This is a genomic window from Senimuribacter intestinalis (assembly GCF_943192965.1).
Classification (GTDB): Bacteria; Bacillota; Clostridia; order Peptostreptococcales; family Anaerovoracaceae; genus Senimuribacter; species Senimuribacter intestinalis.
This window is the reverse complement of record NZ_CALPCF010000013.1, coordinates 1-57,671: the sequence shown is the minus strand read 5'-3', so window position 1 is coordinate 57,671 and position 57,671 is coordinate 1. Positions and strand designations below refer to the sequence as shown.

The window sequence follows — 57,671 nt, the reverse complement described above, 5'->3', positions numbered from 1 at the left end:
TTCTGATGGTTTGAAAGAGAATATCTCCGAGTATGCGCAGCAGGTAATGCATGAAACTTCAGAATTTCATTATAAGAACCGAAAAGGTACGAAACATACAATGGGCGACTTCTTCCAGTGGACGAATACGACTCCAAGAGACGCCTTTATGCTGATGGGTAAAACAATGGAAACACTGCATCAGAATATGCGTAATGGACTTGACCGCCACATCAATAATACAACGGTGGCAATGGATTTCGTGGAGAAGCTCAGGAAGCAATACCATATAAAAGACTGGATTGATGACAATGCAAGAACGCAGAAGTTTGAGGTCGGAGGTAGAACTATTGAATTAGTTCCATCTCAGGTGATGTCGCTGTATTGTCTGATGAAGCGTGAACAGGCGGTGAGCCATATTGTTGCTGGTTCCGGTATGACATCTGCACCGATTCCGGTTATTGATAAGAAATATCAGAAAATCACGAAGGCTTGGTCCCAGCGGGTTCTTGATTCTTCTCATGTAATGCCTTCTGTGGAAGAGGTGGAACATATTATCGGTACGCTGACGAAAGAGCAGAGGGAAGTTGCAGACGCGTTGCAGCAATTCATGAATGAAACCTGTGCGGATTGGGGTAACGAAACTTCTATGAAGTTGTATGGTTACAAAAAGTTTAGGGAGAAAAATTATTTTCCAATCAAGTCTTCGGACGCATTCTTAAATGAGTCCTTTGATAACAAGTCGAATCCTGCAAAGATAAAGAATGTGGGCTTCACGAAGAATACGGTTGTCAATGCAGGCAATCCAATTGTCCTTGATGATATCTTCAACGTGTTTACGCAGCATGTGAATACGATGAGTATGTACAATGCGCTGGTTCCTGCGATTACAGACTTTGAACGAGTATATAACTATAGGGCAAATGTCGACGGTAAACAGGTTGGGTCTGTGCATCAGAGTTTGGAACGAGCTTTCGGAAGAAGTGCGATTGATTATATTTCGCAGTTCATGAAAGATGTCAATCAGAATCATGTGAAAAACCGCGACCATGAAATGGCTAATAAGCTGGTGGCTAACTACAAGAAAGCGAAAATTGGCGCCAATCTGCGAGTGCTGGTACAACAGCCGACGGCTTTTTTCAGAGCAAATGCGGTGATGGATACGCGGTATCTTTTGGCAGCATTGCCAAGTGGAAAGTCGCTTCCGGTGCTGAATAAAGAGGCGAAACAGGAGATGCAGGAACATTGCCCGATTGCACGCTGGAAGTCGTGGGGGTTTTATAACACAGACGTTGCTAGAGATATGCGGGATATCTTTTTGGACAAGAAGAATATCGCAGATAAATTGTTCATGGATATGTATGGTAATGCTGATGATTTGACCTGGTCGATTATCTGGCGTGCCGTGAAGAAAGAGGTTGAAGCAACAAAACCAGATCTTAAGGAAGGTAGTGAGGCTTACTGGAATGCGGTTAGTGAAAGATTTTCTTATGTAGTGGACAGAACGCAGGTTGTTGACTCGGTATTTCACCGTTCGCAAATTATGAGAAAGACCGATTTGTTCAGCAAGACGGCAACCTCTTTCATGGCTGAGCCGACAAAGACCTGGAATATGTTGAGAACTGAATATGTTTTGGCAAGAAGAGATTGGGATGCAGGAAATAAGAAGGCGGCAGTGAAGCGCGGCTCCAGAGTTCTGACAACGCATCTTGTTACCGCAGCGATGACTGGTGCAGCGGCTGCACTGATTGATGCACTTCGCGGCGGCGGTGAAGATGATGACGATAAGGAATTCTTTGAAAAATGGCTATCTTATGCCGGACAGGGTTTTCTTGATAATGCAAATCCTGCGGGGTTACTTCCGGGCGTGAGAGACGTTCTATCTTTAGCACAAGGGTATGACGTATCTCGAATGGATATGGCTGGTTTTGCAGACTTAGTAAACTCTTTACAGTATTGGAAATCGGATACGGCAACAACATATTTTGCTTTAAAGAAAACAGTAGGCGGAATTGCCAGCTTGACGGGTCTTCCTGTGGGGAGCTTATGGCGTGATGTTGAGTCTATTGCGAGGGAAACTGCAAAGCTGTTTGTTCCTGAGGAGAAAGTAGAATTTGTTATGAAGCAGCTCCGGTATAATATGAAAGATAGCCGGAACCGGTCTAAGTTTGCAAAAGTTTATGCGAAAGCAGATGAAAATGGCAACTCGGAAACTGCCAAGGAAATCAGACAGGCTATGCTTGGTTCCGGTGCGGATTCTAAAAAGTGGGATTCATCGGTGAAGACGCAGCGGCAGAATGTGATTGCTGGACAGGCTGCAAGCCTTTTGAATAAGGGGGATGAAGTAGAAGCGAAGAAACTGATAGGAAGCTACTGTATGAAATATGATTGGAAGTTTGAAAAGGTCTGGGCAAAGGTGCTTGAAGAATCTGCTAAGCGAAAATCGACATTTCAAAAGGCATATGACGATACAATCGGGAAACTGATTCGAGGCGAAGCGTAAAGGTCGGGAGGCGAAATAGCCTCCTCTTTGCGTTATAGTAGAGAAAAAGAAAAACGAAGGGAGATTCCGATATGGTGAATATACATTTTCAGGTAAATGGACAACACCTCCGGTGCTTGGAGAAGAAGATTATCGCCTCAGGCAGTAAGAACTATTTGAATGCGGTGTTTTCATTTTCTCCTGATTGGGAGGGTTTGTGCAAGACTGCTGTGTTTACTCGAAATGGGGTGAAGAAACAAAAAATCCTTGTGGAGGACCAGTGCGTGATTCCGTGGGAGGTACTGCAGCAGGGCGGATTTGTGCTGTCGCTTGTGGGTATGCGAGATGAGGGCGTGGTAACGACTGATGAGATGCGCTTTGATTTGCGTACTGTGGATATTCCAGTGCTTGTAAGCAATGGATATGTGGCGGGCAAGACTGTAGAATCGCCGACACAGGATGTTTACGAACAGGTAATAGATATGCTGATTAATGCAGCAGATCGTGCAGATAAGGCGCTTGCTGAATCTATAGAGACGGTGCGGCGAGATGATGGCGACCATTTGATTGTTATTACGAAGTCAGGAAAACAATTTGACTTTGGAAACATCAAGGGCGATAAGGGTGAACCGTTTGTCTATGAGGACTTCACTGCAGAGCAGCTCGAACTTTTGCGAGGACCAAAGGGTGAAACTGGTGAGGTCGGACCGCAAGGCGAGCGTGGCGAAAAGGGTGAACGAGGGGAGCAAGGTCTTCAGGGTATCCAAGGTGTTCGTGGAGAAACTGGTCCTCGTGGACTGCAGGGTGAGCGCGGTCCTAAAGGTGACACTGGAGAAACTGGCGCACAAGGCCCCATTGGTCTTACTGGGCCCAAAGGTGACAAAGGAGATAAAGGGGATCAGGGCGAAATCGGACCGCAGGGTATCCAGGGTGAACAGGGAATTCAAGGTGAAGTCGGACCAGTAGGACCGCAAGGCGAGCAAGGTCTTCAAGGCATTCAGGGACCCAAAGGAGATAAGGGCGACAGGGGCTTGCAGGGAATCCAGGGTGAAACTGGACCGCAGGGTCCGAAGGGGGATACTGGTCTGGGATTCAAGGTAAGTGGGTATTTTTCGACTGTGGCAGAGCTTGAAGCGCAGATAACACCTTTTGAAGGCGCTGCATATGGCGTGGGTGCTGCGGAACCGTATGATATTTATATTTATGATGCGGTTGGGCAGGTTTGGGTGAATAATGGACCTTTGCAGGGTGCGAAAGGCGATAAGGGTGACAAAGGAGATCCGTTCACCTATACTGATTTTACGTCGGTGCAATTAGAGTCACTTCGGGGTCCACAAGGCGATAAAGGTGAGCCTGGTGATAAGGGTGAACCGGGTGTTGCCGGTGCTAAGGGCGACAAAGGCGACCCGTTCACTTATGGAGATTTCACTGCTGAGCAACTTGCAGGTTTGAAAGGTCCAAAGGGTGACAAAGGCGATAAAGGCGATGCCGGTATGACAACGACTGAGTTCGAGGCGGAGCTTTCCGGCAAGGTGGATAAAGTAACAGGAAAAGGATTATCTACCAATGACTACACTGACGCAGATAAAGCAAAGGTGCAGAGTGCGTTGCAGTCCGTTCCAAATGCAACGACAACGACGTATGGGCTTGTGAAAATGTCTGATGGTGGCGATAATTCAGAGACAAACGATGCAGTATCCCTTGGTTTTTTTGGTGAAATGTTTGATGCAATGCTGGAAATGGTAGGTAACAAAGTTGACGCAGAAGCCGGAAAAGGATTATCCACGAATGACTATACGACTGCTGAGAAAAATAAGGTGGCAAATCTTCCTGCAAACACGAATGCTGTGCTTACGGGCAAAGCAAATACGGCAGATATCCCAACAAAGGTTTCTCAGCTTAACAATGATGCAAATTACACGAATAAGCAGTATGTGGATGAAAAATTTGCAGCTGTACCGGCACCTGACATCAGTGGTCTTGTTCAGAAATCCGGTGATACTATGACTGGAATACTGGAATTCCAAACAGACAATGCCAAGATTAGTTTTGGAGAAGAACCTACAGGCGATGGTTCAAAAACTAATATATATTCGGGTAAGTACGATTTTAAAATCGAAACAAATTCCCTGAATGGTGGTATTAACTCTGGAGGTTCATTGTCATTAGGTTTAAATGGTGCTGAATTGTATGACCACACAATGGGGAGTGCGGTAGCAGCAAGACAGTTTAATGCTTTAATGGGAAGTTACACGCAAAACATGTATATTCTTCTTGATTACATGATGAGCACAATTAAAATAAATGGAAGTACTATAAAGCTTGGTAGTAATGAATCTGTTGCTTATTCTAATAGCGTTATGAAAAATCTACAATCGACTCAGAATAATGGGGCTTGTTTTAGAAATATTCAAATCAGCACAGCTGAACCTACAGTATCAGATGGACAGGACGGAGATATCTGGATTCAATATGAATAAGGAGGATGATAGGCATGAATGGAAAAATTAAAGTCGATGGTTCATGGCGAAATATCAGTTCTGCATTTGTAAAAATAGATGGCGTCTGGAAAAAAGCAAAAGACATATATACCAAGACAAACAACGAATGGAAACTCTCTAAAGAACCTGCTCCAAATGGGAGAAAGTGGACTAAAAGTAATATAGATAAAAGCAGTTTTTCATATAAAATTGTATACGGAAATGGCATGTATGTTGTTCCAAAATCTAGTGGCGGCGGATTCCTCATTTCTAGTGATGGAAAAACATGGAGCGAGAATAATGTTACCGGGAACTTTTCTGGTTTATGCTATGGGAATGGCGTATGGGTTGCCACTAGACCAAGTTATGGATTGTATTATTCCACGGATGGAGTATCATGGGTTCAAAGTAATATAACTTCTAAAAGTTATTCTGGTGTATATTATGCAAATAATTTATGGATAATGGGTGGTAACTATAATAATAAAACTGGAATCTATTATTCGACAGATGGAAAAACTTGGACAAGAAGCAATATAACCAATGATGGAATTGGATGTGTTTATTGTAAACGTAATACAAGTAAATGGATTCTTGGCGGTTGGAGTACTGGAATTTACTATTCAAATGATGGAAAAAGTTGGAGTAAAAGTAATATAACAGAAGGTTGCTATGTTACCGCTACGAAGGGTAGTAATCATTATATAATAGCCAGTAATACTGGTAATGATACGAGCACTAAAGGAATTCTATATTCTTATGATGGAAGTTCGTGGAATCAAACCAATATAAAAGAAGCAAAAGCCCGTTTTTCAAACGCTAATTATGATGGAGGAATACTTTTAATTGGTCAAGATACAGGCTCAAACCCAGGTGGTACCAGTATGTATAAATCAATCACAGGATCATACTGGAACCCGTGTGATGGTATAGCTAATACTAAAATTTATTCTTTAAATTGTAATAATGGTATTTTTATAGCAGGAACAGGAAAAGGAGTTTATTATTCAGAGAACGGAGAAACATGGACGTTAAGTGATTTATCTAAAGGTAGTAAGGTAAGTTATGGAGATAAAATCTGGGTAGCCAATTGCAGTGATGGAATATATTATTCAGAAGGATAATACACAAAGTGAAGAAGTGGCGATTACCGCAGAAATCAAATAGTAGCCAGCAGGCTAAATAGCTATAAACAAGGAGGTACATATGACAGAAATTATGACAGCAGCAATTACCGCAGCAGGATTGATTGTTGTCCAGCTGATAGTGTCCAGTAAACAGCAAAGAGCGCAGGACATTAAGGTTGATGCGGCGCTAGCTGAAGTCAGAAAAGATATCCAGCGTCTTGAGGAAAAGCAGGACAAGCATAACAATCTTATCGAGCGCACCGCAGTGCTGGAGCGAGATGTGAAAACAGTATTTAAGCGCGTAGACGAAAACAAAGCGGAAATAGCATATTTGGAACATAAAGGAAAGTAGGAGGTATGAAAATGAGTAAGACATGGCTTAAAGCAGCAGGAATCAGAGCAATTAAGACAATGGCACAGGCAGCTATTGCTATGATTGGGACAAGCGTGGTACTGTCTGATGTTAGCTGGCAGGTAGTATGCAGCGCATCGGTGTTGGCGGGTGTATTATCTATGCTGACCAGCGTGGCAGGCTTGCCGGAAGTGAAGGAGGAATAAAGATGGCAAAGAAACCAATTTTGTTTTACTTATCTGCAGGGCACGGCGGCGCAGATCCCGGCGCGGTCAGCGGTAAATTTGTAGAAGCTGACATGGCGAGAACTGTGATGGAAGCTTGCCGAAAGGAGCTGCTGGCGCATAAGGGACGCACATACAAGGTGGCATATCCTGAAAAGGACGGCAGCGGCATGTCACTTGCGGCGCACGTTGCAGACATGGCGAGGTACAAAGCGAAAGGCTACAGAGTAGTGTCCGTTGACGGACATTTTAATGCCGGTGGCGGCGATGGTGACGAAGTCTGGGTTTGGAAAGGCAGCGTAACAAAGAGCCGCCTCGGAAAGGTGCTGGCTGACCTGATTATCGCGGAACTGAAAAAGGAAGGGCAGAACACCAGAGGCGTTAAGTACACCAAAGACCTGTACTTCCTCAAAGGTGTAGGCGTGCCGGTGCTGGTGGAATACGGCTTCGTGGATAACAAGACCGACCGGAAAGGTTTTGACACGAAGAAAGAGCTAGAGGCTTACGGAAAGGCAACCGCAAGAGCGCTGATTAAGTATTGGGAGAAGTATAAATAGAAATAAATTGTCATATTTATACTTTTTGAGATATGGAATTTATGCAAGAATCTAACCGCGAAAAACAGGGCTATGACCTATCGGACCTTCACATCGACCGTGCACCCATGTTGCACCCAAGCTATATAAACGTTGAAATTTAGACAAACAGCTTGACACTCCGAATGTGAAGGCCGCAGGTTCGATTCCTGTCTGGCGCACCAAAATGGACAGCGAAAGCTGTCTGTTTTTTTTATCTGTACAGTACTTGCAGGTATTGCAAAAATTCGTGATGAATTTTCGTTACCACCGCTAACAAGCTTCACTTATCAGCTATATAAAGCTTATGGCTGGCAGGTGACTTCTGGAACAGAAGAAGAAAAGGCGCAGGCAAGATTTGTGACAGTGTTCCTTGATATTTACGAGAATAGTTTTAATTGACAGATATCACTACCCTTGGTATAATCATAATCCTACGTTTTTGTATTGAAGCAGGAAGGAGTGTGCGATGATTACTATGGAACATGTGAGCAAGACCTATCGGATTGCCCGAAGAAACGCAGGTTTGAAGGAAGCCTGCAAGGCGCTTTTTCGCAGAGAATATGAAACAGTGCATGCCCTGGATGATGTCAATTTTACTATAGCAGATGGGGAGATGGTCGGCTATATCGGCCCAAATGGAGCAGGAAAAAGTTCTACCATTAAGATTCTCAGTGGTATTTTGACGCCGGACAGTGGAAAGGTTTTGGTTGACGGTAGAGTACCGTATCGGAATCGGATTGATCATGTGCGCGAAATTGGCGTTGTTTTTGGACAGCGTTCACAGCTCTGGTGGGACGTGCCGGTTATCGATTCTTTTTCTCTGCTGAAAGATATTTATGACATTCCTGCCGCAACATACAAACAGAGTCTTGAAGAACTGACGGAACTTTTAGATCTGTCGCAGCTTTTGCGATCTCCGGTAAGGCAGCTTTCTTTGGGGCAGCGGATGCGCTGTGAGATTGCAGCCTCCCTTCTGCACAGACCTCGTATATTGTTTCTGGATGAACCGACTATCGGACTTGACGCTGTGTCAAAACTGGCGGTCAGAGATTTTATAAAACGGCAGAATAAAGAACATGGAACCACGGTGATTTTAACGACCCACGATATGCAGGACATCGAGGCCTTAGCAGGAAGGATTATTCTCATCGGCAAGGGGAAAATCCTAATGGATGGAATCCTAGCAGATATCCAAAAAGGGAATGCTAACATTGACGAAATCATTGCACAGCTGTATCACACCTATGATATTTAAGGCGGTGATAAGATGAAAAAGTATTTATCTTTTTTCAGACTGCGCTTTGTCATGGGTATGCAGTACCGTGCAGCGGCCCTGGCAGGCGTCTGTACCCAGTTCTTTTGGGGACTCATGGAAGTTATGATTTTCAGCGCTTTTTACGAGGCAGACGCTGCAGCTTTTCCCATGTCACTCTCTGCGACGATTTCCTATGTGTGGCTGCAGCAGGCGTTTCTCGCTTTTTTTGCGGTCTGGATGTTAGAAGGGGAAATCTTTGAGGCAATCAGAAAGGGAAATCTTGCCTATGAATTGGCAAGACCTGTTGACATCTATAATATGTGGTTTGCAAGAAGCGTTGCAAATCGGCTGTCGCGGGCAGTTTTGCGGTGTTTTCCTATTTTGCTGATTGCGGTATTTGTGCCTGCGCCTTACGGGCTGCGCATGCCAGCCAGTTTGCCGTATTTTATGTTGTTTCTGGCAGCGATGGTATTAGGACTTGCAGTGACCGTATCGGTATGTATGCTGATTTATGTTCTTGCTTTTTTTACCATATCGCCTCGAGGTGTTCGCATGGTTTTTACTTCTGCCATAGATTTTCTTGCCGGTGCAATTATTCCCATTCCGTTTTTTCCAGAGAAGTTGGCGAAGGTGCTGGAGATGCTACCTTTTGCAGCTATGCAAAACGTTCCTCTGAGGATTTACAGCGGAAGCCTTAATGGCACTGAACTGGTACAGGCTATCAGTCTTCAGATCTTTTGGCTGGTTGTAATTACCTTGATGGGAAAGATTTTGTGCAGAAAGGCAGAAAAAAGTGCCGTGGTGCAGGGAGGGTGATAACGATGAAGAAAATAAAAAAAGCAGTCAGGCTTTACGGGCATTATGTGTCCATCAGCGTGCGCTCAGCCATGCAGTACAAGGCATCATTTCTCCTTACAGCTGTGGGGCAGTTCTTGGTATCTTTTAACGTTTTTTTGGGAATCCTTTTTATGTTTAAAAGATTTTCAGCGGTGGAAGGCTTTACATACAGTCAGGTGCTTTTGTGCTTTTCTATTTTGCTGCTTGAGTTTTCTTTGGCAGAAATGGTCGCCAGAGGCTTTGATATGTTTCCAGATATGGTACGAACGGGGGAGTTTGATCGTGTTCTGGTTAGACCGCAAAGTGAAGTCTTGCAGGTGCTTGGAAGTGAATTTGAACTGACGCGTATGGGAAGGATGCTGCAGGCAGTAGTGATGTTCGTATATGGGATTTCAGCTGGTGGCGTTTCGTGGGATATTACAAAGGTTCTTACCATTATCAATATGCTTGTAGGTGGTATTGTGGTATTTTCAGCCATGTTTCTGATCTATGCGGCATTCAGCTTTTTTAGCTTGGAAGGACTGGAGTTTATGAATATTTTTATTGACGGTGCCAGAGAATACGGGAAATATCCCATGGGTGTTTACGGAAAAAAGATATTGCAGATTACGACTTTTGTGATTCCCTATGCGCTGGTGCAGTATTATCCGTTTCTCTATTTGATTGGACAGGAAACCTCGAGATTCTTTGTATTTGTGCCGCTTCTGGCATGCTGGTTTATGGCGCCGGCGTGGCTTTTATGGCGGTTTGGTGTGCGAAGCTATCAGTCCAGTGGATCGTGATATGTGGTTTGAACACAGGGTAAAGCAGCAAGAAAAAAGTTGTGCATTGAAGCGGAAAACGCCTCCTGCACAACTTTTTTTATTAAAGTCCCAGACCGAAGTTGTCTTTGACTCTCTGCATTACAGGATTTGCAATTGCCTTAGCTCTTTCTGCGCCATCTTTTAGGATTTCAATCAGTTCCTCTGAATAACGGATTTCTTCGTATCTGGCTTTAATCGGTGCTAAAGCATCGACCACGATTTCCACCAGGTCTTTCTTGAAATCACCGTAACCTTTGCCTTCGTAGGTCTTTTCGATTTCGTCTAAAGCTTTGCCGGACAGTACAGAATAGATGTTCATCAGATTGCTGATGCCAGGCTTTGTTTCTGGATCAAAGCGCACTACGCCTTCTGAGTCAGTGGTCGCTTTCATGATGGATTTCTTGATTTTAGCAGGATCATCCAGCAGGGAAATTCTGCTGTGAACATTTTCTGCGGATTTGCTCATCTTCTGGGTCGGATCGTCCAGTGCCATGATGCGGGCGCCTTCTTTCATGTAGCGACCTTCCGGTACGACGAAGGTTTTTTTCTTGGTATTGTTGATTCTGATGGCGATATCGCGAGTTAGTTCAATGTGCTGCTTCTGGTCATTGCCTACAGGCACGACGTCAACATCGTAGAGCAGGATATCGGCAGCCATCAGGAGCGGGTAGGTGAAAAGCCCTGCCGGTGCGGATTCCTTGTTCTTGCTTTTTGCCTTAAACTGTGTCATGCGGGAAAGTTCGCCGGTATAGGAATTGCAGGTCAGAACCCATGATAACTCCGCATGTCCAGAAACATCGGACTGCACGAAAATGATGGATTTTTTTGGATCGATGCCGACTGCGATATAAAGCGCGGCAACGTCCAGGATATGTTCTTTCAGTTCCTTTGGATCCTGCGGAACGGTAATTGCGTGCATGTCCACGATGCAGTAAATACATTCATGATCGTCCTGCAATTCAACAAATTGACGCAGAGCGCCCAGATAGTTGCCAAGGTGAATGTTGCCGGTCGGCTGTACGCCGGAAAATACTCGTTTCATGTTATAAACCTCCGTTTTATTCATGTGTATGGAATATTAGTTATTTCTGTAGTCAAAAATTCTCTTCGTCTTTTTTTCGCTGCGCGGCAGGCTGCCTACAGCAACGGCCTTTAGCTCGATCGCCAGTCCGACCTTTGTCTTAAAGGCAGAACCAATGGAGCTTTCAGCGGCGGCAGTATCAATTCCTTCTTCTGTTTCAACAGAGAGGGTGAGGACATCTTTGCCGTTTATGTGGTCGATGGAAATCTGGTATTCGCTGCTGACGCCATGGATGTCCCGCAGGATATCTTCTACCTGACCGGGATAAATATTGACGCCCTTGACTTTTACCATATCATCACTTCTTCCTATTATACGGTCAATTCTCGGAAATTTCAAGCCGCAGCTGCAGCTTTCCGGTACAATTCTTGAAAGATCGTGGGTTCTGTAGCGAATCAGCGGTGCGCCTTCTTTGCGAAGAGTAGTGATGACGATTTCACCGGTTTCGCCGTCAGGTACGTTCTTGCCAGTCTGTGGATCAATGATTTCGATGTAGAGATAATCGTCCCAGTAGTGCATAGGGGTTTCTCTGCTGCAGTTGATGCCGATTCCCGGACCGTAAATTTCGGTCAGTCCATAAATGTCATAATGTCAATGTCGATGTCCTTATATTTTTTCTGATAGAGATTGCCGGAAAAAGTGGTTACGCAGCGGAGCTGCTGTTTCATCAAATTAAACTGTGTGTCATTCATTTTCATGTTTTGTACCTCATCTTTCTTCGTGTTTTGGAAGGGGAGAAAGACTTTTGACAAACAAAAAAGCTTTCGCCCCGATAGGGACAAAAGCTGCAGCTTCTGCGATACCACCCTAATTCGCTTATCCTCACGGATAGGCGCACTCTGAACATACTACCATATGTCCTTCGATATAACGGTCGAACCCGTCTTCCATACTACGCCTAAGTGATAAAGGCGATTCAGGTTGCCCTCCCAAGTCCATTCACACGACATGCATATCACTGCAATCTCACCACCTGCAGTTCTCTGTAGACAGCTTCTGCCTGCTACTACTCTCGGTCAACGGTTTATTTTTTATAAAATTTGTTATAGAAAATACTAACACAAAGATGAAGTCTCGTCAAGGGAATTTCTCCTTTTTTCTCGGCAGCCGTATTCAGCAGCATCGTGCCATAAAAAATTACATAAATATAGCGTACCATAGCTATGGTGCTGGATCGCTACGCTTATTTGATATGTGTTCTTTGGCAGGAAGGCGGTACGATAAGGAAGACAGGGGAGGGGAATTGTGGTATAATGAACGCAAACAATGAAACCGGCGTTGCCGCAAGGAAGCGTTCATTGAATCATGACTTCCAATTCTACTTTCAAAGGAAACGTCATGGTATAATGAACGCAAAGAATGAAACCGGCGTTGCCGCAAGGAAGCGTTCATTGGATCATGACTTCCGATTCTATTTTCAGCGGAATCATCGTGGTATAATGAACGCAAAGGAGTTTACCAATGACACAGAAAAAATCATCAAATATCTATTTGCTTCAGCTGCCCAGTGCTGACAGCGATCTCTATTCTTGCGCATGGAGGTGCAGGCAGGAGGAGCAGGACATAGAGCAGGTTCGGTTCAGTGGCGAGCATATTGAAGAAGAGGATTTTAGCGGACTGAATTTCGATACCGTAATTTTTGAAAATTGTACGCTGATTCGATGTCGCTTTAAGGGGGCAGACTTTAAAACTGCTCTGTTCAAAAATTGCCAGCTGCCGGGATGCAGCTTTACGGGAAGCTGGTTTAACAGCACTGAGTTTGATAATTGCCAGCTTGTGGGCACGGACTTCAGTCAGTGCAGCATCAGCAACACCTTTTTTACAGACTGTGCTATGGCGATGGCGAATTTTACAGAGACAAAGCTGGAGCAGTGCACCATTGCTACATGTGATTTGACCGATGCATTTTTTGCAAACTGTAAATTAAAAAAACTACAGATGGATAAGAATCAATGCATTGGAACGGAGTTTTTTAAAACGAAACTAAAGGATGTTGATTTTACTACATGTATTTTGGAGGGAATCAGGGTATCTAGTGAAAATGGTGAGCTGAAAGGCGCAAAGGTGAATTTTTTTCAGGCTGCGGAACTGGCGAAGATGCTGGGAATTGTCATAAAAGAGTAGCGCGAAGCGTTTGACACCGTCTCTGGAACGTGCTATTCTATTATATAGAAGAACTTGCTATTATACAGAAGGAAAAAATATGAAAGATTATAAACTAGAAAAGAAATTTCATGAGTTTCGCGATCTGCGCGATTTGCTTAGAACATCTGCAGAAAAGTATGCGGATAAAGTGGCGTTTGTGACGAAAATCAAGAACAAAGAAACTAAAGAAGTCAACTATATCAACACCACCTATGCAAAGCTCTTTGAGACCATGGGACATCTGGGCACAGCACTGATTGAATGTGGCTATAAAGATAAGCGCATTGCAGTTATCGGTGAGAACAGCTACAGTTGGTGCCTTGCATACTTTGCAGTGAGCTGCGGCGTGGGTATTACAGTGCCCCTTGATAAAGCCCTACAAAAAGAAGAAATCGTAAGCTGCCTCAATCGAAGTAAGGCGGAAGCGATTTTTTATGATAAGAAAAGTGCGAAGATGATTGAGGAAATCTTTGCGGAGAAATCTACAGGTCTTTCCATGATCGTAGCCATGGATTTTCAGTCAGAGACAGGTGTGCTGCTGATGGATCTTCTGGACAAAGGTCGTGCGCTGGTAGAAGGCGGCGACTTTAGATATCTGGAAGCCGAAATTGATCCGGATGCAATGAATTATCTGCTTTTTACATCGGGGACGACGGAGCAGTCCAAAGCGGTAATGCTTTCTCATCGAAATTTCATGAGCTGTAACTATGGTATGAACTGCGAAGAACTGTTTTTCCCTGACGATGTGAATATGATGATTCTGCCTTTGCATCACTGTTACGGTATGAGTGGGCTTTTGACTTTCCTGTCCCAAGGCATGAAGAACTGTTTCTGCGAAGGACTGAAATATGTAAGCGCAAACATGAAGGAATACGGCGTATCTGTTATTATGAGTGTGCCGCTGCTTCTTGAAAATATGTACAAGAAGATTATGAAGGGCATAGAGAAACAGGGCAAGAGCGGCAAGGTGCAGGCGGCACTGAAGATTTGTGATTTGACTGAAAAAGTAGGAATCAATGTGCGACGGAAGCTGTTTAAAGATATCATCGATCAGATGGGCGGAAGAATGCGCTTTATTATCAATGGCGCAGCGGCTTTGGATCCGGTAGTTGCTAAGGGACTTAATGACTTCGGCATTCTTACAGTACAGGGCTATGGGTTGACGGAGACATCGCCGACCATTTCCAGTGAGACTTATCGCTATCTGAAACCGGGTTCCTGCGGTAAACTGATGCCTAACGTAGAAGGAAAGATTATCGATGTCAACGAAGAGGGCATTGGAGAACTCGTCGTTCGCGGCGACAATGTTATGCTGGGCTATTACGATAATCAGGAAGCTACTGATGAGATGATTGTAGATGGCTGGCTCCACACTGGTGACCTTGCATATTTTGACGAGGAGGGATACCTGTTCATCTGCGGACGCAAGAAGAATGTTATCGTCATGAAAAATGGCAAGAATGTCTATCCGGAGGAGATTGAGAATCTGATCAATGTACTGCCTTATGTGGAAGAAAGCATGGTCTTTACCAGAAACAAGGCAAGCGATGTGGTGCTCTGGGCAAAAGTCGTTTACGATAAATCCTATCTTGATGAAAAGGGCATGAGTCTGGATGACTTGCAGGCGCAGCTTGATCTGGATATGGCTGAAATCAATGCCACTATGCCAGCGTACAAGATGGTGAAGAAGTACTTCCTATCCGACAAACCAACCGTCAAGACCACAACACAGAAAACCAAGAGAAACGAAGAACTCAAACACATTGAAGAAGAAATAAAAGAACTTGGATTATAAAAGCTAAATAAAAAGGATGTCTGCAATTTGCAGGACATCCTTTTTTCGTAAGACAGTATGACTTTATCTCTGATAGATTACTTTTCCATTTAATATGGTCATTTCTACTTTTGCGTCCTTGATTGCTTCAGGTGCAATGTCATAGAGGTTCTGATCCAGAACGACCAAATCTGCGTATTTTCCGACTTCAATGGTGCCGTTTACTTCCTCAGAGTAGGAAGAGTAGGCGGCATCTTTTGTGAAGAGTCGAATTGCTTCGCTAACACTCATGGTTTCTGACGGAAGCCAGCCATCTTTGGGCTGTCCGTGAATGTTTTTTCTTGTGACAGCAAAGTAGATGTTTTCCAGTACATCAAAGCTTACAACCGGTGCATCGGAGCCGCCGGACACGGGAATGCCCATGTCCAGCATGGATTTCCAGGCGTAGACCTTATCCATACGCTGGCTGCCGATGCGGGACTCCACGATATCCATGTCCAGATCGAGAAATACCGGCTGAATGTATGCAATGATATGATTTTCCTTCATATCGTCCAGCACCTTTTGACTGGTAATCTGCGCATGGACAATGCCGTGCCTGTCTTTCGGATTATCCTTTCTGTAAGGGGAGGCTTCGATGGCTTTGATTACCATATCCATAGCCCTGTCTCCGATGCAGTGTACAGCAATCTGCATGTGATATTTGTCGCAGCAGGCGACGATTTCGTTGAGTTCCTCCTGCTCATAGATAATCAGACCTGTATTGGAAGAATCTCCCTCATAAGGCTGCGACAGAGCAGCGGTTCTTGCGCCCAGGGAACCGTCCTGCAGTAGCTTGACCGGACCGATTGTGAAGAAGTCGCCTTGCTGACCAGTTCGATAGCCTTCCTTTAGAAAATCCTTTAAATCCACAAATCTCTCAAAGAGGCATTGTTCATAGATACGAAGATTCATTTCCTTGCGATTGTCCAGGGCTTTGAAAGCAGACATAATTCTGCGCCAGTTTTTACCCGGAAGGGAAGCAAGGTCATCAGACTGAATAGCGGTGACACCTGCCTCGTTTAGTTTGCTGATACCGAATTTGATGTAATCTTCGATCTCTTCCTGACTGGGAGCATCCAATACAGAATAGAAGAACTGAACAGCATTTTCCTTCAGAATGCCGTGAACTTCATCTACGTCACGGCAGATTTCCGGGTATTCTTTGATCTCCTTCAGCCTTTCCAGCCCGCAGGAGTTGCATACTGCGGTGTGTCCGCAGACGCGAACCATGATAATAGGAATGTCATCTGCCAGTGCGTCCAGGTCCTTTTTGTCTGGATACTTGGGCACGTCGAAAAGTTCCTCGTTCCAGCCGCGGCCAAAGAGCCATGACAGCGGTTTTTCCTTTCTGATTTCAAGTCTTTTAGCTGCAGCGTCCAAAACGTCCTGCACACTGCGGCAGTCGAAGAGTTTGACGGAGTTTTCCACAAAAGCGTAGTGGAGCATGTGCAGGTGGCTGTCAACAAAGCCGGGCAGCATCATTTTTCCTTTCAAATCGATGCGTTCTTTACAGGAAAGCAAAGCAGCTTCCTCGTCAGAACCGACAAAGGTGATTCGTCCGTCGGTAATTCCAACGGCATTTGCTATGGTATCCTGCCCATCCAATGTGCTTACAATTCCGTTGTAAAATAATGTATCCATGTTTTATGCGTCCTTTTTCTGTGCTTTTTCTTTATCCTCAAAGAACAGGTGCATATCCGGGTCGATTTTGCCTTCACCCAGGTAACGTGCACGGTAGTCCTTTAACAGCTTGATGAAAGTGCCGCTGAGCAGGAACAGGGTTGCAACGTTAAAGAAGGTTGGGAATACAGTAGTAAAGTCTGCAATGACCCAAAGCTGTGCAGGGGTGCCGTTTCCGTATACAGTCAGTACAGTTACGATAAGACCCCACAGCGGTGTTCCGATGAGGAATACTTTGGAAGCAATTTTCTTCACTTTATCTTTTCCTTTCAGAGCATGGTCTAAAATAACCTGATAGTAGGTGAACCAGCCCGTGGAAGTGGTCATGCCGAACAGGAAGATACTGATAGCGATCATAATTCTTGCGAAGGAGCCGATGACGGATTCGAAAGCTGTCAGTGTCAGGGTCGCTCCCTGCAGACCGCTGTCCCAGTAACCAGTTACAATAATAACAAGTCCTGTCAGGGAACATACGACGATGGTGTCCATGAATACTTCAAAGGCGCCCATCAGTCCCTGTTTTACAGGGTGATCTGTGTTTGCAGTAGCGTGTACCATTGGCGAAGTACCCCAACCGGCTTCGTTGCTGTATACGCTGCGAGCAAAGCCAAGTCGCATAGCGTAAGCCACTGTTGCGCCAAGGAAAGCGCCGGAAGCAGCCTGTGTGGAGAATGCACCTTTAAAGATCATAGCGAAGGTGTGAGGCAACTGGTTAGCGTTGATAATCAGGATAGCGATAGCTGCGATGATGTAAAAAGTGCACATAATCGGTGTCAGATAGGAGGCAACAACGCCGACCTTTTTGATACCACCGATGATGACGATGTAAATTCCGATTACGTAAAGAATCGCAGGTACGATGAGAGGCAGTCCAAAGGTGTTGCCGACAGCTTCAGATACGGTGTAGTTCTGTAATGTGATGAACCATATCATAAAGATACAGCCGCCGAAAATAACAGCAAAGACTTTCCAGAATTTATATCCTTTTTCCTGACCCAGACCTTTCTGCATGTAATAAGTAGGACCGCCGCGGAATTCGCCGCCGGGAGTGGATTCTCTGTAATAAACAGCCAGTGTAACTTCTGCCATTTTGATAATCATGCCTAAAAGAGCGGCAACCCATAGCCAGAAGAGGGCGCCTGGACCTCCTGTTGCAATGGCAGTAGCGACACCGCTCATATTGCTGACGCCGACTGTACCGCCGATAGCGATGGAAATGGCCTGGAAAGGAGTTAGTTTTTTCTTATCATCGGCTCCGCCGCTGCGGCGCTCTTTGTTGAAGAGACTGCCTATAATATGTCCGAAGTGACGGAGCTGAAAAAATCCGGTGCGAAGGGTTAAGTAAATGCCGGTGACCAGTATTACGATCAGAAGCGGCAGTCCGTAGAGGAAATTTGTAAACTGTTCAAAGAGTGCAAACATAGTTTCTACCTTTCTTTCTTGTTTTTTAGATTTGTAAAATTTTAGTTGCGCGCGATTAATTATATAGCAAAAAGCGTGCCAGTACAGAAAAAAGAGAAATTAAGTAAAAGTCAGGAAAGAAATAGGAAATTTTATTGCAAAAATGGGATTATTATCTTATAATTATCCGATAAAGGAAAATGAGCAAGGAAAGGGGAAGATTGATGAAGAACATATGTTTGGTATTTAATAACAGAGAAAATTTTGCAGTATGTGATTTGCTTTTACGGAATTTAAAGTACGTGCTGGGAGAATATGTTGAGGGCAGAATTTGTTTTCTCGAAGAACTGAACCATGAGGCGCTGATAGATGCAGATTTGTTTGTTGTTTTATATGAAGACCGAGTTTACGCAATGAAGGATTATACTTCTTTGCTGGACAAGGTCATTGTTATGGGAAGAACCATTCAGCGGCAGTTTTTGCCTGAGGTTTTCAGTATTCCGGAAGGAACCAATGTGCTTGTGGTCAACGATTCGAGAGAAAGCACGCTGCAGGTTACCAATAACCTGTATGAGATGGGACTCAATCATTTACATCTGATTCCCTATTTAGAAGGGGAAAATGAGGCGCAGTATCGTGAAATCACCATTGCCATTACACCGGATGAAAAAGTGCCATCGTTTATTAAAAAAGTGATTAACATCCAGAACAGATATATCGATGTGAACACTTTTATTACGATTATCAATAAGCTGGGACTGCATAACGAAAGTGTGACGAGAAATCTTTTGAAGTACACCCAGCTGGTAGCTGAAAACAACAAGGGCATCAATGAGCGCTATGTAACGGAGTATCTCAAGACAGAAATGCTTAAGCGAACGATTAGGGATGCGCAAAATGCTGTTTTGATTTTGGATAAGGAGCTTCGCACTGTATATGTCAATGATAAAGCACAGACGCTGCTTGGTATTGACGATAGAGAGGGCGTCAGTGTTTCCTCCTTTTTTGATGATGATATGGTGGAGATGATACGTCATGAAGAATTTGACAATCGATTGGTAAAATTTTACGGAGGCAATTATATTGTCACCAAGATTGATGTAAAAATTGTGGATCAGGTGATTGGATATTCGCTGCTGTTTAATGATGTCAAGAACATTAAGAACATTAAGAACATGGAAAACGCACTGAATAAGCAGCTTGTAAAGAGCGGATTGGTAGCGAAATACACCTTTGACGATATATGCTGTGAAAGTTCTGCCATGCGTAAATCCATCGAGCTTGCAAAGAAAGCTGCGCTTTCGGATTATACAGTTTTAATCAGCGGAGAAAGCGGCACCGGAAAGGAAATGATTGCACAGTCTATTCATAATTACTCCTGGAGAAACAGTCAGCCGTTTGTGGCGATTAACTGTGCGGCGCTGCCGGAGTCACTTCTGGAAAGTGAACTGTTCGGCTACGAAAAGGGCGCTTTTACCGGTGCGTCAGTCAACGGAAAGACCGGTCTCTTTGAGCAGGCCAGCAAGGGTACTATTTTCCTGGACGAAATCGGAGATATGTCTTTAAATCTGCAGGCAAGACTTCTGCGTGTGCTGCAGGAAAAGCAGATTATGCGTCTTGGCAGTGATAAGGTCATCGATGTAGATATTCGGATTTTGGCTGCCACCAACAAGGATCTGCGGGAAGCCATTGCTCAAAAAGAGTTTCGAGAGGATTTATATTATAGGCTCAGCAATATTCCTGTTGAACTGCCGCCTCTTCGCCAACGGTCGGAAGAAATTCCAAAGCTGATGGAGACTTTTCTCGGCGAATCTTACGAGAGGCTGACTGCCGAGGAGAAGACTGCACTTGCGCAGTACTCATGGCCGGGTAATGTGCGTGAGTTAAAAAATGCAGCAGACTACTATCTGCTTCTTGGAGAGTTGCCGAAGGGAATCGGCGCTACCGTGTTACCGCAGCGGGAAGTAATTGGTACTGAGCCAAAGCCGACAGATATTAGGGAGCTAGTGCTGGATATTATAAGCAGACATACGGACGCTGATTCCGGCATTGGGCGCACTGCGATTTTGTGGGAGCTATCAAAGAGGGGAATCAGACTTAGCGATGATAAGGCGCGAAAATTGCTTCATACATTGGAATCGGAGGGCCTGATTGAAATCGGAAAGGGAAGAAGAGGATGCAGGGTGATTTGAAGAACAACCCAAGGGGCTTGCTTTGCCGGCAGGTTCCTTGGGCTGAAAAATTCATTTTATAGTTTTTAGTTCTTCGAAAGATATGCTGGTCAGTACTTTTCGCTTATACAATTTTAATATGTTGCTTTTTGGGAACGCGAATTATTTCTCAATCTCCCCAATCAGATTCACCATCTCGATTGCGCCAACTGCACAGTCATAGCCTTTGTTTCCAGCTTTTGTGCCGGCTCTTTCGATGGCCTGCTCGATGTTGTCTGTAGTCAGAATACCGAACATCACAGGAATATCCGCAGCTAAAGAGACGGAAGCAACGCCTTTGGAAACTTCTGCGCAGACGTAATCATAGTGGGAGGTAGTGCCGCGGATTACTGCGCCAAGACAGATGACCGCGTCGTATTTTCCGGACTTTGCCATTTTCTGTGCAATGAGAGGAATTTCAAAAGCGCCTGGACACCATGCAATTTCAATGTTTTCTTCTTTAACGTCGTGACGTTTTAGACCGTCCAGGGCGCCGCCAAGCAGCTTTGATACGATAAATTCGTTAAATCTGGCGCATACGATGCCAACTTTGATTTCTTTTGATACTAATTTTCCTTCATAAATTTTCATGTTTTATTTCTCCTATCTTAAGATTAGATTTTTGTCAATATCATTTCCGGAGCGTTATACAGTAAGAGCAGTGCAGCTCTCCGGGAAAGATTTGACGTATGGTTTATTTATAATCCAGAATGTGTCCCATTCTTTCCTGTTTGGTTTTCAGATAGAACAGGTCGTGGGCGGTGGCAGGCATCTGAATCGGCACGCGCTCTGTGATGTCCATGCCGAACTCGGACAGTTCGTAAACCTTCTGTGGGTTGTTGGTTAAAAGCCGCAGGGTTTTCGCGCCCAGATCTTTTAGAATCTGCGCGCCGATATAGTATTCGCGAAGATCGCCCGCAAAACCCAGGGCAAGGTTGGCTTCCAGGGTATCCATACCCTGATCCTGTAGTTCATAAGCTTTCAGTTTATTGATTAAGCCGATGCCTCTGCCTTCCTGCCGCATGTAGAGGAGAATGCCTCTGCCTTCTGCCTCAATCTGGGTCAGGGCAGCGGCAAGCTGCTCGCCGCAGTCGCACTTAGCCGAACCGAAGGCGTCGCCGGTCAGACATTCAGAGTGTACACGGCACAAAAGATTTTCTCCGTCTCCGATATCTCCTTTGACCAATGCGATATGATGCTCGCCGTTGAGTTTATTGATATAGCCGTGTGCCATAAAGTTGCCGTATTTGGTTGGCAGTTTGGTAACAGCGACGCATTCTACCAGGTTTTCGTGTTTTTTTCTGTATTCCTGGATAGCTTTGATGCTGATGAATTTTAAGTCATATTTGGCAGCAAGTTCTTTCAACTGCGGGGTGCGCATCATAGTGCCGTCTTCCCGCATGATTTCGCAGCACAGACCGCATTCGGAAAGCCCAGCAAGGCGCATCAGGTCTACGGTTGCTTCTGTATGGCCGTTCCGCTCCAAAACGCCCTGCGGCTTTGCAAGCAGCGGAAACATGTGACCGGGACGACGGAAATCCTCTGGTTTTGCGTCACCTGAGACGCATTTTCTGGCGGTCAGTCCACGTTCCTCAGCGGAAATGCCGGTCGTGGTGTCTACATGATCGATGGAAACGGTAAAGGCGGTGCAGTGGTTGTCAGTGTTGTTGTCAACCATCTGGGGAAGCTGGAGTTTCCTGCAGATTTCTTCGCTCATCGGCATGCAGATAAGACCTTTGCCATGAACCGCCATAAAGTTGACGTTTTCAGTCGTGGCAAACTCTGCGGCGCAGATGAAATCGCCTTCGTTTTCTCTGTCCGGATCATCGGTGCAGAGAATGATTTTACCCTGGCGCAAATCTTCCAAGGCTTCTTCTACTGTACTGAACTCAAATTCTTTCATGGTGATTTTCCTTTCTTTTTTGTTTCTAATAATTGAATCCGTGTTCTGCAAGAAACGCGGCGGTGATGTTACTTTCTTTTTTCGCAGGAGCAGCGTTGGGATCTTCAAGGGAGAGCAGCCGCTCCACGTATTTTCCGATACAGTCGTTTTCCAGATTGACGATATCCCCCGACTTTTTATCTGCCAGTATGGTTTCAGATAAGGTGTGGGGAATGATGGAGACAGAAAAGCTTCGGTGCTCAAGCCGCGCTACTGTCAGGCTGATTCCGTCGATGGCGATGGAGCCTTTTTCTATGATATATTTTAGCAGTTGATCACCGCAGTTGATGGTGTACCAGACTGCATTGTCGTCCTTTTGAATCTGGGTAATCGTGCCCGTGCCGTCGATATGTCCGCTGACGATATGTCCGCCGAATCTGCCGCCCGCTGCCATAGCACGCTCCAGATTGACCCGGCTACCTGCGGATAAAGCCCCTAGAGAGGATCGGTTCAGCGTTTCGTGCATGACATCAGCGGAAAAGCTGCTTCCGTTAAAGCTTGTGACAGTTAGGCAGACGCCGTTTACTGCAATGCTGTCACCCAGATGAATGTCAGACAGGATTTTTTTGCAGCCGATGTGTAAAACCGCCGAAGCGGCATTTTTCTGAACAGCTGTCACGGTGCCGCACTCTTCTACAATTCCTGTAAACATGGCAAAACCTCGCTTTCTATGAGTAAATCTTCGCCGATGGCGGTAATCTTCGAATTAGTCAGTTTAACAGCTTCCGAAGGAAATTCGACGCCGTCTCCGGCAACAGGGGAGAGGGCATTTTTTCCTCCGAAAATCTTCGGGGCGATATATGCCTGCAGTCTGTTGACAATGCCGGCATGCAGCGCCGACCAGTTCAGAGCAGCGCCTCCTTCCAAAAGAATGCTATCTATTTTCATGGTGCCCAGAAGCACCATCAAGATTTTCAGGTCGATAGAGCCGGAAGCATCCTTTGGAACCACTAGAATTTTACAACCTTTTTCCAGATAAGGTGCGTGGTACGTAGGATCATTTTCTGCCGTAGCAATCATTGTTTCCACTTCGGAAGCAGTAGTTACAATTTTTGACGTAAGAGGTGTGCGAAGATTGCTGTCACAGATAATGCGAATCGGATTTTTTCCGCTGCCATCAGCCAGTCTGCTGGTCAAGAGTGGATCGTCAGCAAGAACTGTACCAATACCGACCATAATCGCTGTGTACAGATGTCTGCCCTGATGAACCTTTGCACGGGCAGTCTCGCCTGTAATCCACTGGGAATGACCGGCGAAGGTAGCAATTTTCCCGTCCATAGTCATGGCATATTTCAGCGTCACATAAGGAGTGTGACAGGTGATATAGTGGAAAAAGATTGGATTCAGCTGGTCGCATTCTTCGCGAAGGAAATCGGTTGTGACTTTGATTCCGGCAGCTTTCAGGAGCTCGATACTTTTGTCTAAAACCTGCGGATTGGGATCGCGGGAACCGATGATGACATGGGAAATACCGCTTTCAATGATCGCCTCCGTGCAAGGCGGCGTTTTGCCGTAGTGACAGCAGGGCGTCAGGGTCACGTAGATAGACGCACCTTTTGGGTCATTTCCACGACTTCTGCAGTCTGCAAGAGCGTTGCGCTCAGCATGAAGCTGTCCGTACTTTTCGTGAAAACCCTGTCCGATAATCTTGTCATTCTTTACGATAACTGCGCCGACCAGCGGGTTAGGGGCGGTATAACCGGCGCCCTTTTTCGCAAGATTGATGGCAAGCCTCATATATTTTTTGTCCATAGGAGGTATTCCTTTCCACAAAGCAAATGCATGAAAGAGCATGGAGACTAGCTGTTAGTACTTATTTCGGTTTTTTTCAAAAAAGGTACTAAAACTTTTAATCTGTGCAGCCTATTATATGGAAATTAAAGAATAAAATCTCATATAATGGAAAATTTGTGCGCAAATAAAGGCGTGATGAACCAAAACTGATGTAAAATTTTGATTGACAGCCGTGAAAGCCTCTGGGTTAGCATCGAATAACTGTTGATTTTTAGTACCTTTTCGTAAAAAATCGTCGAAAAGTACGAAAACAAAGTTTCATGCGGTTGCTATGTTTCTTTCTAAATAAAAAGTCCTGAATCGACATGGATTCAGGACTTTAGTTTGCAAAATATGCTTCGCCTATAAAAAACTCTGGAACTAAAAATTCCAGAGCATCATAAAACGAAACAAGAAATATCTTCTTCCATCCAGACTGTACTGTCGGTTCCGGAATCACACCGGATCAGCGCGGGAAGCGCTCGCGGACTATACCGCCGGTCGGGAATTACACCCTGCCCTGAAGATTCAATATGAACTTTTCAATATGGTCATTTTATACCTGTCAGATAGTTTTGTCAAGAACTATAGGAAATTTTGCTGTAGAAGTTACTATAGTGTGAGAAACTTAACCTAAACTGCGATTTTTAAAAAAAGATGTATAAAGTTTATAGTTAGCGATTTCATACTTCTTGTATTTCTTGCAAGATGATGGATAAATCTTAAAGAAAATTTGCATATAATGCAAGTTTTTTCTTCAAGAAATAATTATAAGTTCGCATCGTGATGAACATTAAGAATATTTTCCAAGATTTTTATACATTTTTTATATGTTTTCTGATTCTCGGTTAAGATTCAAAAATTTTTTTATACACTTTTTTCAAGAATGAATCGTTTTAAGTTAAAGCATTCTCTGTTTGGTGTATACCAATTTTTTCGCCATACTTGACCCGAGTTTCAAATCCTGCTGATGTATTGGCTAAAATATCCGGGTCGATGATGGCGCTTCCTGCTGGAAGGCAAAGGATAATAGTAGAACCGCCGAATTCAAAGCGTCCTTTTTCCGTGCCGCGCACGACTGTACAGTTTTCTTCGTAGTTGCAGATTTTTCCAACCATCAAAGCGCCGACCTCCATCATCAGCATGGTGCCAAAGACCGCACTTTCCAGATAGCAGTAGGAGCGTGTGTTTTCTTTGTAAATGGGAAAATAATCGTTTGCGATGGGGTTGACTGTGTGAAAGACACCGGGAATTTTATGGATTTTGCTCAGAATTCCGCTGTCTGGGTAGCAGTACCGGTGATAATCTTTAACCGTAAGGCGAAAAAGCAGCAGTTGACCTCCTTCATATGTTTTGGCAGCATCTTCATCGCGGAGCAGACTTTTCATCGTATATTCTGTATTCTTAATTGTAAACCGGCTGTCTGATGTGATGGGATAAACGGTAAGTCTGCTGTCACAAGGTGCGATAAGATGCGTTTCCGTTAGGTCAATAGGACGGCATTCTGGTTTAATTTTTCTGGTGAAAAAATCGTTATAGGAACAAAATTTACGAGATTCGTACTGAGTCATGTCGATTTGATTTTTACGAATAAATGGCTCGATTGCAATACGAGAGATTTTGCGGGACAGGAAAAAACCTCCAAATTTTGAAATTTGGGGGGGTATCAAAAAACGCAAAAGGAAGCGCCCGCAGGCGCTACTGTAAAGTTTTTCTAGAAGTTTGTCCTGACCATCGTCGGTGTAGATGATATTTCCTTTTCTGTCTTTGCAGTCCATAATTTCTACCTCGTTACACCAGCGCCGCAGGCAGCAGGTGTTTTGAATAAGCAAAGGTTACAGCGATGGCAGCTGCCACAATGAGAACCAGCAGAGCGAGAACCTTATTGCTAGGCTTTTTCATTTTAAAGTCAGCGATGAACAGAGTACCTGTGCCAAAGAGCATGACGATGAGAATCAAGACAAAAGCTCGGGTGGTTACCACAAAGCGAAGCAGAAAAATTAGCGGCAGAATCACTGCAATAGAAGTAATCGGAAGTCCATGATAAACCTTTTCGTGTTCTTCTTCTGAAAAGAAATTGTTGGTTTCGATTACGTTGAAAAATGCCAGCCTGATGACGCCGCAGATACAGTAAAAGCCGATTGCAAGCATGCCCAGACTGCCGCGAACCCCCAGACAATAGCACAGAAGTCCCGGCAGGGCGCCAAAGGCAACGACATCACAAAGGGAATCCAGCTGAATGCCGAAGAGTTTTTCGTCATCGGTTCTGTCCAATTTGCGTCTGGCAACCTTTCCGTCAAACATATCGAAAAAGCCAGAAAGGGCGAGGCAAAAGACTGCCATTTTGAAGTGCCCTGTGGTGGCAAAAGTCATGCCGATCATAGCTGATAAAAGACTCATATAAGTAAGTATTACTGTGTAGTTATAAAATCCGATCATTTTTTTTCTCTTTTCCCTCTCTAAATACAACAAAATATGCAATAACAGTAAAGACCGCACTGATGAAAAGCTGTGTGTAAAAGCTGATTCCGCGGCTGACAATCATGACAGGAATGGTCAGCACACTGCCGCAAATCGGCAAGAACACCGCCTGAAACAAGTGCTCGCTGATTCCCATACCACCAGGCAGCGGAAGCATGTCGACTGCAACGGAAATCATCGCCTGCAGGGTAACGGCCTCAAGGGCATTAATCCCTGTGATATCAAAGGAACAAAGCACTAGCCATGTGATAAAGAATAAAAAAATTCTCTGCAGGAATGTCAATGCCAAAACGTTGAACAGAATCCTCTTGTGATGTTCAAAATAGCTAGCAGCAGCGCTGTATTTGTCCATACTGCCGGAAAGCTTTGATTCAAAGCTGTGGACTTTTTTTGAGCTGGTAAACCTTTTTAGAAGAAAGAAGCACGCCATAACAATGCGTTTTGCAAGACCGGGTGAAAATACCAGGCATAGCATGCCGCCTACACACAGGACGTTTAGGAAAATCCCAAGCCAAACCCAGTGCATAATTGGATCAAGGCAGGTCATGACGAAAGAGGGTCTTAAAATCAGAACTGCAATTCCGATAATGACCAAAACCAGCTTGTAGGTAATGGTGACAAGTAAAAGCACCAGAGTCGACAGGTGCACAGGCAGTTTGTCCTTTTTCATGAACAAAACCTGAGCAGGCTGTCCGCCAGTGGCAGATGGTGTAACCAGACTGAAGAAGAATCCTACAAAAGAGTAGAGAAAACAGTGATTCAGCTTTGGTTGCTTCCCAAGACTTCTCATCAGATAAAATATAATCACTGATTCGCCGAGAATAAAGCCGATGACCAGCACTACTCCGAGGAGCCAGTAAAGGCTGTGGGCATCTTTCACATAGGACATGATCTTGGAAAAGTCCTGACCGTGAAAGACGTAGTACATGGTAAGGGCAAAACAAACCAGCAGAAATATGCAGTTAAAAATAATTTTTTTCTTATGACTCATTGCAGTAGTCTCCAAATACTTTCATATGTATTTTTGCAAAGAGCCGCTCGGGCAGTTTGTAAGCATTGCAGTGCATGCTCAGCGTAAAACAGCCAAGAGCAACGGTGATGCCGCCGATGACATCGACGATATAGTGCTGCTTGGTAAACTGGGTGGAGATGAAAACCAGAATTGCAAATACCAAAGTTCCATATCGATAAGTCTTTGGAAGCGTACTGCATTTTCGGATTCCCAGATAGCACATCAGGCTTGCCAAACAGTGGATAGACGGAAACAGGTCGTAGGGCATATCCATTGCATAGATGAACGCCATGGCGTTGTCCCAGAATCCGTCACCAGTAATTTCTGGCCTTACATTAGTAGTCGGAATCAGCAGAAAGAACACACCGCAGACGACTCTTGCAAGCATATCGGCAAAGACAAAGCGATACCAAAATTCCTTGCTGTTTTCCCTCGCTGTCAAAGCGTAGCTGATGACCCAGAAAGGAAAGCTGAGTACATAGATTGATACCCAAGCAGGACAAAAGGGCACGCTGCGGTCAAAGCCCGTCGTAAAGTCATAATGGTAAAGATTTGAGCCCAGATGCTGTGTAATAGAGTAGACGAGACAGTTCCATACAAAGCAGCCTATCAATGAAAAAAACGCATAGGCAGGAATCCACTTGTCCATATGCGTCCCGTACCAATTTTGAAATTTCTTCTTCATCTCTTTTTCCCGTTCCCTAATAAAGTTCATCTATTATAGTATATCCTACTAAAGTCTTATTTTCAAGAAAAACGGGAAAAGCTAAGAAAATCTTAAGATTTTATCAAAATTTTTCAAGTTCTGTCGAAACTGATTTACGACCGGAAGATAATCATATCCTCGCCGATTTTCACGATGGACTCCCAGGGAAGCTGCATGGTGTCATGTCCTGCGGTGAAGCGGCTTTTAGACACAAAGTTGGGCACAAGCAGCGCTCTGATTTTTCCTGTCTGCTCGTCAAAGAGAATTTCTGCATCCCAGAAAGAGCCGTGACGGCTGCCTTTGGAAAGGTCGATGACCTCTTTATCTCCGATTTCACTTAATAGCATAAATTACACATCCTTTGCAGATAATATATTTAAATTTTACGACGAAAGGGTGAAAAATATGAGTGAAGAAAAAGAAAAACAGGAAGAAAAAAAAGAAACCAGCGATTTGATTAAGGAGCTGGGTATTTTAACGACAGGAACAAATTTCCAGTCAGACTATCAGTATATCAATATTATCGGCAGCATTGAAGGGCATACCACGCTGCCAAGCGATAACAAGACTACCAAGTATGAACATCTGATTCCGCAGCTTGTGGTAGTGGAGGAAAATCCAGATATTAAGGGGCTTCTGCTGATTTTAAATACTGTCGGAGGCGATGTGGAAGCAGGGCTTGCCCTTGCGGAGCTGATTGCGTCTTTATCAAAGCCAACTGTGACATTAGTCATCGGAGGTGGTCACAGCATCGGTATTCCTCTTGCCGTTTCTGCGGATTATTCCTTTGTAGCTGAGACTGCGACTATGACCATGCACCCCATTAGAACCAGCGGCACACTGATTACAGCGGACGCAACATTTGAGTATATGCGAAAGACGCAGGAACGAGTGGTAGATTTTATTGTCAAACATTCTCATGCATCAAAGGCAGATGTAGAAGAAAAGATGAATCAGACAGGAAATATGTCCAACGATGTGGGCACGGTACTATTCGGCTCTGACGCTGTAAAAATGGGGCTGATTGACGAAATCGGCGGGCTCAGCTGCGCACTGAAAAAACTGAAAGAATTAGCAAATAAGTAAAATTATAGGAAAAAATGGTTGACAGTTATTTACAAAAATGATACTATATCCCTACCGAAAGGAGGGAGTGTATGGAAATTATAAAAGTGGGTATTGCTTTGGAGGATCATGCCTTTGCGCAGGCTCTTTCCATTGTCCTTGCCAGAGAGGACAGCTGCATGCGCTTTTATCTTTTAGGCAGTATAGCCGAAGGTGACTTTTGTGATTTGATTCTGACGGAGAAGCCTTCAGGTGATAAACGGGTCATTGAACTTGTCCGCGATATGGCGGCTGTACAGTATACGGGTGAGCCGCCTTACCGGCTATATCGCTATATGGAAAGTCAGAATTTGATGAACAGTCTTCTTTTTATTTACTTTAAGGTAACAGGTAAAGTTGTTGAAACCAAAGGTGACAGCAACTGCAGACTGCTGGTATTTCTCGGAGAAAGCGGCGGCTGCGGCACCACATCGTCAGCCATTGCTACAGCCTGTATGCTGCACAGAATTTATGGCAGCAGATCTTTGTACCTAAATCTCTGCCCCATCGACGATTCCAGAAAATATTTGTCTGAGGATGGGGAGGAGAGTTTGATGAAGCTGCTTTATTATCTGGATCAGGAGAAAGAGTTTCCTATCAGCGCATTTATTACAGAAAGGGAAGAGTTGGATTTTGTAAACACGGGCGTGATTAATTCCTACTTCAGCGAAATGAAGCCGTTTCTCATGCGCCGCTTTCTGAACAAGATTGATCAGCTTGGGAAATATGATTTTCTCATCGTGGATATGGGCAATCACCTGAGCCGAGAGAATCGGAAGATGCTGGGCTATGCCGACTGTACCGTTATGCTGTGCGATAGTCAGCGAGTTCGTCCTGGGAAATATAGGCAGAGGATTGCCCGGGAAATATTTAAGCGAATTGATCAGGGCAGGCTTTTACGGGTGGAGAATTTTGCAGATGATATGGTTTGCGAACAAGAGCCTCAGACCCTTTATATCGCGGCTCAGAGGGATACTGATTTGCGTCTTGAGAAGAATTACGGCATGGAAATCGGTATTCTTGCTCGGGAAATTATGGAAGGAGGAGGTCATGGAGAGGGAAAGAGCTATGTACCTGGAGGAGAAGACTGCCAGGGTGCGTGAGAAAATTCTCGCGGCAGAAGAGAATTTAAGCAGGCAGCAGGCTATGGAAATCATAGAAGATGTGGTCTTTGCTGACGCAGAGGAAATAGAACTTTCAGAACTTCACGCTGTCATCAGAACCCTTTATGCGAGGACCAGAAGCAAGCTGGGGATTTTGGAAGAGTACATAGAAGATGCGTCAATCAATGAGATTATGATTAATGGAAAGGATCGATTCTTTTTGGAAACCGGCGGAGATATGGTTTGTACCGATGAGCATTTTGATTCTACGGAGGAGCTGGAGGAAATCATCAGAAATATTGCGGCGGGTGTGCATCGGGAAATCAATGAAATGCACCCGATTTTGGACGCGAGGTTGCCCGGCGGCAGCAGAGTCAATGCAGTCTATAAAAATGTCGCGGCAGGAGGCCCTGTTCTCACCATCAGAAAATTTGCCAGAGAGAGAATTACCATGGAACAGATGGTAAAAAGCGGCACTTTGACTGCAGAATGCGCGGAATATCTGAAAACACTGGTTGCCTGCGGCTATAACATCTTCGTCAGCGGGGGAACTTCTTCAGGAAAGACAACATTTCTCAACGCCTTGTCCGATTTTATTCCGGTACAGGAGCGGGTCATCGTCATTGAGGATTCCACGGAACTAGCCATGAATCACATCGCGAATCTGGTGCAGATGGAATGCCGCAATGCCAATGCTTTAGGTCAGGGTATGATTTCTATGGACATGCTGATTAAGACCAGTCTGCGAATGAGACCCGATCGGATTATCGTAGGAGAAGTCAGAGGCAAGGAAGTGGCGGACATGATGAATGCCATGAACACAGGGCATGACGGCTGTCTGGCTACAGGTCACGGCAATTCGGTTTCCGGCATGCTGCGAAGGCTTGAATCCATGTATTTGATGGGTGTGCAGATTCCCATAGATGCTATCAGAGCGCAGATTGTGGAAGGCATAGACATTATGATTCACTTGGGAAGGCTTCCAGGCGGCGACAGGAGGGTGCTTGAGGTGCAGGAACTGGTGGATTTTGAGCATGGCAAATATGTTTTAAACCCACTCTTTTTACTAAGCGATAAAAGGCAGCTTAGTGCTACTGGAAATCCTCTTGTCAGTCAGTCCAAGCTGCGTCTTAGAGGCAGGACTTTATGATTTACGACTACAAAATTTATCAGGCAACCTCAAGGGAAAAAGTGGCAGTAGCCTTAGGCTTTGCATTCGCATGGATTTTCTGCGGTTATATATTTTATGGAACCTTACTGTGGGGCATTTTATTTCCTTTTTTCTATCCCAAATTGCTGTCTGTTTACTGCGGGTATCAGGCGGCGCGCAGAAAGAAACAGCTTTTAGGGCAGTTTCGGGATTTGCTGTTCAGTTTGTCATCTTCCTTTGCTGCGGGCAGACACATGGAAGAGGCGATTGAAGAAGCAGTTTCTAATCTTTCGGAAATTTATGGAGAACAGGCTCTGATTGTTTGTGAGCTGCTCTATATGCTGAGAAAGATGAAGGAAACTGGGGCAACAGATATTTCTGTCTGGGAGGACTTTGCTTCTCGCAGCGGAATTTCGGATATCGAGGACTTTACGCAGGTTTTTCGTGCGGTCAGAGAGACGGGCGGGAATCTGGTTCTTGCAGTCAACAGGGCGGCTGCTGTTATCGGTGACAAAATTGCTATAGAAACAGAGATTAAAACTATGATATCTCAGAAAAAGCTGGAAGGCCGACTGATTACAGCAATGCCGATTTTTATCGTATTGTTTCTGCAGCTGACTTCGCCCGATTATCTGGCAGTGATGTATGAGTCCTTGGCGGGCAAAATTTTGATGAGTCTGGCGCTTCTTGCGACGGTGTTAGCTTACGTGATGATAGAAAGGATTACAGCCATTGAAGTATAGAGAAAAGATAGAGAAACTGCCTATTGCTGTCTTTTGCATAGAAAATAGAAAGCTTGTGGTACTGTTATTTTCAGCAGTCGTTTTTCTTCTGACTTTTCAGGTGATTATCGAAGTAAGACAAGCAGGATATTATGTGACTGGGAAAAACGGTCAGCTGACGGCGCTCCGCATTTCTGACAGACAGAGCGGACAGTCTGTGCCTGTTGTCATCGAAGGAGAAAAGGACGGTGTGCGTACAAGGATTGAGGTGCTTTTATCTTTTACGGATGAAAAGCCTGCTGCAAAGGCGACGCAGAAGAAAACATCTAAGGAGGAGGGTCTAAAATCGGAGCTTCAGGCGCTTTCAGAAAAACTGGAAGAGGAAGAGGGAGAACTCATTGCGCTGCCTGCAAAACTTGACGATGGAACGAGAATCATCTGGTCGAAAAACCGAAGTCCTCAATTTCTGCTCAGTCTGCTGCTCTTTCCGCTGGCATTATTTGCTCTTTACCGAAATCAGAAGGAGAAGGAAAAGGCTGCGCAAAAGCGTATAACCGACGGTATTCGAAGGGAATTGCCTGGTTTTAATAATCAGCTTTTACTGCTTTTAAACAGCGGGTTGATTTTTAATGATGCGTTTGCAAGGATTGCAGACGGGTATGCGGCAGGACAGCGGGAAAGTCCGATGGGAGATCTAATTTGCCGAATTAAGGCTGCATCTTTAGAAACGGGAAGCAGTTTAGTTACTGTCATGGGACAGTTTGGAAAGAAGCTGCAAGTCAGAGAGTTCTCACGTATGATTAACATCATTACAGACAATCAGTTTAAGGGTGTGGACCTGTCGGACAAGCTGGAAAGCGAGCGAGATTTGCTCTGGGAGCAGAGAAAAAAGCTGGCAGAGGAGCGCGGCAGAGCAGCGGAAACCAAAATGGCATTTCCTCTGGCGATTCTGTTGCTAGTGCTGATTCTGATTACAGCAGCGCCTGCAATGCTGCAGATGTAATAAAGTTAAAAAGAAAGAAAATGAAGGAAGGAGTGTACATATAATGAGAGTATTAAAAAACAAAAAAGGAATGGAACTGGTACAGGTGGCGATTTTAATTGCGCTTGCTGTGGCGCTGGGACTAATTTTTAAGACGGAGATTACCACCTTTGTCAATAATACCTTTAAAGGACTCAACGGATGATGAGAAGCAGGCGGGGCAGTGATATGGTAGAGGCTACCATAGTGATTCCGCTGCTGATTCTGGTGATTTGCAGTCTCATTTTGCTGATTGTTTACTACTATGCCTGCCTCGACTGCCAGCTGAATCTTCACGAGAGATTGCAAGAAGAAGCTGCTGAAAGCCGTGCTGTATATAAAAAGCTGGAGGATAGGGACTCAGTATCGAAACAGCTGAGAGGCGTGAGCAGTATTGTGATGAAAAATGATATTTTTGGCAGGATTTACGCAGTATATCCTTCGCAGATCATCAGATTGGGGGAGGCGGCAGGTATTGATGTTCAGCAATAAAAGAGGCTCAGTTACAGTTTTTATCTGTGTGTTTTTTGTATCTCTGGTCATGATGATCTTTACCTTTACGGGGGTATCCAAGGAGAAAGCGGTAGCAGGAAGTACCAAGGCGCTTTGCAGCCTTTGGGCGGATTCAGTGCTGGCGGAGTACGATTTGAACCTGCAGAAGAGATACCAAATTTTTGGGTTTTATGGCTATCCAGCGGAGATAAAGGAGAAACTTACTTTCTATGCAAAGGATTCTTTTGACCGAAAAAAATACATAGACTATCAGATCAAAAACTGCAGTTTGTACGACTACTGTCTAATCAATACAGGTGTGATGGAGAAGCAGCTTGAAGCGGCGGGAAAGCTGGCTTTTACGGAGAAGTTTCAAAAGCCTGAGAAAACGATTACACCGGTTCTCGGTTATACGGGACCTGCGGCTGCGTCAGTCATCTTTGATGATTTACCTTCAGAAGGATCCAAAAAAGGATACTCACTTTCAGCGGTGAAAAATCTTTTAGAAGGGGCTTCATCTATCGGAACGGCGCTGGAAAAGACTGGAAAAAACTGGTGGATTAATCAGTATATTTTCGCCTATTTTAAAGATGCTTCTGACGACAAAGACCTAGGGGAGACCTATTTTTCCGGGGAAATCGAATACATCATCTGCGGGAAGAAGAGTGACAGCGCAAACAAAAGCACATTAAAGAGAAGAATTGTGGCGCTTCGAGAGATGATGAATCTTGCCTATCTGCTCAAAGACCCTGTAAAGAGCAATGAGGCTCTTTTGGCAGCGGAGATTTTGACGCCGGGTCCGGCGGCGTTGGTGACACAAAAAGCCTTGCTTTCAGCTTGGGCGCTTGCGGAAAGTTATAACGATTATCAGCTGCTAATCCATGGGAAGAGAGTGCCGGTAGTAAAGTCGGAGCAGACCTTCGCAGTAGACATTAAGTCTGTGATTGAAAATCAGTCAGAGGGTTATATCGATACTGGCTCAGATGTGGGCGAGACCTATGCAGACTACCTGCGATTATTTACCTACACCATGGATTCACAGGTAAGAATGCTTCGGGTGATGGACTTGATTCAGATAAATATGAGACGGTTTTATTACGAAGGATTTCTCCTTCGGGAGTACAACGCAGGACTATCCTTTGTGATGACAGTCAATGGAAAGGATTATGAAACAGAGAGGTCTTATGAGAGAGAGGAAAAGAAGTAGGAATTTACGCCGAGGCAGTTACATCGTGGAAGCAGCCATCGTCATGCCAATTTTTATTGCAGCGACAGTAGCACTGATGTCCCTGGTGCCGATCTTTGCGTCTTGTGAAAATCTGGTATTTTCTGCAGCAGATGAAATGCGCATGGAATCTGTAAAGACCATTTTTCGCAAAAATCCCGCCGCGCTGCCGATTCTGATAAAAAGCAGAAGCAGCGAGGAAAATCTCAGAATGGATTCCTGTCAGGTAGTATTTTACAGATATTTGTACAAAGAAGCCGGTATAGAGGATTTGCTGCACCTTGATTTGCGTGCCACTTTTTCAGAGAACAGTCCGGCAGGAGTTTTTGACTCGATTCGTTTTGACTGCAGTCTTACGGCGAGAGCCTTTACCGGAAAACTGCACAAAAAGCCGCCGGATGCAGGTGCCGAAAATGATGACACAATCGTATATATTTTTCCCGAGTGGGGCATGAAATACCACGGAAAGCACTGCACCTACATCAAAGCAAACTGCAAGATGGTGTATCTGTCGCAGGATACAAAAAAAGGGTATACGCCATGTTCATTATGTAATGCCAGTTTTGCCCAAATCGGCAGCCCGGTATTCTGTTTTACGGAAAATGGCAGAGTATATCATCTGGCGGATTGCAGGATTGTATCGCGGTACTACGTGGAAATTGAGAAAGGAAAGGCAGTGCAGCAGGGGTACACACCTTGTTCTAAATGTGGAGGTAAGTAAAATGAATAGCTATTTGACAGCGCAATATGCCAAAGAGGAAATTCCAGATTACATCGTGGAGCTTTTATCCTTAGGTCTTTGTGACCTCTTTCTGCCAGCTGGCTTTGTGGAAGAGGACGGCACTTTGACCTGCATGTATAAAACCGAAGGCTTTAGACCGCTCAGCTCTGTTTTAGAGCTGTCTACTGAGGAAATCTTTTCTGTGGCAATCAGTCTCCTTCACGGTGTCTATCAGTGCGAAAAACATGGTATTTTTTCCGAGAATTTTGCGGTAAATGTGGACTGTATCTTTGTGGACAAAGGGTTCGACCGAATCAAGATGATTTACCGAAAAGAAGTCGGCGCAGGTACGGATTTTTCAAAGAAGCTGGCGGCTCTTATGAGGATGCTTCGAGAAAAAGGTGCCCCCTCTGGGGAAGGTTATATCGACAGTGCGGCAGAGTTTCTGGCATCCGACGAGTACGGTTACAAAGCGCAGTTGCATCATCTGGAAAATTTGCGCAGAGAAGTATATCTGTGCGGCATACAGTAGGACCACAGCACAGTAAAAGCCTGTCTGGCATTGCACCAGGCAGGCTTTTTACATTATACAGCCGCAGAAGAACGCACTTTTTAGTGGTGTCAATGTACCAAAAAAAATATGGTACATGTACCACTTTAGGAAAAACCAATTGGAGTTTTTAGAGATTATTGTTTTTTCCAAGAAAAAGTTTTAGGATCAGACGCAATATGCTGGGATTAAGCGCAAAGTACATGCAAGACATTGCAAAGCTTGGTGTTTCTCATTTTATCAATCAGATTGTTATGATGCTTGTTAATATTGTGATGAATAATACATTAACGCATTACGGTGCGCTTTCTGTTTATGGAGAAGATATTCCGTTGGCAGTATCCGGGGTTGTAATAAAACTTAATAGTATTATAGTTGCTTTTACTGTCGGGCTGGCGCATGGCTGTACGCCGATTTTCAGCTTTAATTAGGTCTTAATGGAGTTCTATACGCGGGGCCTCTTGCTGCTGGATTGGCTTGCGTGTTGGCGCTGTCTTTGGTTCTCTATAATTGGAATTAAATATAGGAACATACAGTATTAAATTTTCTTTGCGCATCTGATTGATTTCTTCAAAAAGGAGATGTCTACTTTTTCCTTTGCCGCATATGATGTAATAATCATATCCACGAGGAGGCAGGAAAAAGTGAATAAGAGAAAAATCAGAAGATACCATCGTCAAAGAAAAAATTCAGGGGTGAATCTTTTAGGAATTGTTGGTATAATGTTAGTGGCAGTTGTTTGCGGATATATGACGGCAAGGTTTATTATTGCACCACTTTTAGGCTATGATACGGAGGTTTTGAAACTGGATTTTCCGTCCAATCTGCTAGATGTCTTTCACAGCGACGATGAGAAAGATGGCAGCGAAGAGAGCAGCGATGAAGGTGAAGAACAGAAAGACAAAAATGATGCAGAAAAAGCTGACGCAGAGGGCGAATACACATTGCAGTATGGTGTTTTCAGCAGCAAGTCGGGTGCCGAGGAACTGGCAGGAAAATTGAAAACTGAAGACATCGATACGGAGATTATGGAATCGGACGGTCAGTTTAAGGTCATCAGCTCTGAGAGGGGGACAAAGAAAGAGGCCCTGGCTCTTTTGAAGGATACTGAATCGTCCTATGCGAAGGGGATTTTTATTACCCAGCTGTCATGATGAATTTGATAAGAGCAAACAGCCAATCCAACCACTTGAAAGGAATACTATGATACCATTATCGACTCGAATGAGACCGGACAAATTGCAGGATTTTGTAGGACAAGAACACTTTCTGTATCCGGGCTCACTTCTTTACAATGCAATAAAAAATAAAACCTTTGATTCGGCGATTTTCCATGGACCGTCGGGAACGGGTAAGACTACACTGGCTAGAATTATCGCAAATGAAATGGACAGCAGCTTTACAGAAATCAATGCGTCGACCACAGGAACAAAGGAACTGAAAGAACTGATTGAAGGCGCAAGACTGCGTTTTTTTGGACTGGAGAAACGGACAACTTACGTGTACATCGACGAGTTTCACAGGTGGAATAAGCTGCAGCAGGACTCTCTTTTGAAAGCGCTGGAAGACGGTGTGCTTAAATTTATCGGCAGCACTACGGAGAATCCATATTTTGCTATCAACAATGCAGTACTCAGCAGGGTGCGCAATGTCTATGAGTTTAAGCGTCTTGAGGCGCCGCAAATTAAGAAAATGCTGCTGCGGGCGCTGACTGATACGGAAAAAGGCTTTGGAAATCTGCATATTCAGTATGACGAAGAAGCCCTGGATATTCTGGCAGATTTGGCAGGAGGAGACGGCAGAGTTTCTTTGGATACGCTGGGCTTTATTGTGGACAATCTGGATTTGTCCAAGAAAATCACTAAGGAAATGGTGGCGGAAGCCATGCAGAGAAAGATTGGCTTTTACAGTAAAGGTGATGACCGGTACAATCTGCTTTCAGCGCTGCAAAAGTCTATCAGAGGCAGCGATCCGGATGCGGCAATTCACTATTTTGCAAGATTGGTTGACGGTGGTGCAGATATTCAGATGATCGGAAGGCGGTTGCTTGTCATCGCCAGTGAAGATATCGGCATGGCGTATCCTTCGGCTATATCCATCGTCACTTCCTGCATGCAGGCGGCGCTGATGGTGGGCTATCCGGAAGCGGCTATCAATCTGGCGCAGGCAGTGATTATGCTTGCCTCAGCGCCGAAATCGAATGCTGCCAGCATGGCGTATTTTGATGCTATAGCAGATATCAGAAGCAGAAATATTGACGACGTGCCCCTTCATTTGCAGGACAGTCATTATCAGGGGGCAAAGGATAAGGGAATTGGGAAGGATTATCTTTACCCTCACAACTTTGGAGGATACGTGCAGCAGCAGTACCTGCCGGATAATTTGTATGCGGAAGGGGTTAAATACTACAGACCGACAGCGAACGGCTCGGAAGCCTCTTTTAAGAAATTTTTAGAAGGACTGGAAGAAAAATATGGCAGAAATCATAAGGGCTGAACACTCCGGCTTTTGTTTCGGCGTGCGGCAAGCCATTGAAAAAACAGAAGAACAGATTCATCTCAATGAGAAAATAGAGAAAAAAAGACAGATTTATACCTGTGGACCTTTGATCCATAATCGTTTTGTGACAGAGGATTTAAAGGCGAGAGGGGTAGGCATCATAGAAAGTCCAGAAGAAGCAGAACCGGGCGATATCGTCATCGTTCGCTCCCACGGCGAGACCAAGGCATTTTTTGACGAATCCAAAAGGAGAGAACTGACTGTCGTCAATGCCACTTGCCCTTTTGTGGAAAAAATTCATCAGCTGGTTCACGGTGCATGGCAGGAGGGAAAAAACATTGTCATCGTTGGCGATAAACATCACCCGGAGGTCATCGGAATTAACGGCTGGTGCGCAGGGCAGGGAATTATCGTGGGAAGCAGGGAGGAAGCAGAGGCAGTGACATGTGAAAAAGTTTTTCTTGTCTGCCAGACTACCATTCAAAAAAAACTGCTGGATGACATCATTGAGGTCTTTGAAGAGAAACATATTCTTACAGAAATTTACAATACTATCTGTAATGCGACAAAAGAACGACAAGAATCCTGTAAAAATTTGGCAGAAAAAGTCGACGCTATGGTTATCATTGGAGGCAAAAATAGCTCCAATACGGGAAAGTTATACGAAATTTCCAAAAAAAAGTGCAAAAATTCCTTTTTTATTGAAAATATTCGAGATTTACCATTGAAACAATTGCGAAAATGTAATAGAATAGGAGTTGCAGCAGGCGCATCAACACCTGAATGCGTAATTAAGGAGGTTATTGCTAACATGAGTGAAATGATCACTAACGAAAAAATTTCAATGGAAGATTTCATGGATGAAATCGACGCGTCTTTAAGACTACCACGCACTGGCGAAATCGTTGACGGTAAAGTACATCAGGTAACTGAAAAAGAAGTTATCGTAAACATGGGATGTAAAAAGGACGGAATTCTTCCTGTGGAAGAAGTAACATTAGAGGAAGGACAGAAGCTGACAGATTTATTTAAAGAAGGCGATGAAATCCAGGCTAAGGTTGTCAAAACTGATGACGGCGACGGTGGAATCTTACTTTCAAAGAAAAAGCTTGAGATAAATGAGCACTGGAATGAGATTAACGAAGCTCTTGAAAATAAATCAATTATTTCTGTAAAAGTCGTAAGACAGGTTAACGGCGGTGTAATCGCTGCTTACAAGGAAGTTACCGGATTCATTCCGCTTTCCCAGCTTTCCGATAAGTTTGTAGAAAACGCAGATGAATTTATTGGACAGACTATGGATGTAAGAGTAAGCAGAGTTGACCAGAAGAGAGGCAGAGTTGTATTCTCCCGCAAGATAGTTCTTACAGAAGAGAAACAACAGAAGATTGCTGCAATCTGGGAAGGATTGCACGTTGATGATATCGTAGAAGGTACTGTGATGAGATTTACCGATTACGGTGCATTCATCGATTTGGGCGGAATCGACGGACTGCTTCACATCTCCGAAATTTCCTGGGGCAAGCTGAAACATCCGCAGGAAGTTCTGCAGATTGGCGATACTGTTAAGGTAAAGATTCTGGCTATGAACGAAGAAAAAGGAAAGATTTCCTTAGGTTTGAAGCAGACTGTTCCTGAACCATGGTCCGTAATTGACGAGACCTATCAGATTGGACAGGTTGTTTCCGGAAAAGTTGTACAGATTAAGGAATACGGTGCATTCATCGAATTAGAGCCGGGTCTTGATGGACTGGTACATATTTCTGAAGTTGCGCACAAGAGAGTGACTAACATTGCTGACGAACTTTCTATCGGTCAGGATGTTAACGCAAAGATTCTGGAAATTGATAAAGAAAGAAAGAGAATCAGCCTGAGCATCAAGGAAACTTTAGATGCTGAAGAAACTATTTCTGAAGAGGAATAATCGAGCAGGTTTATTTGTGAGGGATTCCCGAAGCTTTAAAAGCTTTTGGAACCCCTCATTTTTCTTTTGGAAAAGGATACACCAGATGAATTTCGTTGACACCGGAAATACCGCTTACAGGTTCTTTGTGGTGCAGCGCTTTGTAACCGTGGCGAGGATGAACGAAGATGGAATCCTTTTCGGGATTGCGGTGGCTGATGGCAGAAATCACTGCGTCCAGCATCTCCGGCGGATAAGGCGTTTTTGCATGGGAGGCGAGGATTCTGCGGATAGGAAATTTGTCTTTCAGAAGCTGTAGACGACCAGAAAGTTCCTCCGGCGGCGCACTGTGGTCAAACATCATCCAAAGGCTTTTATCTATCGTATCGCCTGCCACCAGCGTGCCGCTTTCGTGGTCGAAGACGGAAAGTGAGCCGAGGGAATGTCCAGGCAGCAGAAAGGTTTCTAAGATGCGGCTACCCAGATCAAAAATGTGTCCATCTGCAGCGCAGCTGAATGGAACCTGCTTATAGGTCAGATAAAATTCGCGATTGAAATTTTTAGGAAACGGATATTTTATTTTGCCTGCGGAATAACGTTTTTCTAAAAATGCAAGCATGCTGACTTTGTCATGCTGATATAGATCGTAGACAGAAAGTTCGGCAGGATGAATCAATGCGGTTTCAGAGAAGCGAAAATTGCCGCCGGTGTGATCCAGATGTCCGTGGGTGTTGAGGAGGATAAGGGGCAGATTGGTGATTGTACGCAGAAAGGCAGGCAGATCCTCAAATCCATAGCCTGTGTCGATGAGCAGCGCAGCGTCGGTGCCTGTGATAAGGGTACAGCAGACATTGCTGTTTTCGTAAATATGATAAATGCCGGTCGAAATGTGACTGACAGAAAAATATGAATCCATGAAGCAGCCTCCTTTTCTTAAAACTATTTTATCACATTGCACATATATTTTCTATATCGGATAAAACTTCAAGATTTTCCCTGTGTTGAAAAGATTGTATATCCGGCTATAATTTAGTATAATATAAACAACCAGCTTTTTTTGCTTCTGTTGAAAAGGGCGTAAGGCGCCTTTCTCAACGGAAGAACGTATGGAGGATTTGACAGATGGAAAAGGAACTTTTAAACAGACTTCATGAGGAAGACAACCATGAAGAGATTATAAAGATACTGGAAAGTGAAGGCGCTGAACACGATTACGATACAATTTGCTATCTGGCGCGAGCCTATAATAACCGCGGCGAGGAAGGCGACTACGATAAGGCTGCCGATCTACTGCAGATGGTCTACGATATGGGAAAGGACGATCCGCTCTGGCATTACAGACTGGGTTATGCATATTTTTTCAGCGGCAGATACGAAGATGCACTGATGTGCTTTGAAGAATCTCTGCATCTGGATCCTTCTGATGAGGATGTAGATTTTTTCATTACGGAGTGCAAGGAGCAGATTTTAAGGCGCAACGGACTCTTTGATGAGGAACTGAATCCGGAAGTATACAGCAGTGAAGAAGAGGAAATTATAGAAACGTACATAGAAGAAACTTTTGGGGAATTTGAAAGCGTGTTTCATGAGCTGGTTTCACCGGATATTCACGTGGATATCTGTGTGATTCCACCTACAGAGGAACGTAATTTTTATACACTGGTGACCATGGGAATGGGAGCGCATCGCATGAATGTGCCGGAGGATCTTTCCGAGTATAAGCTGCAGAGAGCGGAACTTGTCATTTGCCTTCCGCCTTACTGGGACCTTGAGAGTGAGAAGGAAGAGTGGTACTGGCCGATCAGACTGCTCAAAGTTCTTGCCAGATTGCCGATACAGGAAGATGCCTGGCTGGGATGGGGGCATACCATCGATAATGGAGAAGGCTTTGATGAAAGCACGCAGCTCTGTGGCAGTATGCTGATTACACCGGTTATCTTCGATGAAGAGGAGTACATTTGTCCTCTGACAGAGGGAGAGGAAGTTAATTTTTACCAGATTATTCCACTTTACAGGGAAGAAATGGATTTCAAAATGCAGCACGGCGCTGACGATCTTTTAAAACAACTGGATGGCAGAGTTTTAGTTGTAGATCCGAAACGACAGAAGTTTTCACCGGAAAAACTGCTTAGCTGATTGAACTGAAATAGTTTCCGAATAATACCTTTCATATTTTTTGAAGAACATCAGATAATAACCTTAGAAAAAAGAAAGGAGTTTCAACATGAAAAAGACCAGATTTTTTCTAATGGCTTTATTACTGGTGACTGTTCTAGTCTTTACCAGCTGCGGAAGTGACGACAATAATGACAACGTTTCTGACAACCCGACTAACAATATGGAACAGGATGTCAAAGACGGTGCCGATGACGTTAAAGATGACGTTGAGGATTTAGGCGATGATATGAAAGATGGCGCATCCGATGCGGTAGATGATGTTGAAGACGCTTTAGATCCTGACGGCGGCGATAAAGCAAGAACAGACGGCAGAGACGGCAGCGGCGACAACGATGCAAAGACAGCCGAGTAATAACCAAAGGAATTTCGCCTGAAAAGGTGAAGGGCAAAGCGCAGGGAAATTCCCTGCGTTTTGAATTTGTTCTGGTAATGAGAAGAGTTTTCATATACAATAGAACCATGAGAAAAAGAAGAAAGAAACAGTTTTATACACCGGGGACTGAGAAACTGACCGGTGTACTGGAAAAAACAAAATCGGGATTTGGATTTGTCCGTCAGGAAGAGGGCGGAGATATTTTTGTTGGCAGAAGCAATATGTACGGCGCCATGCACGGCGATACTGTTTCTGTTGATTTGCTGCCGGAACAGTTTAGAACCAGAAGCAGAGAAGGCATTGTAGACAAAATTTTAGAGAGAGGCAATACAGAAGTTGTAGGAACTTTTCAAAAGAATAAGCGATTTGGATTCGTGGTTTCTGATGATAAGAGAAATAATGATGACGTTTTTGTAAAGAAATCGGATTTTCGAGGTGCACAGAATGGAGATAAGGTAGTTGCAAAGATTACTAAGTATCCTGAGAAAAATGTCAGTGCAGAAGGAAAAATCACTGAGATTATTTCACGCTTTGGAGAGACAGGCGGCGAAATCAAAGCGCTGATTCGAGCAAGCGGTCTCTATGAGACTTTTCCAAGCAGGGTCAATGCAGAGGCAAAGGCAAAGTCCAGGGAGGAGATTACTGCAGAGGAAATTAGAAGAAGACGGGATCTGCGGGATAAAACGATTATTACCATAGACGGTGCGTCGGCAAAGGATTTGGACGATGGTGTTTCTATAGAGATCACTGACGGCGGCAATTATCTTTTAGGCGTCCATATCGCTGATGTCAGTCACTACGTGGCGGCGGACGGTCATCTTGATCGGGAGGCATTAAAACGGGGCAACAGTGTGTACCTTTTAAGCAGAGTAGTTCCCATGCTGCCTAAGGTGCTTTCCAATGGAATCTGCAGTCTGAATCAGGGTGAAGATAGGCTGACCCTGACCTGTCAGATGGAAATTGATGAGAGCGGCAGCGTAGTGCACTATGAGATATTTGAAAGCATTATTTGTTCCAAGGCGAGAATGGTCTACGATGATGTTTCGGATATTTTGGAGCATGAAGATGAGGCGTTGATTAAAAAATATGAGGATATTTATGACGACCTTCTTGCTATGGGAAGCCTTGCAGAAATTCTCAGAAAGAAGAGAAAGGAAAAGGGCAGCTTAGATTTTGATTTTGATGAGGCGGAAATAGAACTGGATGAAGAGGAAGTGCCGGTGACCATCGGGATTTCCGAGAGGCGCACTGCCAACAGACTCATTGAGGAGTTTATGCTGGCGGCCAATCAGACTGTGGCGGAGCATTTTTACTGGATGGAATATCCTTTCGTCTATCGTGTTCATGAGAAACCGGACACGGATAAGATTGTGGAATTGAAGGCATTTCTGGCGGGGTTTGGCATTAATCTGCCTGGAAATCCTGACAACATTCATCCCAAAGTACTCAATGATATTCTACAGAAAGTGGAGGGCATGCCTTACGAAAATATCGTCAGCACTGTCATGCTGCGTTCTATGAAAAAGGCATTTTACAGCACCGACTGTCAGGGACATTTTGGATTGTCCTTTCCGTATTACTGTCATTTTACTTCACCGATCCGAAGATATCCAGATCTTTGTATTCACCGCATTATCAAAGATTCTATCTGCGGCAGGGCAGATGAGCAGAAGCTGAAAAAATATAAGGCTGACGCGCAGGCTGCGGCAGAAATAGCTTCACTGACTGAGCGAAAAGCGCAGAGTCTGGAACGAGAAGTTGCAAAGATGAAAAAAGCGCAGTATATGCAGCAGTACATCGGAGAAAGCTTTGAAGGAGTCATTAGCGGCGTGACTAATTTTGGCATTTATGTGCAGTTGCCTAATACAGTGGAGGGTATGGTGCGCCTTGACAGTCTGCGTGATGATTATTACGATTACGAGGAAGGAAAATATCGGGTTATCGGCAGACTCAGTCACAATATTTATGCCCTGGGAGACCGGGTTACCATAGAGGTGCTGGCGGCAAACCCGGAAGAAAGACAGATTGATTTTCTGATAGTTTGATAACCAAGTAAGAAGTGCACAGCATTAAAGGTGCACTTCTTTTAATGTTTCCCGGCAGACGTAAAGCACCATATCAGGGTTTGCACAGACAGACCATTTGACCAGACTTGCAGTGTGATTCTGAATTTCTATGGCGGTGATGGCGGAAGGGTGAACACAGCTTCCGCAGTTAAAATACATGCCGCAGTCGGTTTTCATTAGAGCAGGTTTGTGGGTGTGACCTGCAATGAGAATGCACTTCTTTCTACAGCTGTAGTTGATGAAATTCTCTTCGATTTTACGCACTTTGGTGTAGTTTTTTGCAGCACTGGTAGGGTCTTTAACACCGCGAAGCTCTAAAGGACGCCACAGGTAGCGCACCAGCCAGCGAGTGATTTTCCAAAGTTCATCGTTCATATGATCGCCCTGATATCCGTGAAACATGCAAAGAGGAGGCATACCGGGGCTTTCCACGATGATGGATTCATAAAAGGGGATAGCACCGGAAAGGCCCCGCCACAGATAAGCGCCGTTTTCTTTGACTCGGTCGTGATTGCCAAAGACCATGAAGAGACGGCTCTCATCGTGGAATTTTTGCAGAATCTGATAGATTTCCTGATGGGTATTATAGACGTCGGCAAATCGGCGGTTTTCCCACAGTTCATCACCATCGCCAAGTTCTATGTAGGTGAAATTCTCCTGATAGTAGTGTTTTAACGCAGCAGTATAGATGGGTCTGTTTCTGAGAAAGTTATCAGCCCAGGTTCCTGTGCCGCGGTGGCAGTCGCTCATGATGACAAGCTTTGGAAGCACATTGTAAGAAAGACGCAGCGCTTTTGAAAAAGATTTTTCGATACGATTGTAATTAGACATAAAAACACCTCTGCAGCAGTATATGCGGGCAGAGGTTTATTTTTTCGATATTTATTGCTTCCTTCGATGTTCTTTTTTGGCTTTTTCAATATCGGTTGGAAGAAAAATGACATTACCTTCTTTTTTTAAGTCAGAGGCTTGAGACGTTTTTTCGTAGGGATCTTTGCTGGGCGTATTGTCCTGACCACTTCCGCTGGTAGAAACCATATAGTAGATAAATAAACCGACCGCAAAGACCAGTCCTAATATAAATAGCGGCATATGTTCACCTCCTGTTAAATCTATTATATCATGAAAGAATGACATGGCAAGGTGTTTTTTATTACTGTACAATCAGATTTGTCGATTGAACTAAATTGCCTTTCTGGTGTATAATGAACTGGAAAAGCCACAGCGCATGAAATGAAAATTTAGATTGGAAAGACAGACTATGAACTACAGAACCATAGAAATATTTCTTGATTTAGTACGTACGAGAAATATCACAAAGACTGCCCAGCGGCTGTATCTTTCTCAGTCCACTGTGAGCAAGCGGCTTGCCGCCTTGGAGGAAGAACTGAATTGCACGCTGATTCGAAGAACCAAGGGGCGTCGTGAGATTTTGCTGACCAGACAGGGGGAGCAGTTTATTTCCGTGGCTGAGCGGTGGAAAAATCTCTTTGAGGAGACGGAGAGTCTGAAAAATTCTTCTCTTTCTACCATTATGCTGGGAATCAGTGAAAGCTCCTATTACGGATTTATTGCGCCTTTTTTGAAGGAGTTTTTGGAAGACCATGCAGATATTCGCGTCGTGGCAAGTATTTACAATTCCGATCAGATTTATCAAATGCTCGAAAACCGCACGCTGGATTATGGAATTGTAGCCTATGAGTCGGAGCGGGCGGGAATACAGCGGCAGTGTATCAGCAGGCAGAAGCTTTGTATTATCCGCTACTGCGAAAATCCAAAGGAAGGTGAGATTATGTCTATTTCACCTGAGGAGCTGGATCCGGCGAAAGAAATCCGTTTTACCGGTGGTAATTTCCGCAGTATGAAGCACTGGCGGCAAAGCTGGTTTTCCGGTAAAAGTGAAAGCAGACTGGAACTGAACACGGTGCAGGGAATTGTGCCGTTTCTGGATGGAACCGATTACTGGGCTGTTTGTACGCCCTCTATGGCAGACTCTATTGGCCGCAATGTCAGTCTGCAGATTTATCAGCTGCAGGATTGCGACGATACATGGGAATTGTTCTTTTTGAAAAAGGAAAGCGAAGGGGAGAAACAAACTGCTGCGGCAGCAGCCTTTGAAACGGAGCTCTTTGCCTATGTGCAGGCCTTTTGCGAGGAAGAAGACGAAAAACAATATATTCCATAATGGAATTTTTAATATGACTTTTTACCGTTTTATGAATAATTCGAATGATGGTAAAATCCTCCATAGAAGAAAAGTGTGAAATCAATACTTCTAAGGAGGATTTTTTCTATGGATAAACAACAGTACATCATGGTAGCAGACGGAAATGAGGCGGCAGCTTATGCGGCTTACGCTTTTTCGGAAATTGCAGCCATTTACCCGATTACACCCTCTTCACCGATGGCGGAAAAGACCGACCAGTGGTCAGCCCTTGGAAAAAAGAATTTATTCGGGCAGTCGGTAACCCTGGTGGAAATGCAGTCGGAAGCAGGTGCAGCGGGCGCAGTACATGGGGCGCTGGAAGCAGGTTCCCTTGCAACGACTTTTACATCTTCCCAAGGGTTAATGCTGATGATTCCGGCTTTGCACAGAATCAGCGGCACCAGACAGCCAGGCGTGCTTCACGTCGCTTCACGTACTGTGGGGACTCACGCCATGTCTATCTTTGGCGACCACAGTGATGTGATGAACTGCAGACAGACAGGTTTTGCCCAGCTGTCATCGGGCAGTGTGCAGGAAACCATGGATCTTGCGGGAATCGCCCATCTGGCAGCGATTAAAAGCAGAGTGCCGTTTATGCACTTCTTTGACGGCTTCAGAACTTCCCACGAAATCCAGAAAATCAGAGCAATTTCCTATGAAGAATTTGACCGGCTGCTGGACAGGAAAGCGCTGGCGCAGTTCCGGAAAGAAGCCCTCAACCCTGATCATCCGACCCTGCGCTGCACAGTGCAAAATCCGGACGTATACTTTCAGTTCCGTGAAGCCAACAACAAGGCCTATGACAATGTTCCTGCTATTGTAGAGGAATATATGGCAGAAATCAACAAAATCACAGGAGAGGACTATCATCTGTTTAACTATTACGGCGCCAAGGACGCAGAGCGTGTCATCATAGCTATGGGCTCCGTCAGCGGCGCAGCGAGAGAAACTGTAGAAGCCCTGAATCTTTGCGGTGAAAAAGTCGGATATTTGCAGGTTCATCTGTTCAATCCGTTTTCCGTAGAATATTTTCTGAGGGCGCTGCCAAAGACGGTGAAAAAAATTGCTGTGCTGGACCGCTGCAAGGAAATGGGCGCTATGGGCGAACCTCTGTATTTAACTGTTTGCGGTGCTTTTGCCAATGAAGAGCAGAAACCGTATCTTTGCGGCGGACGTTACGGCCTTTCTTCTAAGGATACAACACCGGCGCAGATAAAAGCGGTCTTCGACCATCTTGTGAAAGATTGCCCTGCGAAAGAGTTCACTGTGGGCATAGAGGACGACGTGACCGGACTTTCCATTCCGGTTGACGAGAGTTTTCAGATTGCAGACAAAGGCACGAAAGCGTGTAAATTCTGGGGGCTGGGCAGTGATGGAACGGTAGGTGCAAATAAGAATTCCATTAAAATTATCGGACAAAATACACCGATGTATGCCCAAGGGTATTTTGAATATGATACGAAAAAATCCTTTGGGATCACCAAGAGCCATCTTCGCTTTGGAAACGAGCCGATTCTGTCCACTTATCTGGTGAAATCAGCGGATTTCATCGCCTGCCACAATCAGTCTTTTCTAGATAAGTATGACATCGTGACAGAGTTGAAAGAGGGCGGCATTTTCCTTCTCAATACACGTTGGAGTGTAGAGGAAAGCGATAAAAATCTACCAAAGGAAGTTAAGAAAACTCTGCTGAACAAGGGCGCAAGGGTGTACATTATAGACGCAAACGGTATTGCAGAAAGTTTGGGTCTTGGCAGCAGAATCAGCATGGTTTTGCAGGCGGCATTCTTTAAGCTGGCGGAGATTTTGCCGGAGGAAGCGGCGCTGAACCAGATGAAAGAAGCTGCAAGGAAATCCTTTGCGAAGAAGGGCGAAGCAGTGGTGCAGAAGAATCTGCAGGCTATCAACGCAGGTATGCAGTGCGTGCAGGCTGTAAAGTTGAGTGATAATGCCGGTGCAGAGAAAACTCCCGTTGATGCGACCAAGCTGCCGTCATTTATCAGAGAAATTCTGATGCCAATCAACGGGCAGAAGGGCGACACATTGCCGGTATCTACTTTCGAAGGCTACGAGAACGGCACCATGCCTATGGGAACGACCGCTTACGAAAAGCGCGGTATTGCAGCAAAGATTCCTCTCTGGGACGCCGCAAGCTGTATCCAGTGCAACCGCTGCTCTTACGTATGCCCTCACGGTGTTATCAGACCATATCTTTTAGATGAAAATGAAAAAAAGGCTGCGCCGGAAGGCTTTGCGATTGCTTTAGCAAAGGGTGTAAAGGGCGAGGAAACGATGTATTTCTCCATGCAGGTCAGCGATATGGACTGCACCGGCTGCGGAAGCTGTGTTTCCGTCTGCCCGAAAAAGGGCGAAGCCCTGCAGATGATAGCCGCGCCTGCTGACATGGCTGTAACACCACAGTGGGAATACGGACTTACTATAAAGGAGAAGGATTGCTTTGCAAAAAATACCGTCAAGGGAAGCCAGTTTAAACAGCCACTGTGCGAGTTTTCCGGGGCCTGCGCGGGCTGCGGCGAAACCCCTTATGCGAAGCTTTTGACGCAGCTTTACGGAGACAGAATGTACTGGGCAAACGGCACAGGTTGTACCCAGGCGTGGGGCGCCGCAATGCCATCGGTTCCATATACGGTAAATGCAGAAGGGAGAGGTCCTGCATGGAGTAATTCACTCTTTGAAAATAATGCGGAATTTGCGCTGGGCATGCTGCTGTCTATGAAGCAGCAGAGAAACAAGGTGCGCATGTGGGTCTGCGAACTTATGGAGCTGGAAAGTGGGCTTGCCGCGCAGATTCAGCTGTGGCTTGACACTTTTGACGATGTGGACGCTTCCATGAATGCTTCAAAGGCACTCTTTGCAGCTCTTGAGGAAACAGAGCTGACAGGTCGCAGCAGAGTTTTAAAAGAACAGATTATCAGCGCAAAAGATCAACTGGCAAGAAAAACTGTCTGGATGTACGGCGGCGACGGTTGGGCTTACGATATAGGATTTGGCGGACTGGATCATGTGATCGCCCAGGGCGAAGATATCAATATCTTTGTGGTGGATACGGAAGTTTATTCCAACACCGGCGGACAGAGCAGCAAAGCGACGCCTCTTGGCGCTGTAGCCCAGTTTCAGAGTGCAGGCAAAAAATCTGCTAAGAAGGATTTAGGACGGATGATGATGTCTCAGGGCAACTGCTATGTTGCCAGCGTAGCTATGGGCGCAGATCCGAACCAGCTGATGAAAGCCATCGACGAAGCGGAACACTTTTGCGGTCCGTCCATTGTTATTGCCTATGCGCCGTGCATTAATCACGGCTTGAAAATAGGTATGGACAAAGCCCAGGAAGAAATGAAGCGTGCGGTAGATGCAGGCTACTGGTTCCTGTACAGATACAATCCGCACAAAGAAACCGGCAAGTTCTGTCTGGACTCCAAAGAACCTTCCTTGAACTACCAAGAATTTTTGGAAGGGGAAAATCGTTATGCCTCCTTACATAAAGCTTTTCCTGAAAACGCAGAGCGTCTCTTTGCACAGGCGGAGAAGGACGCCAAAGCACGCTATAAGGAGCTTGTCAGACTTGCCGGGGAGGATAAGTAATGCTATTACAGACAGAGTACAGCAGAAAGAAAGTTAGCGCGCAGAGCGCAGCTCTTTTGGTGGAGAGCGGGGACTGGGTAGACTATGGAATGATTTCTCAGATTCCATATCTCTTTGATGAAGCCCTGGCAGAGCGAAAGGAGGAACTGCAGAATGTAAAGATTCGCGGCGCCATGCTGCTGAAACCTTTGGCAACACTGGAAGCAGATCCTTGCAGCAGTACCTTTCATTATCACAGCTGGCATCTTTCCGGGCTGGAACGAAAATATGCGGATCAGGGACTGTGCAGTTATATTCCAATGAACTACAGCAGTCAGCCCAAATATTACAGAGATTTTCTGAAGGTCGATGTGGCGTGTATCACGGTTTCGCAGATGGACAGACACGGGTACTTTAACTTTTCACTGACCAACTCAGCGGCTTATGCGATTTTGGAAAAGGCAAAGACGGTGGTAGTTGAAGTCAACGAGCATCTGCCGCGGGTTTACGGCGGCGAAAAGGAATGTATCCATATTTCTCAGGTGGATTATATTATAGAAGGCGAGCACGAGCCGTTTCCTGTTCTGAAAGCAGCAGCGCCTACAGAAACGGACAGCGCTATCGCAGCGTATATTTGTGAGGAAATCGGTGACGGCGCAGTGCTGCAGCTGGGAATCGGCGGAACGCCAAATGCGGTGGGCAAACTGATTGCGCAGTCCGATGTAAAGAATTTGGGCATGCACACGGAAATGCTGTGCGACGCATATCTGGATCTTTATAAGAGCGGAAAACTGACTAACCGATGTAAGAATTTGAATCGGGGTAAAGGTGTATGGAGCTTTTGTCTGGGAAGTAAAGAACTGTATCAGTGGGCAGCTGAAAATCCGGGGCTTGCCAGCTATCCGGTGGATTATACCAATTTACCTCAGGTGATAGGACAGCAGGATAATATGGTCTCTATCAATAACTGCCTTACGACGGATTTGTTCGGACAGACCTGCGCTGAGACGGCAGGTTTTCGTCAAATCAGCGGAACCGGCGGTCAGTTGGATTTTCAGTATGGTGCATTCCTGTCAAAGAGCGGAAAGGCATTTCTCTGTATGGCGTCGACCTATGTGAATAAAGAGACAGGGCTGTTGGAATCCCGTATTGTGCCATCTCTTGGCGCAGGCGATGTAGTGACAGACCCGCGCAGTCACGCTTACTATCTGGTGACAGAGCAGGGAATGGTTAACCTGGCAGGCGCAAGTCTTTGGGAAAGGGCAGAAAAAGTGATTTCCGTAGCGCATCCGGATTTTCGGCAAGACCTGATTTCTCAGGCGGAAAAAATGGGTATCTGGAGAAGAAGCAATAAGTTAAAATAAATAAATTACCTCCTAGTGGGCTGTGCCAGAAATGGACAGCCCTATTTTTAGATATTTTCCTGGGCTAAGGTGACAATAAGGTGGAATTATATTGACAAAATGTTTAAAATATGCTATTATTGTGTCAATAAGTAAAGTGAATTGACGCTATGCAAGGAGAATTTTTATGAAGAAACAATTTCAACCTGATGATATGAAATATATCCGTTATCTATCAGGGATTGCAGTAAATCCACAGGGGAGCCTGGCTGCCTGGGTCAATTATAAAGGGGATGAAGAAACTGGGCTGTTTTCCGGACAAATCCACCTGACGGATTTGAAAGACAGCGCTCCGCAGGTTTTACAGCTTGCAGGCAGCTGCAGTCAGCCGCAGTTTTTAGATGACGATACGCTGCTTTATTTGTCTGATGCAAGCGGCGAGAGACAGTTATATCAGTATAATATTTTAACACAAAGTTGTGAAATGCTGACATCTGCAAGACATGGAGTCAATCGTTACAGCTTGTCGAGAAATGGGAAAAAGGCTGTTTTAGAAATTGATTTATGGCAGCAGGAGGTTGACGATGCGTCCATGTTTGTCATCATGTCAAATGAAGAGAAGACTGCGTGGAAAGAAGAAGTGGAATACAGTCCTTACGAAATCACCGATTTGACCTACAAAATGGATGAATGGTATGGCATGAGAAAGGGTCAGCTGCCGAAGATTGCAGTTCTGGATATTGAGAGCGGAGCGCAGGAACTTTTGACCGTAGATGGATTGGAATATGTGTATCCACAGATTTCACCTGATGGCAGTACAGCCGCTTTCTATGGATATCCCCATACAGGTGCAAAGGGACGGCAGGCAGAGCTATTCTTCTGTGATATTCAGGGAGGGAAGCCAAAGCAGCTGACAAATGACATCGGAGTTTATGCGGATACTTGTCCGGCTTTTTCAGAAGATGGCAAAGAAATTGTGTTCGCTGTCTGTCCGATGCTGGAAGATGGAAGTACCATCATACTGCCTTATGCATACAGTCTGAAAGACAATAAAACAAGAGCCGTAATCGGGGAGGAAGAAGATCAGCTTTGCCATGGGCTCAATGGATTTCCTGTGGGACGTTCAGTATATGGAGAGAGCAGCAGTTATTTTAGCTGTGCGGAGGATGATTATCTGTACTTTTTGTCAACTTTCTGCGGAAGAGAAAGCTTGTACAGAAAGCACTTACACAGGATTGAAGAACCTGTAGAACTGATTTTAGCGGGAGAAACCTGCATTCACGAATTTGCGATAGCAAAGGAGGGAAGTCTGGTATATTTAATGGCAAATTTTGAAGGACCGGCAGAAGCTTATGTCAAATTGGCAGGCACTAAGGAGGCACACAGGCTAACTGATGCGAATCCTTGGCTTTCTGATTATGAACTGCCAAAGACAGAGGAACTTTCTGTGAAATCCTTTGACGGAAAGGCTGATTTGCAAGGCTGGGTGATGCACCCGGAAAATCAGGAAAAGGGACAGAAATATCCGGCGGTGCTTTATATTCACGGCGGTCCGGAATGTACCTTTACAGCAGAATACTGGCATGAGTTTCACGCTCTGGCAGCTGCCGGCATGGCGGTAATTTTTGCAAATCCAAGGGGCAGCGTCGGCTATGGCAGAGCTTTTTGTGCAGGCGGAATCGCTTGGGCGAAGGAAGCCATGGACGACTTGATTGCTGTGGTGCAGGCAGCCTGCGAAAAGGGCTTCATCGATGAAAAGCGAATCGGTGTAACCGGAGGCAGCTATGGCGGATATATGACAAATAAATTTATTGGCAGAACAAACCATTTTGCAGCAGCAGTAACGCAGCGTTCACTGATTAATCCGTCAACTTCTTACGGAACAGGTGATATGGGATTCATTTCAGCAAGACCGAACTGGGAAGGCATGAAAATGCTGGATGAGCTTTTGGATAGAGCAAGAGGGAATGCGATTACCTATATCGACAACATGAAAGTGCCGCTTCTGATTTTGCACGGCTATAAAGATTACCGCTGCAGCTTTGAGCAGGCAGAACAGCTTTTTATTGCGATGAAGGATAGAAATCCTGGAATTCCGGTGCGTCTTGTTATGTTCCCGACAGAAAATCACGGCGTAGACAGAATTGGAAAACTATATAATCAGATTAGGCATCTTTCGGAGATGACAGACTGGTTTACCACATATTTGTGCGGAGGTGGGAAACATGAGTAAAAGAACTTCTAAATTTGCAGATTGTCTGGAGCTTCAGAGATTTACCGGAGCGGATTATTTAGAATCAAAAAGCTTGATCGCATATGCGGTAGAAGGAGCTGTCAAACTGAGAAACCTGGCAGATGGGACCGAAAAAACGATTACAGCCGGAGGAGGCGGTGAGGGGAGCCCTGCTTTTAGTCCCGATGGAAAATTGCTGCTGTTTATTTCTTCTACAGCAGCAGGACGTCAAATTCATATCTGTGATTTAGAAACTGAGGCAGTTAGACGGGTTACTTCTATGAAAACGCCTGTCATGGAGCCAATCTGGTCACCGGACGGCAGCAGAATTTTGTTTGCTTCTCCATCGGCAGGCAGCAGCCCGCAGCGCAAATATGAGGATGAGGCAATTGTAATAGAGGATTTTGGGTATAAATTTGACGGTATTGGATTTTATACCCCGGATAGTCATATGCATCTTTACATGACAGAGATTGAGACGGGAAAGACCACACAGCTTACAGACGGGGATTTTGACTATATGCACCATAACTGGTCGGCAGATGGAAGCTTTGTAATTTGTGGAAGCAGTAGATTTCGTGATAAAGAACAGCTTCTGGGCATGGATCTTCTTCGGATTGAAGCAAAAGAACCGGCACAGGTTGGCAAAATCAGTCGTTTAACGCAGGATTTATGGCTGGTTTCCTACCCGAATCCGGTTAGACCGGTGGCAACACCTGACGGAAAATATATTATCGCAGGCTGTTTGGAAATGCCAAATGATATACAACTATCAGACGAAATAACCTATCCGGATGTGTACCTTTATAAAATCGCAACAGATGGAAGCGGATATCAGTGTATTTTCGAACCTTCCGAGGATTGCTTGCAGTGCGTACAGTTTCCGTATAATGCTTTCTGCGGTTGGGGTTTTGACAAGCTGCAGGTCAGTGAAGATGGAAAGGAAGCGTTTTTCCACGCAGGCTGGCAAGGTCAGTGCCGGCTTTACGGTGTACCGGTTGATGGCGGTGCAGCCCGCGTAATACAAAGCGGGAAGAAGGTCGTCCATGGTATTTCAACCATTCAGAACGGCAAGGCTCTGATTGCGGTTTGTGAGGAGACGGTACCGGAGAGATATCAGATTTTGGAACTGGCAACCGGCGTATGTACTGAGACCGGTATTCAGTCTGCCCAGGAGCTACTTGATGCAGTGAACTACAGTCAGCCGGAGGAGTTCTTTGTGGATACACTGGATGGAGACAGTCGTGTACATGGGTGGGTCATGCCGCCTCAAAATCTGGATGCTTCTAAAAAGTATCCGGCGATTCTGTATGTACATGGCGGACCGCATCCGTTTTATACCTACGGCTTTACTATTGAGCACCAGTGCTTCGCAGGAGCAGGCTATGCGGTGATTTACTGCAACCCGAGAGGAAGCTCAAGCTATGGCATGAATCACGGAGATATTAAAAAGGCTTATGACAACAGGGCTTATGAGGATTGTCTTCAGATTGTGGACGAAGCCTGCAAGAGGTTTTCTTGGATTGATCCGGAAAGAATCGGTGTGACAGGAGGAAGCTATGGAGGCTATATGGTAAATTATATGGCAACTCATAGTAAGCGGTTTAAAGCCTATGTTACACAGCGGAGTATTTCAAATCATATGATTAGCTACGCCAGCAGTGACATGCAAGGGTGCAGCAAGGATTATGACAGCTTCGAAGAGTTTATGGTTAACCAGCTGAAAGAATCTCCCGTTGCCTATGCGGAGCGTATTGACAGGCCGCTTTTGATTCTCCATGGAACTGATGATTTGCGTACACCGGTAGAAGGCGCTCACCAGCTCTTTGTGGCGGTGAAGGATTTGCACCCGGATCTTCCTGTAAAGATGGTGCTTTATCCGCACGTAGCGCATGAGCAGCCGTCTCATCCTAAGCAGCAACAGCATTACTACGATGAGATGCTGCAGTGGTTTGAGAAGTATCTGTAAAGTTGCTTTATTCCTTGTAATTTGATTTTAATGCAGCACAATGTATCACGTATATTGATTTTTTGGTAAGGAGAGGATATAATATTGGTGAAACACTTAAGGAGGTATAGTAACCATGAAGAATGCACTTTCAGCACCGAAAACTGCTACCTATCATTTCCGAATCAATCCGGAGGTAAAAAATGAGGTGGAATCCATTTATGCCAAAAGTGGTATCACTTTGACTCAGGCAATCAATATTTTTTTACAGCAGACACTGAATGCCGGTGGATTTCCATTTCAGGTTTCCGGAGACAATGCAGAGTACATTAAATCAAAAGCAATGGAAAAACTGATGCAGGCACTTGATGAGGGAAAAGAATCCGGAGAATTAGTGAGCGAAGCAGATGTATATAAGCGACTTGGAGTAGAAATGCCATGAACGTGAAATACAGACCGTCAGCAATTTTTGACATTGAATCCACCGCAGGATATATGGAACATGAACTTGGCAATGAGAATGCAGCAAGAAAGTTTCGGACGCGAATTCTTCAAGGGATATCTTTGTTAAAAAAACAGCCAATGATGGGAATGCTGCTAAAAGAAAGGTTTGACGAAATAGAAACAGAGATACGTTTTTTTATTATAGATAAACAGATTGTTTTTTATGAAGTGAATGCTGCGATAGAACAGATTGAAGTCATCAGAGTATTAGATAGCAGAACTGATTATCTGGCCCTTCTTTTTAGTCAGGATTGATAGAAAATACAATAATAAATAACCACATGTGATTTTAAAGCCCCATCGTGCTGAAATCAATGGCATTAAGTTAAGGGATTTAAAGAGAAGTTAGTATTGTTCGCGATATTAACTTCTCTTTTTTTCCTT

General features: G+C 44.8%; 53 protein-coding genes, 1 riboswitch and 1 other annotated feature (1 of these 55 running past the window's edge). Of the genes, 36 read left to right on the top strand and 17 right to left on the bottom strand.

Annotation, left to right across the window (positions count from 1 at the left end; genetic code table 11):
• The 9 genes from NFR88_RS11505 to NFR88_RS11465 all read left to right on the top strand — a co-directional run.
• Positions 1 to 2,482: the 3' end of a MuF-C-terminal domain-containing protein gene (locus NFR88_RS11505; RefSeq protein WP_251616090.1), read on the top strand. The gene continues 6,701 nt to the left of window position 1, outside the view; the window shows 2,482 of its 9,183 coding nt (coding positions 6,702-9,183); the start codon falls outside the window, past its left edge; the stop codon is at positions 2,480 to 2,482.
• Between the two features lie 116 nt (positions 2,483 to 2,598).
• Positions 2,599 to 4,941: a collagen-like protein gene (locus NFR88_RS11500; RefSeq protein WP_251616089.1), complete on the top strand. Its 2,343-nt coding sequence runs from the start codon at positions 2,599 to 2,601 to the stop codon at positions 4,939 to 4,941.
• A 14-nt stretch (positions 4,942 to 4,955) separates the two neighbouring features.
• Entirely contained in the window at positions 4,956 to 6,065 is a 1,110-nt protein-coding gene (locus tag NFR88_RS11495; RefSeq protein ID WP_251616088.1) for a WD40/YVTN/BNR-like repeat-containing protein, read from the top strand.
• Positions 6,066 to 6,147: 82 nt separating this feature from the next.
• The gene (locus tag NFR88_RS11490) at positions 6,148 to 6,420 is read left to right on the top strand and encodes a hypothetical protein (RefSeq protein ID WP_160202472.1); all 273 of its coding nucleotides are present in this window, start codon (positions 6,148 to 6,150) and stop codon (positions 6,418 to 6,420) included.
• A gap of 11 nt (positions 6,421 to 6,431) precedes the next feature.
• Positions 6,432 to 6,626: a holin gene (locus tag NFR88_RS11485; protein ID WP_371874467.1), complete on the top strand. Its 195-nt coding sequence runs from the start codon at positions 6,432 to 6,434 to the stop codon at positions 6,624 to 6,626.
• 2 nt (positions 6,627 to 6,628) lie between these two features.
• Positions 6,629 to 7,201 carry an N-acetylmuramoyl-L-alanine amidase gene (locus NFR88_RS11480; protein ID WP_251616086.1) on the top strand — a complete coding sequence of 191 codons (573 nt, stop codon included), beginning with the start codon at positions 6,629 to 6,631 and terminating at the stop codon, positions 7,199 to 7,201.
• A 487-nt stretch (positions 7,202 to 7,688) separates the two neighbouring features.
• A complete protein-coding gene (locus NFR88_RS11475; RefSeq protein WP_251616084.1) occupies positions 7,689 to 8,477 on the top strand; it encodes an ABC transporter ATP-binding protein in 789 nt (262 codons plus the stop codon).
• 12 nt (positions 8,478 to 8,489) lie between these two features.
• Complete coding sequence (locus NFR88_RS11470; protein ID WP_251616082.1) at positions 8,490 to 9,293, top strand: ABC transporter permease; 804 nt, start codon at positions 8,490 to 8,492, stop codon at positions 9,291 to 9,293.
• A 5-nt stretch (positions 9,294 to 9,298) separates the two neighbouring features.
• Positions 9,299 to 10,096 (top strand): ABC transporter permease, encoded by a 798-nt coding sequence (locus NFR88_RS11465; RefSeq protein WP_251616079.1) that lies wholly within the window; start codon positions 9,299 to 9,301, stop codon positions 10,094 to 10,096.
• A gap of 82 nt (positions 10,097 to 10,178) precedes the next feature.
• On the opposite strand, the gene trpS is transcribed toward NFR88_RS11465, so the two are convergent.
• From trpS to NFR88_RS15095, 3 genes are read right to left on the bottom strand one after another with little or no spacing between them, the layout of a single operon-like run.
• Positions 10,179 to 11,159 (bottom strand): tryptophan--tRNA ligase, encoded by a 981-nt coding sequence (gene trpS / locus NFR88_RS11460; protein WP_251616077.1) that lies wholly within the window; start codon positions 11,157 to 11,159, stop codon positions 10,179 to 10,181.
• 36 nt (positions 11,160 to 11,195) lie between these two features.
• Complete coding sequence (locus NFR88_RS11455; RefSeq protein ID WP_465250587.1) at positions 11,196 to 11,717, bottom strand: phenylacetate--CoA ligase family protein; 522 nt, start codon at positions 11,715 to 11,717, stop codon at positions 11,196 to 11,198.
• Positions 11,718 to 11,767: 50 nt separating this feature from the next.
• Positions 11,768 to 11,896, bottom strand: a complete 129-nt coding sequence (locus NFR88_RS15095) for a hypothetical protein (RefSeq protein WP_285813876.1) — start codon at positions 11,894 to 11,896, stop codon at positions 11,768 to 11,770.
• A 73-nt stretch (positions 11,897 to 11,969) separates the two neighbouring features.
• Positions 11,970 to 12,227, bottom strand: a binding site (T-box leader).
• A 432-nt stretch (positions 12,228 to 12,659) separates the two neighbouring features.
• Here NFR88_RS15095 and NFR88_RS11450 point away from each other — a divergent pair.
• Together NFR88_RS11450 and NFR88_RS11445 are read left to right on the top strand one after the other, a co-directional pair.
• A complete protein-coding gene (locus NFR88_RS11450; protein WP_251616074.1) occupies positions 12,660 to 13,322 on the top strand; it encodes a pentapeptide repeat-containing protein in 663 nt (220 codons plus the stop codon).
• Between the two features lie 79 nt (positions 13,323 to 13,401).
• On the top strand, positions 13,402 to 15,138 hold the full coding sequence (locus NFR88_RS11445; RefSeq protein WP_251616071.1) for an AMP-binding protein: 1,737 nt from the start codon (positions 13,402 to 13,404) through the stop codon (positions 15,136 to 15,138).
• 63 nt (positions 15,139 to 15,201) lie between these two features.
• On the opposite strand, the gene NFR88_RS11440 is transcribed toward NFR88_RS11445, so the two are convergent.
• Together NFR88_RS11440 and NFR88_RS11435 are read right to left on the bottom strand one after the other, a co-directional pair.
• The gene (locus tag NFR88_RS11440) at positions 15,202 to 16,800 is read right to left on the bottom strand and encodes an amidohydrolase (RefSeq protein WP_251616069.1); all 1,599 of its coding nucleotides are present in this window, start codon (positions 16,798 to 16,800) and stop codon (positions 15,202 to 15,204) included.
• A 3-nt stretch (positions 16,801 to 16,803) separates the two neighbouring features.
• A complete protein-coding gene (locus NFR88_RS11435; RefSeq protein WP_251616067.1) occupies positions 16,804 to 18,261 on the bottom strand; it encodes an alanine/glycine:cation symporter family protein in 1,458 nt (485 codons plus the stop codon).
• 203 nt (positions 18,262 to 18,464) lie between these two features.
• Here NFR88_RS11435 and NFR88_RS15090 point away from each other — a divergent pair, with 203 nt between their 5' ends.
• A complete protein-coding gene (locus tag NFR88_RS15090) occupies positions 18,465 to 20,432 on the top strand; it encodes a sigma-54 interaction domain-containing protein (RefSeq protein ID WP_285813875.1) in 1,968 nt (655 codons plus the stop codon).
• A gap of 141 nt (positions 20,433 to 20,573) precedes the next feature.
• Here the strand turns inward: NFR88_RS15090 and ribH are convergent, their stop codons facing one another.
• The 9 genes from ribH to NFR88_RS11385 all read right to left on the bottom strand — a co-directional run bounded on the left by ribH (position 20,574) and on the right by NFR88_RS11385 (position 28,711).
• On the bottom strand, positions 20,574 to 21,041 hold the full coding sequence (gene ribH, locus NFR88_RS11425; RefSeq protein WP_160200750.1) for a 6,7-dimethyl-8-ribityllumazine synthase: 468 nt from the start codon (positions 21,039 to 21,041) through the stop codon (positions 20,574 to 20,576).
• A 103-nt stretch (positions 21,042 to 21,144) separates the two neighbouring features.
• On the bottom strand, positions 21,145 to 22,353 hold the full coding sequence (locus NFR88_RS11420; protein WP_160200751.1) for a bifunctional 3,4-dihydroxy-2-butanone-4-phosphate synthase/GTP cyclohydrolase II: 1,209 nt from the start codon (positions 22,351 to 22,353) through the stop codon (positions 21,145 to 21,147).
• A gap of 25 nt (positions 22,354 to 22,378) precedes the next feature.
• Positions 22,379 to 23,044, bottom strand: a complete 666-nt coding sequence (ribE, locus tag NFR88_RS11415; protein WP_160200752.1) for a riboflavin synthase — start codon at positions 23,042 to 23,044, stop codon at positions 22,379 to 22,381.
• A complete protein-coding gene (gene ribD, locus NFR88_RS11410) occupies positions 23,026 to 24,144 on the bottom strand; it encodes a bifunctional diaminohydroxyphosphoribosylaminopyrimidine deaminase/5-amino-6-(5-phosphoribosylamino)uracil reductase RibD (protein WP_251616065.1) in 1,119 nt (372 codons plus the stop codon). The genes ribE and ribD overlap by 19 nt, the downstream gene beginning before the upstream one ends.
• 436 nt (positions 24,145 to 24,580) lie before the next feature.
• Positions 24,581 to 24,697, bottom strand: a riboswitch (FMN riboswitch).
• A 364-nt stretch (positions 24,698 to 25,061) separates the two neighbouring features.
• Positions 25,062 to 25,943 carry a phosphatidylserine decarboxylase gene (locus NFR88_RS11405; RefSeq protein WP_251616061.1) on the bottom strand — a complete coding sequence of 294 codons (882 nt, stop codon included), beginning with the start codon at positions 25,941 to 25,943 and terminating at the stop codon, positions 25,062 to 25,064.
• A 13-nt stretch (positions 25,944 to 25,956) separates the two neighbouring features.
• Entirely contained in the window at positions 25,957 to 26,604 is a 648-nt protein-coding gene (locus NFR88_RS11400; protein ID WP_160200755.1) for a CDP-alcohol phosphatidyltransferase family protein, read from the bottom strand.
• Positions 26,588 to 27,637 (bottom strand): lysylphosphatidylglycerol synthase transmembrane domain-containing protein, encoded by a 1,050-nt coding sequence (locus NFR88_RS11395; RefSeq protein ID WP_201759515.1) that lies wholly within the window; start codon positions 27,635 to 27,637, stop codon positions 26,588 to 26,590. The genes NFR88_RS11400 and NFR88_RS11395 overlap by 17 nt, the downstream gene beginning before the upstream one ends.
• Positions 27,627 to 28,373 (bottom strand): phosphatase PAP2 family protein, encoded by a 747-nt coding sequence (locus NFR88_RS11390; RefSeq protein ID WP_251616059.1) that lies wholly within the window; start codon positions 28,371 to 28,373, stop codon positions 27,627 to 27,629. Before NFR88_RS11390 ends, NFR88_RS11395 begins: the two co-directional genes overlap by 11 nt.
• A 104-nt stretch (positions 28,374 to 28,477) precedes the next feature.
• Positions 28,478 to 28,711: a YlmC/YmxH family sporulation protein gene (locus NFR88_RS11385; RefSeq protein ID WP_160200756.1), complete on the bottom strand. Its 234-nt coding sequence runs from the start codon at positions 28,709 to 28,711 to the stop codon at positions 28,478 to 28,480.
• Positions 28,712 to 28,769: 58 nt separating this feature from the next.
• On the opposite strand from NFR88_RS11385, the gene NFR88_RS11380 reads away from it, so the two are divergent.
• The 14 genes from NFR88_RS11380 (at position 28,770) to NFR88_RS11315 (ending at position 40,875) form a co-directional block, all read left to right on the top strand.
• Complete coding sequence (locus NFR88_RS11380; protein WP_160200757.1) at positions 28,770 to 29,450, top strand: ClpP family protease; 681 nt, start codon at positions 28,770 to 28,772, stop codon at positions 29,448 to 29,450.
• A 71-nt stretch (positions 29,451 to 29,521) separates the two neighbouring features.
• Positions 29,522 to 30,571 (top strand): P-loop NTPase family protein, encoded by a 1,050-nt coding sequence (locus NFR88_RS11375; protein WP_160200758.1) that lies wholly within the window; start codon positions 29,522 to 29,524, stop codon positions 30,569 to 30,571.
• Entirely contained in the window at positions 30,519 to 31,721 is a 1,203-nt protein-coding gene (locus NFR88_RS11370; protein ID WP_251616055.1) for a CpaF family protein, read from the top strand. Before NFR88_RS11375 ends, NFR88_RS11370 begins: the two co-directional genes overlap by 53 nt.
• On the top strand, positions 31,718 to 32,464 hold the full coding sequence (locus NFR88_RS11365) for a type II secretion system F family protein (protein WP_161907622.1): 747 nt from the start codon (positions 31,718 to 31,720) through the stop codon (positions 32,462 to 32,464). The genes NFR88_RS11370 and NFR88_RS11365 overlap by 4 nt, the downstream gene beginning before the upstream one ends.
• A complete protein-coding gene (locus tag NFR88_RS11360; protein WP_251616052.1) occupies positions 32,454 to 33,446 on the top strand; it encodes a type II secretion system F family protein in 993 nt (330 codons plus the stop codon). The genes NFR88_RS11365 and NFR88_RS11360 overlap by 11 nt, the downstream gene beginning before the upstream one ends.
• Positions 33,447 to 33,489: 43 nt before the next feature.
• Positions 33,490 to 33,630 (top strand): Flp1 family type IVb pilin, encoded by a 141-nt coding sequence (locus tag NFR88_RS11355; RefSeq protein ID WP_160200762.1) that lies wholly within the window; start codon positions 33,490 to 33,492, stop codon positions 33,628 to 33,630.
• Complete coding sequence (locus NFR88_RS11350; RefSeq protein WP_251616049.1) at positions 33,627 to 33,956, top strand: hypothetical protein; 330 nt, start codon at positions 33,627 to 33,629, stop codon at positions 33,954 to 33,956. Before NFR88_RS11355 ends, NFR88_RS11350 begins: the two co-directional genes overlap by 4 nt.
• Positions 33,943 to 35,163, top strand: coding sequence for a DUF5702 domain-containing protein (locus NFR88_RS11345; protein ID WP_160200764.1), 1,221 nt, complete (start codon positions 33,943 to 33,945; stop codon positions 35,161 to 35,163). Before NFR88_RS11350 ends, NFR88_RS11345 begins: the two co-directional genes overlap by 14 nt.
• Positions 35,141 to 35,902 (top strand): TadE/TadG family type IV pilus assembly protein, encoded by a 762-nt coding sequence (locus tag NFR88_RS11340; RefSeq protein ID WP_160200765.1) that lies wholly within the window; start codon positions 35,141 to 35,143, stop codon positions 35,900 to 35,902. Before NFR88_RS11345 ends, NFR88_RS11340 begins: the two co-directional genes overlap by 23 nt.
• A gap of 1 nt (position 35,903) precedes the next feature.
• Positions 35,904 to 36,434 (top strand): DUF6382 domain-containing protein, encoded by a 531-nt coding sequence (locus NFR88_RS11335; RefSeq protein WP_160200766.1) that lies wholly within the window; start codon positions 35,904 to 35,906, stop codon positions 36,432 to 36,434.
• A 197-nt stretch (positions 36,435 to 36,631) separates the two neighbouring features.
• On the top strand, positions 36,632 to 36,883 hold the full coding sequence (locus tag NFR88_RS11330; RefSeq protein ID WP_251616048.1) for a hypothetical protein: 252 nt from the start codon (positions 36,632 to 36,634) through the stop codon (positions 36,881 to 36,883).
• A 213-nt stretch (positions 36,884 to 37,096) separates the two neighbouring features.
• Positions 37,097 to 37,606: an SPOR domain-containing protein gene (locus tag NFR88_RS11325; RefSeq protein ID WP_161907618.1), complete on the top strand. Its 510-nt coding sequence runs from the start codon at positions 37,097 to 37,099 to the stop codon at positions 37,604 to 37,606.
• A 70-nt stretch (positions 37,607 to 37,676) separates the two neighbouring features.
• Positions 37,677 to 38,948, top strand: a complete 1,272-nt coding sequence (locus tag NFR88_RS11320) for a replication-associated recombination protein A (RefSeq protein WP_251616046.1) — start codon at positions 37,677 to 37,679, stop codon at positions 38,946 to 38,948.
• The gene (locus NFR88_RS11315; protein ID WP_251616044.1) at positions 38,926 to 40,875 is read left to right on the top strand and encodes a bifunctional 4-hydroxy-3-methylbut-2-enyl diphosphate reductase/30S ribosomal protein S1; all 1,950 of its coding nucleotides are present in this window, start codon (positions 38,926 to 38,928) and stop codon (positions 40,873 to 40,875) included. The genes NFR88_RS11320 and NFR88_RS11315 overlap by 23 nt, the downstream gene beginning before the upstream one ends.
• A 55-nt stretch (positions 40,876 to 40,930) precedes the next feature.
• Here NFR88_RS11315 and NFR88_RS11310 read toward each other — a convergent pair whose 3' ends face one another.
• On the bottom strand, positions 40,931 to 41,770 hold the full coding sequence (locus NFR88_RS11310) for an MBL fold metallo-hydrolase (protein ID WP_251616042.1): 840 nt from the start codon (positions 41,768 to 41,770) through the stop codon (positions 40,931 to 40,933).
• Between the two features lie 206 nt (positions 41,771 to 41,976).
• Between NFR88_RS11310 and NFR88_RS15145 the strand changes: the two genes are divergently transcribed.
• The 3 genes from NFR88_RS15145 to rnr all read left to right on the top strand — a co-directional run bounded on the left by NFR88_RS15145 (position 41,977) and on the right by rnr (position 45,450).
• Positions 41,977 to 42,990 (top strand): suppressor of fused domain protein, encoded by a 1,014-nt coding sequence (locus NFR88_RS15145; protein WP_306770822.1) that lies wholly within the window; start codon positions 41,977 to 41,979, stop codon positions 42,988 to 42,990.
• 88 nt (positions 42,991 to 43,078) lie between these two features.
• Positions 43,079 to 43,384, top strand: coding sequence for a hypothetical protein (locus tag NFR88_RS11295; RefSeq protein ID WP_160200771.1), 306 nt, complete (start codon positions 43,079 to 43,081; stop codon positions 43,382 to 43,384).
• 107 nt (positions 43,385 to 43,491) lie between these two features.
• Entirely contained in the window at positions 43,492 to 45,450 is a 1,959-nt protein-coding gene (gene rnr / locus NFR88_RS11290; protein ID WP_251616041.1) for a ribonuclease R, read from the top strand.
• Positions 45,451 to 45,474: 24 nt separating this feature from the next.
• On the opposite strand, the gene NFR88_RS11285 is transcribed toward rnr, so the two are convergent.
• Positions 45,475 to 46,302 carry a metallophosphoesterase gene (locus tag NFR88_RS11285; RefSeq protein ID WP_161907614.1) on the bottom strand — a complete coding sequence of 276 codons (828 nt, stop codon included), beginning with the start codon at positions 46,300 to 46,302 and terminating at the stop codon, positions 45,475 to 45,477.
• A 51-nt stretch (positions 46,303 to 46,353) separates the two neighbouring features.
• Positions 46,354 to 46,563: a hypothetical protein gene (locus NFR88_RS11280; RefSeq protein WP_160200774.1), complete on the bottom strand. Its 210-nt coding sequence runs from the start codon at positions 46,561 to 46,563 to the stop codon at positions 46,354 to 46,356.
• Positions 46,564 to 46,732: 169 nt separating this feature from the next.
• On the opposite strand from NFR88_RS11280, the gene NFR88_RS11275 reads away from it, so the two are divergent.
• The 7 genes from NFR88_RS11275 (at position 46,733) to NFR88_RS11245 (ending at position 57,542) form a co-directional block, all read left to right on the top strand.
• Positions 46,733 to 47,656: a LysR family transcriptional regulator gene (locus tag NFR88_RS11275; RefSeq protein ID WP_251616039.1), complete on the top strand. Its 924-nt coding sequence runs from the start codon at positions 46,733 to 46,735 to the stop codon at positions 47,654 to 47,656.
• Between the two features lie 108 nt (positions 47,657 to 47,764).
• Positions 47,765 to 51,280 (top strand): pyruvate:ferredoxin (flavodoxin) oxidoreductase, encoded by a 3,516-nt coding sequence (gene nifJ, locus NFR88_RS11270; protein WP_251616037.1) that lies wholly within the window; start codon positions 47,765 to 47,767, stop codon positions 51,278 to 51,280.
• Positions 51,280 to 52,623: an acetyl-CoA hydrolase/transferase family protein gene (locus NFR88_RS11265; RefSeq protein ID WP_251616035.1), complete on the top strand. Its 1,344-nt coding sequence runs from the start codon at positions 51,280 to 51,282 to the stop codon at positions 52,621 to 52,623. The genes nifJ and NFR88_RS11265 overlap by 1 nt, the downstream gene beginning before the upstream one ends.
• A 166-nt stretch (positions 52,624 to 52,789) precedes the next feature.
• Positions 52,790 to 54,835: an alpha/beta hydrolase family protein gene (locus NFR88_RS11260; protein ID WP_251616033.1), complete on the top strand. Its 2,046-nt coding sequence runs from the start codon at positions 52,790 to 52,792 to the stop codon at positions 54,833 to 54,835.
• Positions 54,828 to 56,804 carry a S9 family peptidase gene (locus tag NFR88_RS11255; protein ID WP_251616031.1) on the top strand — a complete coding sequence of 659 codons (1,977 nt, stop codon included), beginning with the start codon at positions 54,828 to 54,830 and terminating at the stop codon, positions 56,802 to 56,804. Before NFR88_RS11260 ends, NFR88_RS11255 begins: the two co-directional genes overlap by 8 nt.
• 115 nt (positions 56,805 to 56,919) lie before the next feature.
• Positions 56,920 to 57,225 carry a type II toxin-antitoxin system RelB/DinJ family antitoxin gene (locus tag NFR88_RS11250; protein ID WP_160200779.1) on the top strand — a complete coding sequence of 102 codons (306 nt, stop codon included), beginning with the start codon at positions 56,920 to 56,922 and terminating at the stop codon, positions 57,223 to 57,225.
• Between the two features lie 2 nt (positions 57,226 to 57,227).
• On the top strand, positions 57,228 to 57,542 hold the full coding sequence (locus NFR88_RS11245) for a type II toxin-antitoxin system RelE/ParE family toxin (protein ID WP_251616029.1): 315 nt from the start codon (positions 57,228 to 57,230) through the stop codon (positions 57,540 to 57,542).
• The last annotated feature ends 129 nt before the right edge of the window (positions 57,543 to 57,671 follow it).

Bases quoted from the DNA above. Each gene is read 5' to 3' on its own strand.
- NFR88_RS11495 (WP_251616088.1), top strand. From the start codon at position 4,956: ATGAATGGAAAAATTAAAGTCGATGGTTCATGGCGAAATATCAGTTCT.
- NFR88_RS11490 (WP_160202472.1), top strand. From the start codon at position 6,148: ATGACAGAAATTATGACAGCAGCAATTACCGCAGCAGGATTGATTGTT.
- NFR88_RS11485 (WP_371874467.1), top strand. From the start codon at position 6,432: ATGAGTAAGACATGGCTTAAAGCAGCAGGAATCAGAGCAATTAAGACA.
- NFR88_RS11480 (WP_251616086.1), top strand. From the start codon at position 6,629: ATGGCAAAGAAACCAATTTTGTTTTACTTATCTGCAGGGCACGGCGGC.
- NFR88_RS11475 (WP_251616084.1), top strand. From the start codon at position 7,689: ATGATTACTATGGAACATGTGAGCAAGACCTATCGGATTGCCCGAAGA.
- NFR88_RS11470 (WP_251616082.1), top strand. From the start codon at position 8,490: ATGAAAAAGTATTTATCTTTTTTCAGACTGCGCTTTGTCATGGGTATG.
- NFR88_RS11465 (WP_251616079.1), top strand. From the start codon at position 9,299: ATGAAGAAAATAAAAAAAGCAGTCAGGCTTTACGGGCATTATGTGTCC.
- trpS (WP_251616077.1), bottom strand. From the start codon at position 11,159: ATGAAACGAGTATTTTCCGGCGTACAGCCGACCGGCAACATTCACCTT.
- NFR88_RS11455 (WP_465250587.1), bottom strand. From the start codon at position 11,717: ATGCACTACTGGGACGATTATCTCTACATCGAAATCATTGATCCACAG.
- NFR88_RS15095 (WP_285813876.1), bottom strand. From the start codon at position 11,896: ATGAAAATGAATGACACACAGTTTAATTTGATGAAACAGCAGCTCCGC.
- NFR88_RS11450 (WP_251616074.1), top strand. From the start codon at position 12,660: ATGACACAGAAAAAATCATCAAATATCTATTTGCTTCAGCTGCCCAGT.
- NFR88_RS11445 (WP_251616071.1), top strand. From the start codon at position 13,402: ATGAAAGATTATAAACTAGAAAAGAAATTTCATGAGTTTCGCGATCTG.
- NFR88_RS11440 (WP_251616069.1), bottom strand. From the start codon at position 16,800: ATGGATACATTATTTTACAACGGAATTGTAAGCACATTGGATGGGCAG.
- NFR88_RS11435 (WP_251616067.1), bottom strand. From the start codon at position 18,261: ATGTTTGCACTCTTTGAACAGTTTACAAATTTCCTCTACGGACTGCCG.
- NFR88_RS15090 (WP_285813875.1), top strand. From the start codon at position 18,465: ATGAAGAACATATGTTTGGTATTTAATAACAGAGAAAATTTTGCAGTA.
- ribH (WP_160200750.1), bottom strand. From the start codon at position 21,041: ATGAAAATTTATGAAGGAAAATTAGTATCAAAAGAAATCAAAGTTGGC.
- NFR88_RS11420 (WP_160200751.1), bottom strand. From the start codon at position 22,353: ATGAAAGAATTTGAGTTCAGTACAGTAGAAGAAGCCTTGGAAGATTTG.
- ribE (WP_160200752.1), bottom strand. From the start codon at position 23,044: ATGTTTACAGGAATTGTAGAAGAGTGCGGCACCGTGACAGCTGTTCAG.
- ribD (WP_251616065.1), bottom strand. From the start codon at position 24,144: ATGGACAAAAAATATATGAGGCTTGCCATCAATCTTGCGAAAAAGGGC.
- NFR88_RS11405 (WP_251616061.1), bottom strand. From the start codon at position 25,943: ATGGACTGCAAAGACAGAAAAGGAAATATCATCTACACCGACGATGGT.
- NFR88_RS11400 (WP_160200755.1), bottom strand. From the start codon at position 26,604: ATGATCGGATTTTATAACTACACAGTAATACTTACTTATATGAGTCTT.
- NFR88_RS11395 (WP_201759515.1), bottom strand. From the start codon at position 27,637: ATGAGTCATAAGAAAAAAATTATTTTTAACTGCATATTTCTGCTGGTT.
- NFR88_RS11390 (WP_251616059.1), bottom strand. From the start codon at position 28,373: ATGAACTTTATTAGGGAACGGGAAAAAGAGATGAAGAAGAAATTTCAA.
- NFR88_RS11385 (WP_160200756.1), bottom strand. From the start codon at position 28,711: ATGCTATTAAGTGAAATCGGAGATAAAGAGGTCATCGACCTTTCCAAA.
- NFR88_RS11380 (WP_160200757.1), top strand. From the start codon at position 28,770: ATGAGTGAAGAAAAAGAAAAACAGGAAGAAAAAAAAGAAACCAGCGAT.
- NFR88_RS11375 (WP_160200758.1), top strand. From the start codon at position 29,522: ATGGAAATTATAAAAGTGGGTATTGCTTTGGAGGATCATGCCTTTGCG.
- NFR88_RS11370 (WP_251616055.1), top strand. From the start codon at position 30,519: ATGGAGAGGGAAAGAGCTATGTACCTGGAGGAGAAGACTGCCAGGGTG.
- NFR88_RS11365 (WP_161907622.1), top strand. From the start codon at position 31,718: ATGATTTACGACTACAAAATTTATCAGGCAACCTCAAGGGAAAAAGTG.
- NFR88_RS11355 (WP_160200762.1), top strand. From the start codon at position 33,490: ATGAGAGTATTAAAAAACAAAAAAGGAATGGAACTGGTACAGGTGGCG.
- NFR88_RS11350 (WP_251616049.1), top strand. From the start codon at position 33,627: ATGATGAGAAGCAGGCGGGGCAGTGATATGGTAGAGGCTACCATAGTG.
- NFR88_RS11345 (WP_160200764.1), top strand. From the start codon at position 33,943: ATGTTCAGCAATAAAAGAGGCTCAGTTACAGTTTTTATCTGTGTGTTT.
- NFR88_RS11340 (WP_160200765.1), top strand. From the start codon at position 35,141: ATGAGAGAGAGGAAAAGAAGTAGGAATTTACGCCGAGGCAGTTACATC.
- NFR88_RS11335 (WP_160200766.1), top strand. From the start codon at position 35,904: ATGAATAGCTATTTGACAGCGCAATATGCCAAAGAGGAAATTCCAGAT.
- NFR88_RS11330 (WP_251616048.1), top strand. From the start codon at position 36,632: ATGCTGGGATTAAGCGCAAAGTACATGCAAGACATTGCAAAGCTTGGT.
- NFR88_RS11320 (WP_251616046.1), top strand. From the start codon at position 37,677: ATGAGACCGGACAAATTGCAGGATTTTGTAGGACAAGAACACTTTCTG.
- NFR88_RS11315 (WP_251616044.1), top strand. From the start codon at position 38,926: ATGGCAGAAATCATAAGGGCTGAACACTCCGGCTTTTGTTTCGGCGTG.
- NFR88_RS11310 (WP_251616042.1), bottom strand. From the start codon at position 41,770: ATGGATTCATATTTTTCTGTCAGTCACATTTCGACCGGCATTTATCAT.
- NFR88_RS15145 (WP_306770822.1), top strand. From the start codon at position 41,977: ATGGAAAAGGAACTTTTAAACAGACTTCATGAGGAAGACAACCATGAA.
- NFR88_RS11295 (WP_160200771.1), top strand. From the start codon at position 43,079: ATGAAAAAGACCAGATTTTTTCTAATGGCTTTATTACTGGTGACTGTT.
- rnr (WP_251616041.1), top strand. From the start codon at position 43,492: ATGAGAAAAAGAAGAAAGAAACAGTTTTATACACCGGGGACTGAGAAA.
- NFR88_RS11285 (WP_161907614.1), bottom strand. From the start codon at position 46,302: ATGTCTAATTACAATCGTATCGAAAAATCTTTTTCAAAAGCGCTGCGT.
- NFR88_RS11280 (WP_160200774.1), bottom strand. From the start codon at position 46,563: ATGCCGCTATTTATATTAGGACTGGTCTTTGCGGTCGGTTTATTTATC.
- NFR88_RS11275 (WP_251616039.1), top strand. From the start codon at position 46,733: ATGAACTACAGAACCATAGAAATATTTCTTGATTTAGTACGTACGAGA.
- nifJ (WP_251616037.1), top strand. From the start codon at position 47,765: ATGGATAAACAACAGTACATCATGGTAGCAGACGGAAATGAGGCGGCA.
- NFR88_RS11265 (WP_251616035.1), top strand. From the start codon at position 51,280: ATGCTATTACAGACAGAGTACAGCAGAAAGAAAGTTAGCGCGCAGAGC.
- NFR88_RS11260 (WP_251616033.1), top strand. From the start codon at position 52,790: ATGAAGAAACAATTTCAACCTGATGATATGAAATATATCCGTTATCTA.
- NFR88_RS11255 (WP_251616031.1), top strand. From the start codon at position 54,828: ATGAGTAAAAGAACTTCTAAATTTGCAGATTGTCTGGAGCTTCAGAGA.
- NFR88_RS11250 (WP_160200779.1), top strand. From the start codon at position 56,920: ATGAAGAATGCACTTTCAGCACCGAAAACTGCTACCTATCATTTCCGA.